Origin of the sequence: Leifsonia sp. C5G2 (genome assembly GCF_013359685.1) — a bacterium.
Taxonomy (GTDB): Bacteria; Actinomycetota; Actinomycetes; order Actinomycetales; family Microbacteriaceae; genus Leifsonia.
In genome coordinates this window covers 1-57671 of sequence record NZ_JABFMV010000007.1, presented here as the reverse complement: position 1 = coordinate 57671, position 57671 = coordinate 1, and the positions used below count along the sequence as shown (strand labels likewise).

52 protein-coding genes and 3 rRNA genes (1 of these 55 running past the window's edge) are annotated in these 57671 nt (G+C 68.7%); 23 read left to right on the top strand and 32 right to left on the bottom strand.

From position 1 onward, the window contains the following. A protein-coding gene (locus HNO83_RS10810) for a peptide MFS transporter (protein ID WP_175337537.1) crosses the window boundary here: on the bottom strand, positions 1-264 show its 5' end (the start). It extends 1221 nt beyond the left edge of the window; 264 of the gene's 1485 nt are visible here — the first part of the coding sequence; its start codon is at positions 262-264; the stop codon falls past the left edge of the window. A gap of 140 nt (positions 265-404) precedes the next feature. Between HNO83_RS10810 and HNO83_RS10805 the strand changes: the two genes are divergently transcribed. The 4 genes from HNO83_RS10805 to HNO83_RS10790 all read left to right on the top strand — a co-directional run bounded on the left by HNO83_RS10805 (position 405) and on the right by HNO83_RS10790 (position 3587). After that, positions 405-839, top strand: coding sequence for an Lrp/AsnC family transcriptional regulator (locus tag HNO83_RS10805; protein WP_115695636.1), 435 nt, complete (start codon positions 405-407; stop codon positions 837-839). Positions 840-890: 51 nt separating this feature from the next. Further along, complete coding sequence (locus tag HNO83_RS10800) at positions 891-1316, top strand: SRPBCC family protein (protein ID WP_175337536.1); 426 nt, start codon at positions 891-893, stop codon at positions 1314-1316. Between the two features lie 88 nt (positions 1317-1404). Then, on the top strand, positions 1405-2151 hold the full coding sequence (locus tag HNO83_RS10795) for a response regulator transcription factor (protein WP_249776664.1): 747 nt from the start codon (positions 1405-1407) through the stop codon (positions 2149-2151). Then, entirely contained in the window at positions 2148-3587 is a 1440-nt protein-coding gene (locus HNO83_RS10790) for a sensor histidine kinase (protein ID WP_175337535.1), read from the top strand. Before HNO83_RS10795 ends, HNO83_RS10790 begins: the two co-directional genes overlap by 4 nt. Positions 3588-3602: 15 nt before the next feature. Here HNO83_RS10790 and HNO83_RS10785 read toward each other — a convergent pair whose 3' ends face one another. Next, positions 3603-4436: an aldo/keto reductase gene (locus HNO83_RS10785; RefSeq protein ID WP_175337534.1), complete on the bottom strand. Its 834-nt coding sequence runs from the start codon at positions 4434-4436 to the stop codon at positions 3603-3605. 49 nt (positions 4437-4485) lie between these two features. Beyond that, entirely contained in the window at positions 4486-8154 is a 3669-nt protein-coding gene (locus HNO83_RS10780) for a proline dehydrogenase family protein (protein ID WP_175337533.1), read from the bottom strand. Between the two features lie 81 nt (positions 8155-8235). Here HNO83_RS10780 and HNO83_RS10775 point away from each other — a divergent pair, with 81 nt between their 5' ends. Together HNO83_RS10775 and HNO83_RS10770 are read left to right on the top strand one after the other, a co-directional pair. Next, on the top strand, positions 8236-9825 hold the full coding sequence (locus HNO83_RS10775) for a phytoene desaturase family protein (RefSeq protein ID WP_175337532.1): 1590 nt from the start codon (positions 8236-8238) through the stop codon (positions 9823-9825). Between the two features lie 84 nt (positions 9826-9909). Then, a complete protein-coding gene (locus HNO83_RS10770; RefSeq protein WP_175337531.1) occupies positions 9910-10464 on the top strand; it encodes an SRPBCC domain-containing protein in 555 nt (184 codons plus the stop codon). 7 nt (positions 10465-10471) lie between these two features. Here HNO83_RS10770 and HNO83_RS10765 read toward each other — a convergent pair whose 3' ends face one another. Together HNO83_RS10765 and HNO83_RS10760 are read right to left on the bottom strand one after the other, a co-directional pair. Then, entirely contained in the window at positions 10472-10984 is a 513-nt protein-coding gene (locus tag HNO83_RS10765) for a hypothetical protein (protein WP_175337530.1), read from the bottom strand. 125 nt (positions 10985-11109) lie between these two features. After that, the gene (locus HNO83_RS10760; protein WP_175337529.1) at positions 11110-12081 is read right to left on the bottom strand and encodes a DNA-3-methyladenine glycosylase family protein; all 972 of its coding nucleotides are present in this window, start codon (positions 12079-12081) and stop codon (positions 11110-11112) included. An 80-nt stretch (positions 12082-12161) separates the two neighbouring features. Between HNO83_RS10760 and HNO83_RS10755 the strand changes: the two genes are divergently transcribed. Further along, positions 12162-13532 carry an FAD-binding oxidoreductase gene (locus tag HNO83_RS10755; protein ID WP_175337528.1) on the top strand — a complete coding sequence of 457 codons (1371 nt, stop codon included), beginning with the start codon at positions 12162-12164 and terminating at the stop codon, positions 13530-13532. A 13-nt stretch (positions 13533-13545) separates the two neighbouring features. On the opposite strand, the gene HNO83_RS10750 is transcribed toward HNO83_RS10755, so the two are convergent. The 4 genes from HNO83_RS10750 to HNO83_RS10735 all read right to left on the bottom strand — a co-directional run bounded on the left by HNO83_RS10750 (position 13546) and on the right by HNO83_RS10735 (position 16786). Further along, on the bottom strand, positions 13546-14097 hold the full coding sequence (locus tag HNO83_RS10750) for a thioesterase family protein (RefSeq protein WP_349627138.1): 552 nt from the start codon (positions 14095-14097) through the stop codon (positions 13546-13548). 111 nt (positions 14098-14208) lie between these two features. Further along, positions 14209-14544, bottom strand: coding sequence for a nuclear transport factor 2 family protein (locus HNO83_RS10745; RefSeq protein WP_175337527.1), 336 nt, complete (start codon positions 14542-14544; stop codon positions 14209-14211). Between the two features lie 48 nt (positions 14545-14592). Next, a complete protein-coding gene (gene menD, locus HNO83_RS10740) occupies positions 14593-16437 on the bottom strand; it encodes a 2-succinyl-5-enolpyruvyl-6-hydroxy-3-cyclohexene-1-carboxylic-acid synthase (protein ID WP_175337526.1) in 1845 nt (614 codons plus the stop codon). Further along, positions 16430-16786, bottom strand: coding sequence for a PLDc N-terminal domain-containing protein (locus HNO83_RS10735; RefSeq protein WP_175337525.1), 357 nt, complete (start codon positions 16784-16786; stop codon positions 16430-16432). Before HNO83_RS10735 ends, menD begins: the two co-directional genes overlap by 8 nt. A gap of 42 nt (positions 16787-16828) precedes the next feature. On the opposite strand from HNO83_RS10735, the gene HNO83_RS10730 reads away from it, so the two are divergent. Next, entirely contained in the window at positions 16829-17143 is a 315-nt protein-coding gene (locus tag HNO83_RS10730) for a DUF4229 domain-containing protein (RefSeq protein ID WP_349627136.1), read from the top strand. A gap of 37 nt (positions 17144-17180) precedes the next feature. Here the strand turns inward: HNO83_RS10730 and HNO83_RS10725 are convergent, their stop codons facing one another. From HNO83_RS10725 to HNO83_RS10715, 3 genes are read right to left on the bottom strand one after another with little or no spacing between them, the layout of a single operon-like run. Further along, the gene (locus HNO83_RS10725; protein WP_175337524.1) at positions 17181-18164 is read right to left on the bottom strand and encodes a 1,4-dihydroxy-2-naphthoate polyprenyltransferase; all 984 of its coding nucleotides are present in this window, start codon (positions 18162-18164) and stop codon (positions 17181-17183) included. A gap of 26 nt (positions 18165-18190) precedes the next feature. Beyond that, positions 18191-19357, bottom strand: a complete 1167-nt coding sequence (locus tag HNO83_RS10720; RefSeq protein WP_502708432.1) for an AMP-binding protein — start codon at positions 19355-19357, stop codon at positions 18191-18193. A 10-nt stretch (positions 19358-19367) separates the two neighbouring features. After that, positions 19368-20279: a 1,4-dihydroxy-2-naphthoyl-CoA synthase gene (locus HNO83_RS10715; protein WP_175337523.1), complete on the bottom strand. Its 912-nt coding sequence runs from the start codon at positions 20277-20279 to the stop codon at positions 19368-19370. A gap of 56 nt (positions 20280-20335) precedes the next feature. On the opposite strand from HNO83_RS10715, the gene HNO83_RS10710 reads away from it, so the two are divergent. After that, positions 20336-21328 (top strand): o-succinylbenzoate synthase, encoded by a 993-nt coding sequence (locus tag HNO83_RS10710; RefSeq protein WP_175337522.1) that lies wholly within the window; start codon positions 20336-20338, stop codon positions 21326-21328. A gap of 19 nt (positions 21329-21347) precedes the next feature. Here HNO83_RS10710 and HNO83_RS10705 read toward each other — a convergent pair whose 3' ends face one another. The 11 genes from HNO83_RS10705 to HNO83_RS10660 all read right to left on the bottom strand — a co-directional run bounded on the left by HNO83_RS10705 (position 21348) and on the right by HNO83_RS10660 (position 34832). After that, positions 21348-22367, bottom strand: a complete 1020-nt coding sequence (locus HNO83_RS10705; protein WP_175337521.1) for an HAD-IIA family hydrolase — start codon at positions 22365-22367, stop codon at positions 21348-21350. Beyond that, positions 22342-23109, bottom strand: a complete 768-nt coding sequence (locus tag HNO83_RS20110) for a tetratricopeptide repeat protein (protein WP_349627134.1) — start codon at positions 23107-23109, stop codon at positions 22342-22344. Before HNO83_RS20110 ends, HNO83_RS10705 begins: the two co-directional genes overlap by 26 nt. Further along, a complete protein-coding gene (locus tag HNO83_RS20335) occupies positions 23058-23666 on the bottom strand; it encodes a hypothetical protein (protein WP_249776691.1) in 609 nt (202 codons plus the stop codon). The genes HNO83_RS20110 and HNO83_RS20335 overlap by 52 nt, the downstream gene beginning before the upstream one ends. 444 nt (positions 23667-24110) lie before the next feature. Beyond that, positions 24111-24227: ribosomal RNA gene (gene rrf, locus HNO83_RS10695) — 5S ribosomal RNA — on the bottom strand. Between the two features lie 133 nt (positions 24228-24360). Continuing rightward, positions 24361-27475 (bottom strand): 23S ribosomal RNA (locus HNO83_RS10690). Between the two features lie 428 nt (positions 27476-27903). Continuing rightward, positions 27904-29427 (bottom strand): 16S ribosomal RNA (locus HNO83_RS10685). Together the 16S, 23S and 5S rRNA genes form the textbook arrangement of a ribosomal RNA operon. Positions 29428-30115: 688 nt before the next feature. Then, positions 30116-31180 (bottom strand): c-type cytochrome biogenesis protein CcsB, encoded by a 1065-nt coding sequence (gene ccsB / locus HNO83_RS10680; protein ID WP_175337519.1) that lies wholly within the window; start codon positions 31178-31180, stop codon positions 30116-30118. A gap of 9 nt (positions 31181-31189) precedes the next feature. After that, positions 31190-32818: a cytochrome c biogenesis protein ResB gene (gene resB, locus HNO83_RS10675; RefSeq protein WP_175337518.1), complete on the bottom strand. Its 1629-nt coding sequence runs from the start codon at positions 32816-32818 to the stop codon at positions 31190-31192. Next, the gene (locus HNO83_RS10670; RefSeq protein ID WP_175337517.1) at positions 32802-33542 is read right to left on the bottom strand and encodes a cytochrome c biogenesis CcdA family protein; all 741 of its coding nucleotides are present in this window, start codon (positions 33540-33542) and stop codon (positions 32802-32804) included. Before HNO83_RS10670 ends, resB begins: the two co-directional genes overlap by 17 nt. A 1-nt stretch (position 33543) precedes the next feature. After that, positions 33544-34161, bottom strand: a complete 618-nt coding sequence (locus HNO83_RS10665) for a TlpA disulfide reductase family protein (RefSeq protein ID WP_175337516.1) — start codon at positions 34159-34161, stop codon at positions 33544-33546. Further along, positions 34158-34832 (bottom strand): histidine phosphatase family protein, encoded by a 675-nt coding sequence (locus HNO83_RS10660; RefSeq protein WP_175337515.1) that lies wholly within the window; start codon positions 34830-34832, stop codon positions 34158-34160. The genes HNO83_RS10665 and HNO83_RS10660 overlap by 4 nt, the downstream gene beginning before the upstream one ends. A gap of 152 nt (positions 34833-34984) precedes the next feature. Between HNO83_RS10660 and HNO83_RS10655 the strand changes: the two genes are divergently transcribed. After that, positions 34985-35746, top strand: coding sequence for a JAB domain-containing protein (locus HNO83_RS10655; protein ID WP_175337514.1), 762 nt, complete (start codon positions 34985-34987; stop codon positions 35744-35746). Here HNO83_RS10655 and aspS read toward each other — a convergent pair. Further along, positions 35676-37004 (bottom strand): aspartate--tRNA(Asn) ligase, encoded by a 1329-nt coding sequence (aspS, locus tag HNO83_RS10650; protein ID WP_349627133.1) that lies wholly within the window; start codon positions 37002-37004, stop codon positions 35676-35678. The two genes, HNO83_RS10655 and aspS, sit on opposite strands and share 71 nt — an antisense overlap. 64 nt (positions 37005-37068) lie before the next feature. On the opposite strand from aspS, the gene HNO83_RS10645 reads away from it, so the two are divergent. After that, positions 37069-38253 (top strand): acetyl-CoA C-acetyltransferase, encoded by a 1185-nt coding sequence (locus tag HNO83_RS10645; protein ID WP_175337513.1) that lies wholly within the window; start codon positions 37069-37071, stop codon positions 38251-38253. Between the two features lie 20 nt (positions 38254-38273). Here HNO83_RS10645 and HNO83_RS10640 read toward each other — a convergent pair whose 3' ends face one another. From HNO83_RS10640 to HNO83_RS10630, 3 genes are read right to left on the bottom strand one after another with little or no spacing between them, the layout of a single operon-like run. Then, positions 38274-39401 carry a bifunctional 2-methylcitrate synthase/citrate synthase gene (locus HNO83_RS10640; protein WP_175337512.1) on the bottom strand — a complete coding sequence of 376 codons (1128 nt, stop codon included), beginning with the start codon at positions 39399-39401 and terminating at the stop codon, positions 38274-38276. A 59-nt stretch (positions 39402-39460) separates the two neighbouring features. Beyond that, the gene (prpB, locus tag HNO83_RS10635) at positions 39461-40360 is read right to left on the bottom strand and encodes a methylisocitrate lyase (protein ID WP_175337511.1); all 900 of its coding nucleotides are present in this window, start codon (positions 40358-40360) and stop codon (positions 39461-39463) included. Continuing rightward, positions 40361-41932 (bottom strand): MmgE/PrpD family protein, encoded by a 1572-nt coding sequence (locus HNO83_RS10630; RefSeq protein ID WP_175337510.1) that lies wholly within the window; start codon positions 41930-41932, stop codon positions 40361-40363. Between the two features lie 31 nt (positions 41933-41963). On the opposite strand from HNO83_RS10630, the gene HNO83_RS10625 reads away from it, so the two are divergent. Next, positions 41964-42602, top strand: a complete 639-nt coding sequence (locus HNO83_RS10625) for a LysE family translocator (protein ID WP_175337509.1) — start codon at positions 41964-41966, stop codon at positions 42600-42602. Positions 42603-42619: 17 nt separating this feature from the next. On the opposite strand, the gene HNO83_RS10620 is transcribed toward HNO83_RS10625, so the two are convergent. Further along, positions 42620-43150 (bottom strand): YbhB/YbcL family Raf kinase inhibitor-like protein, encoded by a 531-nt coding sequence (locus tag HNO83_RS10620; RefSeq protein ID WP_175337508.1) that lies wholly within the window; start codon positions 43148-43150, stop codon positions 42620-42622. Between the two features lie 9 nt (positions 43151-43159). Then, positions 43160-43936, bottom strand: coding sequence for a polyprenol monophosphomannose synthase (locus HNO83_RS10615; RefSeq protein ID WP_175337507.1), 777 nt, complete (start codon positions 43934-43936; stop codon positions 43160-43162). Between the two features lie 148 nt (positions 43937-44084). On the opposite strand from HNO83_RS10615, the gene trhO reads away from it, so the two are divergent. Continuing rightward, positions 44085-44972, top strand: coding sequence for an oxygen-dependent tRNA uridine(34) hydroxylase TrhO (gene trhO, locus HNO83_RS10610; RefSeq protein WP_175337506.1), 888 nt, complete (start codon positions 44085-44087; stop codon positions 44970-44972). Positions 44973-45097: 125 nt separating this feature from the next. Beyond that, entirely contained in the window at positions 45098-46684 is a 1587-nt protein-coding gene (locus HNO83_RS10605; protein WP_249776662.1) for a cation:proton antiporter, read from the top strand. Here the strand turns inward: HNO83_RS10605 and HNO83_RS10600 are convergent. Continuing rightward, on the bottom strand, positions 46677-48125 hold the full coding sequence (locus HNO83_RS10600) for an LssY C-terminal domain-containing protein (RefSeq protein ID WP_175337504.1): 1449 nt from the start codon (positions 48123-48125) through the stop codon (positions 46677-46679). The genes HNO83_RS10605 and HNO83_RS10600 overlap by 8 nt on opposite strands. A gap of 43 nt (positions 48126-48168) precedes the next feature. On the opposite strand from HNO83_RS10600, the gene HNO83_RS10595 reads away from it, so the two are divergent. The 3 genes from HNO83_RS10595 to HNO83_RS10585 are packed head-to-tail and all read left to right on the top strand — an operon-like array spanning position 48169 to position 50425. Beyond that, a complete protein-coding gene (locus HNO83_RS10595; protein WP_175337503.1) occupies positions 48169-48945 on the top strand; it encodes an isocitrate lyase/PEP mutase family protein in 777 nt (258 codons plus the stop codon). 23 nt (positions 48946-48968) lie between these two features. Further along, positions 48969-49991 carry an acrylyl-CoA reductase (NADPH) gene (gene acuI / locus HNO83_RS10590; RefSeq protein WP_175337502.1) on the top strand — a complete coding sequence of 341 codons (1023 nt, stop codon included), beginning with the start codon at positions 48969-48971 and terminating at the stop codon, positions 49989-49991. Between the two features lie 35 nt (positions 49992-50026). Continuing rightward, positions 50027-50425 carry a DUF1304 domain-containing protein gene (locus HNO83_RS10585; RefSeq protein ID WP_175337501.1) on the top strand — a complete coding sequence of 133 codons (399 nt, stop codon included), beginning with the start codon at positions 50027-50029 and terminating at the stop codon, positions 50423-50425. Between the two features lie 10 nt (positions 50426-50435). Here the strand turns inward: HNO83_RS10585 and HNO83_RS10580 are convergent, their stop codons facing one another. Next, positions 50436-51671, bottom strand: coding sequence for an FAD-dependent oxidoreductase (locus HNO83_RS10580; RefSeq protein WP_175337500.1), 1236 nt, complete (start codon positions 51669-51671; stop codon positions 50436-50438). 23 nt (positions 51672-51694) lie between these two features. Between HNO83_RS10580 and HNO83_RS10575 the strand changes: the two genes are divergently transcribed. Then, entirely contained in the window at positions 51695-52084 is a 390-nt protein-coding gene (locus HNO83_RS10575; RefSeq protein ID WP_175337499.1) for a DUF1304 domain-containing protein, read from the top strand. A gap of 12 nt (positions 52085-52096) precedes the next feature. Here the strand turns inward: HNO83_RS10575 and HNO83_RS10570 are convergent, their stop codons facing one another. Next, complete coding sequence (locus tag HNO83_RS10570; protein ID WP_175337498.1) at positions 52097-52483, bottom strand: hypothetical protein; 387 nt, start codon at positions 52481-52483, stop codon at positions 52097-52099. Between the two features lie 107 nt (positions 52484-52590). Here HNO83_RS10570 and HNO83_RS10565 point away from each other — a divergent pair, with 107 nt between their 5' ends. From HNO83_RS10565 to HNO83_RS10545, 5 genes are all read left to right on the top strand, one after another. Beyond that, positions 52591-53772, top strand: a complete 1182-nt coding sequence (locus tag HNO83_RS10565; protein WP_175337497.1) for an ROK family transcriptional regulator — start codon at positions 52591-52593, stop codon at positions 53770-53772. A 138-nt stretch (positions 53773-53910) separates the two neighbouring features. After that, a complete protein-coding gene (locus HNO83_RS10560) occupies positions 53911-55032 on the top strand; it encodes an ABC transporter substrate-binding protein (protein WP_175337496.1) in 1122 nt (373 codons plus the stop codon). A 130-nt stretch (positions 55033-55162) separates the two neighbouring features. Then, complete coding sequence (locus HNO83_RS10555) at positions 55163-55993, top strand: ATP-binding cassette domain-containing protein (RefSeq protein WP_175337665.1); 831 nt, start codon at positions 55163-55165, stop codon at positions 55991-55993. Then, the gene (locus HNO83_RS10550; RefSeq protein ID WP_249776661.1) at positions 55990-57273 is read left to right on the top strand and encodes a sugar ABC transporter permease; all 1284 of its coding nucleotides are present in this window, start codon (positions 55990-55992) and stop codon (positions 57271-57273) included. The genes HNO83_RS10555 and HNO83_RS10550 overlap by 4 nt, the downstream gene beginning before the upstream one ends. A 45-nt stretch (positions 57274-57318) precedes the next feature. Continuing rightward, positions 57319-57555, top strand: coding sequence for a hypothetical protein (locus HNO83_RS10545; RefSeq protein ID WP_175337495.1), 237 nt, complete (start codon positions 57319-57321; stop codon positions 57553-57555). The last annotated feature ends 116 nt before the right edge of the window (positions 57556-57671 follow it).

Here is a 57671-nt window from a genome sequence, read left to right as displayed (position 1 = left end):
TCCGAGGATCGTCGACAGGTACACCGCCCCGCCGTACGCCCCCACGATGCCGGCGGCGGTCGGCTGATCGATGCCCAGGCCGCCCCGCTCCACCGAGTAGTAGAGGTAGATGAGCAGGATGCCCTGCATGCCGTAGAACGAGAACCGCTCCCACATCTCGACACCGAAGATGTTGGCGAGCGCCCGCGGCTGGCCGAAGAAGCCGCGGCTGCCCTCATCGTCGCGTCTGGCGCGCTCCGTGTCGGTTTGACTCATGCCGACCATGCTCCCACCGGGCTCGAGCAAGGTGAACGACGACGGGGGAATCTGTGGACAACGTCCCCTGACGCCAAGTTTGTGCAAAACGGCGCACGATACGCCCGCTTCTCTCGCTTCGGCGCAACGATCCACCGTAAGCTCGCAGCGTGGACAACCTCGATCGCAGCATCCTCGACCTGCTCCGCCAGAACGCGCGCGCGGGCTACGGAGACATCGGCTCGGTGGTCGGCCTCTCCGCCTCCGCGGTGAAGCGCCGCGTGGACCGGCTGGTGGCCGACGGCGTGATCCGCGGGTTCACCATCCAGGTCGACCCGGCGATCGACGGGATGAGCACCGAGGCGTACGTGGAGCTGTTCTGCCGCGGCACCGTCTCGCCGGAGGAGCTGCTGCGCATCCTGTCCGCGGTGCCCGAGGTCGTCGACGCCGGGACCGTCACCGGCAGCGCCGACGCGATCGTCCACATCCGCTCGCGCGACATCCCGAGCCTGGAGGCTGCGCTCGAGAAGGTGCGCCTTGCGCCGAACGTCGACCACACGCGCAGCGCGATCGTGCTCTCGCGCCTCATCACCCGCGGCAGCTGAGCGTCGCGAATCTTCAAGACCGCACCGGCAGGCACCGGCGAGACTGGCCGCATGACCACGACAGCACGAGCCGAACGGCACGTCGATGCCCCCCGTGACCGCCTCTGGCACGCCCTGACCGATCCGGACACGATCAGCCGCTACCTCTTCGGCAGCCGCGTCGAGACGGACTGGCGCGTGGGAAGCCCGATCCTCTACCGCGGCGAATGGGACGGCCGGCCGTACGAGGACAAGGGCACCATCCTCGAGATCGCACCGGGCGACCGTCTGGTGACCAGCTACTACAGCCCGCTCAGCGGCAAGCCGGACGAACCGGCCAGCTACCAGACGGTGTCGTACCTGCTCGCGGACGACGGTGCCGGAACGCTCGTGACGATCACCCAGGACGGCTGTGCCGACGAGGCGGAGGCGCAGCGGATGGGCGCCAACTGGGCCGCTGTGCTCGAATCGCTGAAGAGCGTCGTCGAAGAAGCCTGACCCTCTCCTGCGAGAACGTTCAGCGATCGCTGGGCGCGCAGGGGCGGCATCCGAGCGCCGACACGGCCAGAAGTGGCACGATGGGCGCATGAAGCTGCTGGTTGTCGAAGACGATCCGGATATGGGGGGCCTCGTCCAGCGGGGGCTCGCAGCCGAAGGGTACGACGTGACGTTGGTCACGAACGGTGTGGATGCGCTCATCGCGCTCCGCAGCGATGCCTTCTCGGCCGCGGCGATCGACGTGATGCTGCCCGGGATGAGCGGCTTCGAGCTGTGCCGCCACATCCGCGAGGCCGCGAACCCGATGCCGATCCTCCTGCTCACCGCACGCGACGCGATCGAGGACCGCGTGCACGGGCTGGACTCCGGCGCCGACGACTACCTGACGAAGCCGTTCGCGTTCGCCGAGCTGGCCGCGCGCGTGCGGGCGCTGCTCCGCCGGGAGCCCACTGGGATGCGCCCCCAGGTGACCGTCGGCCGTCTCACGATCGACTCGCACGAGCACCAGGCGCTCGTCGCCGGGCACGAGATGCCGCTCAGCCGCCGGGAGTTCACCCTGCTGCGGCTCTTCGCGACCAACCCGGACAAGACCCTGTCGCGCTCCGACATCCTCGAGTCGGTCTGGGGCACGACGGAGAACATCGGCACCAACGTCATCGACCAGTACGTCTCCTACCTGCGCAAGAAACTAGACGCCGCCGGCGCCGGCCTGTCGATCGTCACCGAGCGCGGGCGCGGCTACCGGCTGGATGCCCGCAACGCGGCCGATGCGAAGCGGCCGACCGCGCCCGACGACACGGCGCACAGCACTCCCGACACCGCAGCCACCCCGTGAACTCCCTGCGGCGTCTGTCGATCACGGCGCGCATCACGATCGGCAGCCTGATCGTCGCCGCGCTGTTCGCTCTCGTCGCGGTCGTCATCATCCGCATCGGCGTTTCGTCGATCCTGCACAACGCCACCCTGACCCTGCTCAGCAACGACGTCGCGGCTCCGGCCCAGTCCCTGGCGAGCAAACCGACAGGACCGTTCGACCTTCCCGGCGGCGGACAGGAGCTGGCCATCGTCGCCGACGACGGCGCCATCCTCGCCTCGACCATGCCGGAGGGACTGGAGGACCGGATGCGGTCGCTCATCGCTCGCGGGCCCGGCGTGCGCGACGTCCAGGTCGGCGACGAGCACTACGTCGTGCTGATCCGCGACGTCGAGACGTCGAACGGGACCATGTACGTCGTCGCGGCGCGCAACGAGGAGACGACCGCCCTGCTCCTCGACCGGCTGACCGCGGCCCTGCTCGCGGGCGCCGGCGTGCTGATCTTCGCGTTCGGCGGCGCGTCCTGGCTGCTGACCCGCACGGCGCTCCGGCCGGTGAGCCGGATGCGCGAGCAGGCGGACCGCATCGCGGCGTCGACACCGGACGAGGCGGGCCTGCTCCCGGTGGGCCCCGCCCAGGACGAGCTCTCCGAGCTCGCGACGACCCTCAACGACCTCATCCTGCGCCTCCGCGCGTCGGCGGACCGTGAGCGGCAGATGGTCTCGGATGCCAGCCACGAACTGCGGACACCGCTGGCGGTGCTTCGGGGGCAGCTCGAGCTCGCCGAACTGGACGCGGGTGACGCGGATGCGCTGCTGCACGACATCCGCTCCTCGCACTCGACCGCGATCCGGCTCGGTCAGCTCGCCAACAATCTCCTGGAGCTCTCCCGCATCGAGGCGGGCCCGTCGAGCGGCCGCATCGACTGGCGCACGCTCGTGGACGAGCTCACCGACGCCATCGACCGCGCCCGCCTGCTGGTGAGCAGCGACGACGAGGCGACCGGCATCTCGGTGGACTTCGACTACGACCCGCGCCGACGCCCCGACGCGGGTTCGCGCGTCGCGCTGTCGCCGACCGACTTCGGCCGCATCCTGGACAACCTCCTCGGCAACGCGATCACGGCGATCCGGACGTCGCCCGAGAGCCATCCTGAGGACACGGTGACGGCCACCCTCGCGCTGGCCGATCGTCAAGGCGACGGCGGCGAGGGCGGTCAGGAGATCGTGCTCACCGTGCGCGACACCGGTCCGGGCATGCCGGAGGAGTTCATCCCGGTCGCACTCGACCGCTTCACGCGGGCGGACGGCGCACGCACCACCGGGCGGTCCGGCGGTGGGCTGGGGCTCGCGATCGTGGGCGCTTTGGCCGGCGCGGCGGGTGGCCGCGTGATCCTCGCGAACGCAGAGCCGTCAGGTCTCACGGTCACGGTGCGGTTGCCGCTGCGGCGTGACTGACCCGATCGCGGCGGGTCAGTGCCCGCTGCGGTCGGAGTCGACGCCCGCGTCGGGTCCTTCGTCGAGGGAGTCGAACGCCGCGAGGTCGTCGGCGTCGAGCTCGAAGTCGAACACGGCGAGGTTCTGCGCCATCCGCTCGGGGTCGCGCGACTTCGGGATGGCGACCAGGCCGTTCTGCACGTGCCAGCGCAGCACGACCTGCGCGGGCGTGCGGCCGTGCTTGTCGGCGACCCGGACGATCGCCGGCTGGGCCAGCAGCTCGCCGCCGGCGCCGATCGGGCTCCACGACTCGGTGACGATGCCGTGCTCGGCGTCGTACTGGCGCTGAGCGCGTCGCGGGATGGCCGGGGTCAGCTGGATCTGGTTGACCGCAGGCACGACCCCGGTCTCGGCGATCAGCCGGTCGATGTGGGCCGGCTTGAAGTTCGAGACGCCGATCGCGCGCGCCTTGCCCGCGTCGCGGAGGCGGATGAACGTCTCCCACGTGGACACGTATTGGTCGCGCTGCGGGAGCGGCCAGTGGATGAGCAGCAGGTCGACGTAGTCGAGCCCCAGTCGCGCCAGACTGTCGTCGAGGCCATCGACGGCCCTGTCGTCGCCCTGGTAGGTGCCGTCCAGCTTCGTGGTGACGAACCACTCCTCCCGCGGTACCCCGCTCGCGGCGAGGCCGCGACCGACGCCGGTCTCGTTGCCGTACTTCACCGCGGTGTCGACGTGCCGGTATCCGAGCTCCGCGGCCGTCACGACCGCCCGCTGCACCTCGGCGTCATCGAGGGGCCAGGTGCCGAGGCCGAGCTGCGGGATGCTGCCTCCGCCGGTCAGGGGGAGGGCAGGGATCGAGGTCGTCATGTGTCCCACAGTACGCGTGCGGGGTTCGGCGCCGGGCGGCCCTGCGGCGTCAGATGACCCCGTCGGAGAGCTTCGTCGGGTTGCCGAACCGGTGGTTGGTGATGGAGATGGCCTGCTCGTGCACGAAGGTCAGGACCTCGATCCGGCCGGACGGCGTGACCGGCCCGTCGTAGATCGCCACGTCGGGGCTGCCACCGAGCGCGGCCGCGAGCGCGGTCCGGTCGCCGCCGATGAGGCGGATGCGGGGAGCCGCGACCCTCCTGCCGCGCACGCGCGAGAACCAGTGCGCGTCGGACTCGACCGTCACCTCGACCTCCCGCTCGCGGAGCAGCGCCTGCATGGCGCGCGGCAGCTTCACCGGGGTGCTCACCGTGAACGGCGAGCGCGCGACGGTGCCCGCGGCCATCACCCGGAGCAGCTCGGGCAACGAGCTGCCCTCGGAGAGCCGGATGGCGACCGGGACGGGCCGGTAGCGGAACAGGTTGCGCTCGACACCCAGCCCCGAGACGTCGGTCACGCGATGGTACTCGGTGGCGACCGCGATCGCATCGCTCAGCGCCGACCGGCGGACGAGGTCGAAGGATGTGTAGTCCATCGAGGACTGGCCGCACTCGATCAGGTCGGACACGCGTGGTTCGAGCCCGCGCAGGTGGAGGCTGGAGCTGGAGTGGCCGGCCTCCGGCACCCACGAGCCGAGCCCGAGCAGATAGTTGGGCCCGCCCGCCTTGGTGCCGGCCCCGACCGAGGAGCGCTTCCAGCCGCCGAACGGCTGACGCCGGACGATCGCCCCGGTGATCCCCCGGTTGACGTAGAGGTTGCCCGCCTCGACGGTGTCGAGCCACAGCGCGAGCTCCTCCGAGTCGAGCGAATGCAGGCCCGCGGTGAGGCCGTACTCGACGGCGTTCTGGAAGCGGATGGCCTCCTCCAGGTCGCGCGCCGCCATGATGCCGAGCACCGGCCCGAAGAACTCGGTGAGGTGGAAGTAGGAGCCGGGCTGGACACCCGTGCGCACCCCGGGGGACCACAGCCTCCCCGAGTCGTCGAGCGGCTTCGGCTGCACGAGCCAGTCCTCGCCGGCGCCGAGGGTCGTCAGAGCATGCAGCAGCTTGCCGGAGGCCGGCTCGACCAGCGGACCCATCTGGCTGGTGGGATCCCACGGGTAGCCGACCCGCAGACTCGCCACCGCGTCCACGAGCTGGTTGCGGAACCGCTCGGACTTCGCCACCGACCCGACCAGGATGACGAGGCTGGCCGCGGAGCACTTCTGGCCGGCGTGCCCGAACGCGCTCTTCACGATGTCCGAGACGGCCAGGTCGTAGTCGGCACTCGGCGTGACGATGATCGCGTTCTTCCCGCTGGTCTCGGCGAGCAGGGGAAGCTCGGGACGCCAGGAGCGGAACAGCTTCGCCGTCTCGTACGAGCCGGTGAGGATCACCCGGTCGACCCGCGGATCGGAGATCAACTGCTGCCCGAGCTCGTTCTCCGCGACGTCGACGAGCGCGAGCAGGTCGCGCGGGATCCCCGCCTCCCACAGCGCCTCGACCATGACCGCCGCCGACCGTCTCGCCTGCGGCGCCGGTTTGATCACGACGCCGCTTCCCGCGGCGAGCGCCGCCAGCACCGAGCCGGCCGGGATCGCGACCGGGAAGTTCCACGGCGGCGCCACGACCGTGAGGGCGGAGGGCACGAAGCGAGCGCCCTGCACGACGTCGAGCTCGCGCGCACGGGTGGCGTAGTAGTGGGCGAAGTCGACGGCCTCGCTCACCTCGGGGTCGGACTCGGCGATGGTCTTGCCGGTCTCCGCCGCCATCACCTCGATGAGCCGGTCGCGGTTGGCCTCCAGGGCGTGACCGGCCCGGTCGAGGACCGCGGCGCGGTCGTGGCCCGTCCGTCCTCCCCAGACGGCGCCGGCCTGGGCGACGCCGGCCATGATGGCATCGAGCCGCTCGGCATCGGTGACGGCCGCGGCGGCGATGGTCTCCGCGCCGAGGACAGAGCCCTGCGAGCGCGCGAGGATACGCCGGCCCCAGAGCCGGTTCGCCGAACGGGACGGATCGGTGTCGGGCGCGTTGCGGAACCCCTCCCCCTGCGCGGCGACCGTCGGGTCAGCAGGTTCGGCCACCGCCTCCGGCGTCAGCTCGATACCGCCGGACCCCCGGGTCAGCCCGAGAACGACGCTCGTCAGCCCCTGCTCCTCCTCGGCGGACGCCGCGGGCGGGCCGGGCGGACGCGTGAACGAGGGCGCCGACGCCTCCTCCCATTCGCGCGTCCGGTCCTGGCGGCGGTTCGGCAGCGGGGCGGCCCCACGCGGCGCGGACTCGGCCTCGAACTCGGCCACGGACGCGAGGAAGCGCTGCTTCTCGCGCTCGAACAGCTCCGGGTCGCTGTCGAGCTGGAACACCGCCGACATGAAGTTCTCGTGGCTGGCGTTCTCCTCCAGGCGCCGGATGAGGTACGAGATCGCCACGTCGAACTCGCGCGGGTCGACGACCGGCGTGTAGAGGAGCAGCTGCCCCACCGTGCGCTCGACCGCCTCCGCCTGCCGCGTCGCCATGCCGAGGAGCATCTCGAAGTCGATGCGATCGCTGACGCCGCGCCGTGAGGCGAGCAGCCAGGCGAACGCGATGTCGAACAGGTTGTGCCCCGCGACGCCGATCTTGACGGCGTCGGCGTGCTCCGGCGTGAGTGCCCAGTCGAGCACACGCTTGTAGTTGGCGTCGGTCGACTGCTTGCTGCCGTAGGTGGCGAGCGGCCAGTCGTGGATGGTCGCATCGACCCGCTCCATCGCGAGGTTGGCGCCCTTCACCACCCGGATCTTGATCGCCGCACCGCCCTGGATGCGTCGCTGCGTCGCCCATTCGGTGAGCGTCTGCAACGCGCCGAGCGCATCGGGCAGGTACGCCTGCAGGACGATCCCGGCCTCGAGGTTCAGCAGCCGCGGCTTCTCCAGGATCCGCATGAAGACGGCCATCGTCAGGTCGAGATCGCGGTACTCCTCCATGTCGAGGTTGATGAACTTGCGCGTCGGCGACGCGGCCGCCAGCTCGTAGAGGGGCGTCAGCCGCTCGACCACCCGATCGACCGTCTCGTCGAACGCCCACATCGAGAGCTGCGACGCGATCGACGAGACCTTGATCGACACGTAGTCCACGTCGTCCCGCGCCAGCAGCGCACGCGTGCCCTCGAGCCGGCGCAGCGCCTCTTTCTCGCCGAGGACGGCCTCGCCGAGCAGGTTGAGGTTGAGCCGGGCGCCGTGCCCGTCGGGGTCGCCGGACCGGCGCAGGCGCTCGATCGCAGGCCCGAGCTTCTCGGGAGTCGCATCGACGACCAGATGGCCGACCATGCGCCGCAGCACGAGCCGCGCTATCGGGATGACCAGCCACGGCAGCACCGGCCCGAACACACCGCCGAGCCAGACGGCGAAGCGCTGGTACCACGGAAGGAAGCGCGGGATGCGCCGGGAGAGCCGCTGCAGGTTGTACCCGGCGACGAACAGGTCTTGTGGACGGGCGACCCCGTCGACGAAGCCGACCGCGAAGTCGAGGCCGTCGGAGTCGCTGAGCACTCCCGCCAGCCTGCGCGCAGCGGGGTCCTCCTTCGGCGCGCCTCCGTCGTCGTTCTGAGAGCTCTGGGCCAGCCAGCGCTGCACCAGCTCGACCGCCTCGTGAGCGATCTGCGCCGGGCGCACGTCGGCGCCGTCCTTGGTGTTGTCGACCATGGAACGACACTATTACCCGGGGCCGCACGGCCACCGGATCGACCGGGGATTGCGGACAAGTCGCCCGGCTAGAGTCGAGGCATGACCGACCGCCCCGCCTCGCCCTCCGCCGCAACGCACGACGTCGTCATCGTGGGAGGAGGCCACAACGGGCTCACCGCCGCCGCGTACCTGGCGCGCGCAGGGAAATCGGTCATCCTGCTCGAACGGCTCGACGACGTGGGAGGCGCGGCCGTCAGCGCTCAGGCGTTCCCGGGCGTCGAGGCGCGGCTCTCGCGCTACTCCTACCTCGTCAGCCTGCTGCCGCAGCGCATCATCGACGAGCTCGGTCTCGACATCCGGCTCGCGCGCCGCCTCTACTCCTCGTACACGCCCGTCCCGGGGGACCCCGCCGGCGCCGGGCTGCTGGTCGACAACACCGATGCGACGGCGACCGCGGCGTCCTTCGCCCGGATCGGGGCGGCGGCCGACGCCGAAGGGTTCGACTCGGTCTACCGCAGCACCGGCGAGCTCGCCCGTGCGCTCTGGCCGACCGTGACCGAACCGCTCCTCACCCGCTCGGAGGCCAGGGCTCTGGTCGGCGACGACGAGCTGTGGGACGCCATCGTCGAGCGCCCCATCGGCGAGTTCATCGAGTCGCGCGTCGAGAACGACCTCGTCCGCGGCGTGGTCGCGACGGACGCCCTCATCGGCACCTTCGCGAGCGTCTCCGACCCGGGGCTCTCCCAGAACCGCTGCTTCCTCTACCACGTGATCGGCCAGGGCACCGGCGAGTGGGACGTCCCCGTCGGCGGCATGGGCGCGGTCACCGGCGAGCTCGCCCGCGTCGCCCGCGAGGCGGGTGCGCGCATCGTCACGGGCGCCGAGGTGACCCGGATCGACCCCGACGGCACGGTGGAGTACCTCCGCAACGGCCACGAACGACGGGTCGAGGGCGCACACGTCCTCGTCAACGTCGCTCCGGAGGTGCTCGACCGGCTGCTCGGTGAGACACCGGAACCGCCCCGCGAGAAGGCGGAGGGGGCGCAGGTCAAGGTGAACCTGCTCCTGAAGCGTCTTCCCCGCCTGCGCGACGAGAGCATCGACCCGAAGGCGGCGTTCGGCGGCACCTTCCACATCAATGAGACCTACACGCAGCTCGAGGAGGCGTACTCGGGGATGAGCCGCGGCGTCATGCCCGAGCTGCTGCCGTGCGAGATCTACTGCCACACGCTCGCCGACGCGAGCATCCTGGACCCCGAGCTCGCCGCGTCCGGCGCTCAGACCATCACCGTCTTCGGCTTGCACACCCCGGACCGCTGGCTCACGGACGAGAACAACGACGCGACACGTCAGCGCCTCCAGGATGCGGTCCTCGCCTCCCTGAACTCGGTGCTGGCGGAGCCGGTGGAGGACCTGCTCCTGACCGACGGCGACGGCCACCCCTGCATCGAGACGAAGACGACGCGCGATCTGGAGCGGGCGCTCAACATGCCCGGCGGGAACATCTTCCACGGCCCGCTGTCGTGGCCGTTCGCCGAGGACGACGATGCACTCGACACCCCCGCGCAGCGCTGGGGCGTCGCCACCGCGCACCCCCGCATCCTGCTCTGCGGCTCCGGCGCCCGGCGGGGCGGTGCGGTCAGCGGCCTCGGCGGGCACAACGCCGCCATGGCCGTGCTGGAGGGCTGAAAGCACTCGCAGAGGCCTACTGCCGATTTCGGGCACGCATGACTAAGGTGTGGATCACCAGAGGCTGAGCCGACGGAGGTCACCATGATGCCGCAGCCGACAGGAAGACTGGTCCGCAAGGACGACGGGGTCTACCTCGTCCTCGACCGGATGTTCAAGGCGCCCATCGAGGAGGTGTGGACGTACTTCAGCCGTTCGCCGCGACTCAGCGCGTGGCTCGGCGAGTACACCGGGACCGGCTCGACCGGGGCCGTCCGGTTCCGGATGACGGCGGACCGGCCCGACACGGACTGGGAGGACGTCTCGATCCTGGAGTGCTCCCCACCCCACCGGCTGCACGCCGACGTCGGCCCCGCGGGCGGCTCCCACCGGATGTTCGTGCACCTGACCGAGGCGAGCGGCCACACCACCGTGACGGTGGGACGCCGGCTGCGCTCGCTGGTCGAGGAGGCGGACGAGGGACCCCGATGGGACTACTACCTCGACCGGCTGGTCGCGGCCCACGACCACAAGCAGCCTCCCGAGCGGGCCGCGTACGGGCCGTCGATGTCGGAGCACTACCGGATGCTGTGCCGCGAGCTCGACCGCGATCTGCGCTCGGAGGCCGCCGCCGCGCGGACGGCGGCCTCCGAGGGCTGAGACCGGATCAGGCGCGGGGCAGCTTGCGCGCCTTGACCTCGCGGAAGTACTCGTTGGCCGGCTTCAGGAAGATCAGGATCGTGGCGATCACGCCGACGACGAGACGGGCCGCGCCGAGGCCGAAGCCCTCGAGGATGCCGAACAGCGACAGCACGGTCACGACCAGCAGCACGATGCGCGCCCAGTTCGCACCGCGGCGCATGAACACCGCGAAGAGCACGTAGGCGGCGATGTAGAGGATGCCGAAGACGATGGCGATCGTCACGGACACCGTCACCAGGCCGTTAACGGCGGTGTCGGAGACCTGCTGGCCCTGCGCGGCGAGCTGGCGCTGCAGGGTGTCCTTGAGCGAGCCGATGGTGACCAGCGACACGATCAGCGAGATGAGGCTCAGAGCCGCGCCGACGATGTACAGCCAGAAGGCGATGTTCACCTGCTGCGGAGGCGTCACCGGGCCGCTCGCGGCGGGCGCCGGCGACGACGAGGCGGGGTAGCTCGGGGGCAGGTTGGAATCACTCACGACGGGTCTCCTTTTTGACACTGATGGATGCGAACGGCTGCTGGGCCATTGCTCTTTGGGCGCCGCCACGCTATCCCATAACCGCGGTATGGGCAATCACCGACGTCTCAGTGCCCGTCGGCGGCTCAGTGCCAGCGGTGATCCTGCAACGTCACGCGCGGGCCGCGGCGCTGGAACCGGAACCCGCTCGCGAAGATCAGCCGCACGACGCGCTGCCGGTGGCCGGCCCACGGCTCGAGCAGCTCGAGCATCCCGTCGTCGTCCACGCGCCGGCCGGTGAGCGCCTCGCCGACCTGGTGGGCGAGGTGGTAGTCGCCGACGCTCACGAGGTCGGGATGCGCGTGCGAGCGCTGCAGCGTCTCGGCGGCGGTCCACAGACCGACACCGGGGATCGTCTGGAGCGCGGTCTCCGCATCCGCGAGGCTCGCTGAGCGCTCGACGGCCCGCTCGAGCGACGTCGCGACGGCGAGAACGGCCTGAACCGCCCGCGCTCGGCGCGGGTCGACGCCTGCACGGTGCCACTCCCACGACGGGATGCCGCGCCACTGCTCCAGCGTCGGGCTCACGCGCATGCCGTCGGGCGCCGGCCCGGGCGCCGGCTCGCCGTACCAGCGCAGCAGTCGCGCCCAGGACCGGTACGCCTCCAGGCTCGTCACGCGCTGCTCGATGATGGCGGGGAGGAGCGCCTCCAGCATCCGTCCCGTCTTCGCCAGGCGGAGTCCGGGATTGCGGTGCAGGCTGTCGCGCAGCAGTGGATGTCGCCCCGCGTCGAGTCCGGTCCAGTCGTCGCCGCGGCCCAGCAGCGCGGGGAGCTGCTCGATCGCCCAGCCGGCGCCGGGACCCCAGGCCGCCGCTGCGATGCCGCCCTCGGCCGGCGAGCGGCGGATGCGGATCGTCGCAGCGCCCTCCGGCGTGCGCCAGGTGCGCCACAGGCCGCCGGTGTCCCACGCGGTGGTCGGGTCGTACGGGCCCCTGCCGAGGGGAGCGAGCGTCCCGGCGAGGTCGATCGGATCCGCCGGCCGGTAGACGGTCTCCGCGTCGGGCGCGGTGCTCGCCGCTCCGGCGCCGGAGGCACGGGAGGGGAGCACGGCGGTCATGCAGGCATGCTACGTCACGCACCTGACGTTCATGCCCGGGGGGCTACCCGGATGTCGGCGGTCTCCCCTACATTTCCGCCATGGGAATCGAACTCGACACCGAGGCCGTCGCGCGCCTGCGCGACGCCGTCACCGGAACCGTCTACTTCCGCGGCGATGAGGGGCTCGCCGCAGAGGTCGCCTGCTTCAACCCGGCGATCCGCCATGACCCCGACATCGTCGTCGCCGTCGCCTCCGAGAGCGACGTCGCTGCGGCCGTCCGCTTCGCCCGTGAGGCCGGCATCCCCGTGCGGGTGCAGTGCACCGGCCACGGCGCAGAGGCGCCGATCGTCGGCGGCATGATCCTCTCGATGCGGGGCATCGACGGGCTGACCATCGACCCGGACACCCGCCTGGCCCGCATCGGCGCCGGCCTGCGCTGGGCGCCGGTCATCGTGGCCGCGGCCGAGCACGGTCTCGCGCCGATCACCGGCTCGTCGACGAGTGTCGGAGCGGTCGGCTACAGCCTCGGCGGCGGCGTCGGTCCGCTCGCGCGGACGTACGGCTTCACGGCCGACTGGATCCGCGGGTTCCGCGTCGTCACCGCCGGCGGCGACATCGTCACGGCCGACGCCGAGACGAACCCCGACCTCTTCTGGGCGCTCCGCGGAGGCAAGGGCGGCCTCGCGGTCGTCACCGAGATGACGCTGGAGCTCGTTCCCCTGCGCTCCCTGTACGGCGGCAGCGTGTTCTTCGAGGGACCGGCGATCGAGCCCGCGCTGCGGGCGTGGATCGACTGGTCCGCGGAGCTGCCCGATGAGGCGACGACCTCCGTCGTGCTCCTGGCCGTTCCCGACGTCGACGGCCCGCCCCCTCCGCTGCGCGGCCGCACCGTGCTCAGCGTCCGGTTCGCGTATCCCGGCGACGCTTCGGAGGGCGAGCGGCTGTTCGCGCCGATCCGTGCAGCCGCTCCGCTGTACCTGGATTTCGTGGCCGAGATGCCCACGACGGCCGTCGCCAGCATCCACAACGACCCGGAGGAGGGCGGGCCGACCTGGATCCGCGGCTTCATGCTCGACACGTTCGATCAGGACGCGGGCGATGTGATCCTCGAACTCGGCGGTCCCGGCTCCGGCTCGCCGTTCCTGGCGGTGGAGATCCGCCAGCTCGGCGGCGCGACGGCCCGTGACACGGCGGACGGCACGGCGGTCGGCGGACGCGACAGCGGCTACACGCTCAGCGTGCTCGCCGGTGACCCGTCGACGTTCGCCGAGGCCGCTCCCGCGCGGGCGAAGGCCATCGCGGAGGCACTGAGCGACCGGATCTCGGCCGTCACCAACGTGAACTTCGCCGGAGACCTGGCCGATCGCGCCGCCTTCGAGCGGGTCTGGCCGCCGGCCGTCTTCGAGCGCCTCGCGGCCGCCCGCGAGCAGTGGGACCCGGACCGCGTGTTCGCCTTCGGGCCGGCCTGAGCGAGCGCGGCGGCTACTCGCTCCAGACGCTCGGCGCGTCGGCGCGGGTGGACGGGAGCGCGGCGTCGGCGCCCCACTCGAGCAGCCACTCCGGAACGGCGACGTCCGTCGGCGACGGACCCACCGCGTCCAGCAGCTCCTCGATCGTGACGATGCCGCCGCCGCGCTTCAGGAACCGCCCGCGGATGAACGCCTGTGTGTAGATCTCTCCGTCGACCGTGAACCGCTGCTCGACGTAGACCGCCTTGTCGTCGAAGCCGAGGATGCGGGACTCGACGACGAAGGGCTGCCAGAGCTCCAGCGACTTGCGGAAGGAGATCGTCTCCGAGGCGACCACCGGGTACCACCCGCGACGCTTGAAGATCGCCCACACCCCGTTCCGCTGCAGCAGGTCGAAGCGGCCGATGTCGGCGATGGACAGGTACACGCCGTTGTTCATGTGCCTCAGGATGTCGAGGTCGGTCGGGAGCACCCGGAACCGGGTGCGCGCCACGTCCCAGTGACCGAGCCGCGGGCCGAAACGGGAGATGATCGCGTGGAGCATCGTCCGGAAGATCATATGCACGCCGTCATGTTAGTGATCCTCCGCACGAACGGAGCATTCGTTGTCCGTTCCCTCCAAGCGTCGCCGGAGGATCACCGTGCGCGGTCGTGCGGAGCCCCCAACCGCGCGGACTCAGGTCGGGCTGATCCGCAGGCTGGCGATGCGGCCGTCCCGCAGGGCGAACGTCATCGGGCCGGTGCCGTTGTAGCCGTCGCCCGACACCGTCAGGGTGACCACGTACGTGTCCGGTTCGCCGCCCGGTCGCACGTCGACCGGCTCGAAGTGGGAGTTCTTGCCGATGTTGTCCGTGCGGTCCCACGACCGCACGCCGTCGTGGCCGTGGAACTCGCGGCCCCAGTCGTTGAGGTAGGCGTCCTCGGTGAACGTCTCGACGAAGGCGGCGGAGTCTCCCCGGTTGGTTGAGTCGACGAAGCGCTGGATCGCCTCGGGAAGTGTCGTGTCCGTCATGTGCTTCCTCCCTGGTCCGGCGGCTCGATGGGATGCGCTGCGGCCCGCTCAGCGGTCGAGCGGGACCTCGAGGATGCTGACGCCCGCCGGAGGCGCGGAGAGCGCCTGGTCGAGTTCCCCCTTGGTGCGCGCGACGGAATGGTTCCAGCCGTACGCCGCGGCGAGCGCCGCGAGGTCGACGGCGTGCGGGGTGTAGAGGACGCGGTTGAACGCCTCGGGCGCCGCCGTGCCCGCGACCTCCAGGCCGTCGAAGATGGTGCCGCCGCGGTCGTTGCCGACGACGACCTGCAGGTGCGGTCGCCGCTCCCCCGCTCCGAGCAGAAGCGAGCCGGCGTCGTGGAGCAGGGCGAGGTCGCCGAGGAGGACGCGCGTCACGCTGCTGGGGGCCCCGGCCGCTGCGGCCGACCCCTGGCTGGCGAGGGCGATCCCGGTCGCCGTCGCGACAGTGCCGTCGATGCCGGCGAGGCCGCGGTTGGCGTGGACGCTGATCTTCTTGCCCGGGACGATGCGGTCGACATCCCGGATCAGGCGCGACGCACCGAGCACCAGCCGGTCGTGCGGCCAGGTGTACCGCCACACGGCCTCCGCCAGAAGGGCGCGCGTGATGGGCGCCCGGATGGCGGCGAGCTCTGCGGCGGCGAAGGCCAGGGCGTCGGCAGGCTCGTAGGAGCGGGCCTTATCGACGTCCGGGGCGACGGCGGCGGGGTTGGCGTCGTGCTCGGCCTGCTCGGCGATGCGCCGGCTGGCGAACACCCAGCGTCCGACCCAGCCGCGAACCTCTGGCGACCGGAGGTCGGTCGCCGGGTCGGCCTCCACCGCCCCCACGATGCGAGCGCGGTGCGCGGGGTTGTACGCCTGCCGGCCGGTGGGGGCGACGACGATCACCTCGACGTCGGGGCGGGTCAGCAGCGCAGGGACCTCGCGGCTGAGCGTGGGATGCCCGAACACGACAGCACGTCGCACCACCCCGCCGAAGCCGTCGTCGCGCAGCAGCTCGCGGTACGAGACGACGAGGTTCGGCCCGAAGTGCGCCCCGCTGGACACTTCGGCGAGCAGCGGGAGCCCGGCGTCGCGTGCGAACTGCTCGGCGGCCGGGCCGGCGTCCGCGCCCGCGACGACGACCGTCGGCGGCCCGGCCTCGACGACGTCGGTCGCACGGCCGAGCGCGGCGGGCGCCGCGGTCGCGGGCAGTTCACCGCGGATCGTCTCCGGCAGCGGCGGGACCGCGACGGACAGCGGCTCGCGGAACGCGACGTTGAGGTGGACGGGCCCGGGATCGGCCGTCTCGGCGCCGACGGCGGCGCGGACGGCGGTTGCGGCGAGCGTTGCCGCCCGCTCGTCCTCGCTCCGAGCGCCTTCGGGCGCATCGACGTCGTCCGACCAGCGGACGGCGTCGGCGTACAGGCCGTCCTGCCGGGTGGTCTGGTTGGACCGGATACCGCGCAGTTCCTCCGGCCGGTCTCCGGTGACGACGATCAGCGGGATGCCGGCCTCGTGCGCCTCCAGGACAGCCGGGTGCAGGTTGGCGGTCGCCGTGCCGCTCGTCGTGATGACGACGGCGGGCGCACCGGTCTCCCGTGCGAGGCCGAGGGCGAGGAAACCGCCCGAGCGCTCGTCGATCCGCACATGCAGCCTCGCGGACCCGGACCGTTCGAGCTCGGCCGCGACGAGCGCGAGGGCCTGCGAGCGGGAGCCGGGGCTGACGACGATGTCCCGCACGCCGTTTCGGACGAATCCGGCGAGGAGCGCGAGGGAGAAGTCGGTCGCCGGGTTTCCGGTCCGCTGCCGTTCGACCGCGACGGTTCCGGGCGCGACGGTTCCGGGCGCGGCTGTGCCCAATCGGGTGGTGGCACCCGGCTCGGTGGCGTCGCCCGCGTGCGGGCGGTCAGCCATCCCGGCGGCCGGTCTGGTCGTTGTCGGGGCCGTTCTCGTCGAGCTCGGCGAGCTCCTGCTCGAGCTGCCGGATGCGCTCCTCCTGGTCGCGGTCCATCCGCAGTTTGCCGAGGAACTCGGGGTCGTCATCGGGTGCCGTGACTCGCCGGACGTTGTCGGCGCGGCGGCGTCCGCGTCCGATCAGGAACCAGAGGATCCCGCCGATGATCGGGAACAGGATGATGATGAGCAGCCACACGGGCTTGGGAAGGCCGCGCACTCGGGACCGGTCGAACAGGGCGCAGTCTGCCACCGAATAGATGTAGAACACCACGGCCGCGACGCCGAGGGCTATCCAGAGGCGAACCATGGGTCAATCGTAACTCTCAGAGACGGTCTCTAAGCTGGGAGGGTGAAGCGGATTCCCTCTTGGATCACCTACACCGTGCTGCGCCTTCTGGTGTTCGCGGTGCCCCTGGCGATCCTGCTTCTCGTGGGTGTCGTCTGGTGGCTCGCGGTCATCGCCGCGGCGCTCATCGGCTTGTGCCTGTCGTACATCTTCCTGAGCCGCCCGCGGAACGCCGTGTCCTCCGATCTGTACGCCGTCCGCCATCGCGACAAGCCGGTCCGCTCGGAGGACGACGACGTCGAGGATGCCGCGGTCGACGGCACTTCTGCCGATAGCACCGACGCGCACCGCTCGAACTCAGGCGGCTCGGCAGCCTGACTCACGGCCGCCTGACCTCCGGCGGCGTTGCCTCCGGTCAGAAGGCGTACGCCGCGCCGAGCGCGATCCCCACGAGCAACCCCGTGATGCTGGTCAGCTGCAGAGCGGTGACCAGTTCTCGCGGTGTCTTGGCGAAGAGCGTGATCACGCACGCCGGCAACGCGGCGAGCAGGGCGAACATCCCGAACCAGGCGAACGGGTAGAGCAGCGCGATCACCGCGAGGATGCCGAACGGCACCAGGAGCAGTACGCAGAACACGATCCGGGACGCGACGTTGCCGAGCAGGACCGCGAGGGTCCGCTTGCGCGCCTGGCGGTCCGGCTCGATGTCGCGGATGTTGTTGACCATGAGCACGGCGCAGGCGATGAGGCCTGCGATGACGGCGCCGTACCATGCCTCCTGGTTGACCAGACCGGCGAGCATGTACGTCGTGCCCGCTGTGGCGACGAGGCCGAAGAAGACGAAGACGAAAACCTCGCCGAGACCGTAGTAGCCGTAGGGACGCTTGCCGCCGGTGTAGAACCAGGCCGCCGCGATCGCCGCAGCGCCCACCAGGAGGACCCACCAGTGCTGCGTGAGCAGCACCAGGATCAGGCCGGCGACGGCTGCCAGGCCGAAGAAGACCAGCGCGACGGCCAGCACGGTTCGAGGCGCTGCCTTGCCGGACCCGGTCAGGCGACCCGGTCCGACCCGGAACTGGTCGGTCCCGCGGATGCCGTCGGAGTAGTCGTTCGCGTAGTTGACGCCGATCTGCAGCAGGACCGCCACGGCCAGGCAGAGCAGCGCACGCACCGGATGCCACACCCCGGGGTCCTCCGCGACCTTCGCCGCTCCGACACCGATGAGGACGGGCGCGACGGCCAGCGGAAGGGTCCGGAGGCGGGCGCCGGCGATCCAGTCGGCGGTCGTCGCCGGCTTGGCCGGAGCAGCGGCAGCCCCGGGGCGTCCGCTCTTCCCGCCTCGCGGGCCGCGGGACGTCGGCGGCGCCATCCTCTCCATGCGTGGCTTGTTCTGACTCATCACAGTGCGAATCGTAACAACATCGGCTAAGCCGTCCCGCCCGCGGCGGCTGCGGCGATGTCCGCAAGCGCGACCCGATCGGGCTTGCCACTCGCCAACCGCGGCATGCTCGCGACCCGGACGATGCGCGCGGGCGCGCCCGCGCGGCCGACCCGTCCTGCGACATGGTCGCGAACTGTGGCGAGGCCGTCGGGCGCGACCCCTTCCAGCACGACGACCGGAACCTGTCCCCACTCGGCGTCATCGACCGCCACCACGACCGCGTGCTCGAACCCGGTCAGCTCCTGCACGGCCTGCTCCACGGAATCGAGCAGCACCTTTTCGCCCCCCGAGATGATCACGTTGTCCGACCGGCCGAGCACCGTCACGCGCCCGTCCTCATCCACGCGTCCCACATCTCCCGTGCGGTACCACCGAACCCCGTCATGTTCGACGAAGGCGGCGGCCGTCCGCTCCGCGTCGCCCACGTACCCTTCCGCCAGCGACGGCCCGCTGATCTCCAGCTGTCCCGCGTTCTCGCGAACGACCGTCGTGCCGATCGGCACCCCGTCGTAGACGCACCCTCCGGCCGTCTCGCTGGAACCATAGGTCGTCACGATCCGCGCGCCGAGCTGGAGCGCCCGCTCCCGCAGCGCCGGCGCGAGCGCCTGCCCTCCGACCAGGATTCCGTCGAACCCCCGCAGAGCCGACCCGACCCGGCGCGACCCGGCCTCGACCGCCTCGATCAGGCGCGACAGCTGCACGGGAACCAGCGAGGTGTACCGGAGATCGTGCCGCAAGGACTCGGCCGCTTCTGCGAACCGCTCGGCGTCGAAATGCCCGGTTCCGTACACGACGGGCTCCGTCTCGGCGGCCAACGACCGGACGAGCACCTGGGCTCCGGCGACATAGTGCGACGGCAGCGCCAGTACCCACTGTCCTTGTCCGCCCAGCGCGCCTGCCGAGGCCGCAGCGCTGGCGAGGAGCGCGTCCGTCGACAACGCGACCCGCTTGGGCACGCCCGTCGATCCGGAGGTCTCGATGACGAGCGCCACGTTCTGCGCCACCCGATCCTCCAGCTCCGGCCACCCGGCCACGGCACCGTCGCCCGCACGCGGCACAACGGCCGGCCCGCCCCCCGCCAGCGCATCGGCGATCGCGGCGAAGACCTCCTCCGGCCGCGACGAGTCGACCACCCGCACCGCCCGCGTCACGGCTCGCTCCTCAGTACTGCCACGGGAACGGCGACCAGTCCGGCTCCCGCTTCTGCAGGAACGCGTCGCGCCCCTCGACCGCTTCGTCGGTGCCGTAGGCCAGCCGCGTCGCCTCTCCGGCGAACAGCTGCTGACCGACCAGTCCGTCGTCGACGGCGTTGAAGGCGTACTTGAGCATCCGGATCGCGGTCGGCGACTTCGTGAGGATCTCGTTCGCCCACTCCAGCGCGACCGTCTCGAGCTCGGCGTGCGGTACGACGGCATTCACCGCTCCCCTCTCGTAGGCGCGCTGAGCCGAGTACTCCCGGGCGAGGAAGAACACCTCCCGGCCGAACTTCTGCCCCACCTGCCGGGCGAAGTACGCAGACCCGTACCCGGCGTCGAACGAGCCGACGTCGGCATCCGTCTGCTTGAACCGGCCGTGCTCCTCACTCGCGATCGTCAGGTCGCACACCACATGCAGCGAATGGCCGCCCCCCGCCGCCCACCCGGGGACGACGGCGATCACGACCTTGGGCATGAAGCGGATGAGACGCTGCACCTCGAGGATGTGCAGCCGGCCGCCCCGTGCCGCATCGATGCTCGACGCCGTCTCGCCCTCCGCATACTTGTAGCCGTCGCGCCCGCGGATGCGCTGGTCGCCTCCCGAGCAGAACGCCCAGCCGCCGTCTTTCGGACTCGGCCCGTTGCCCGTGAGGAGCACGACCCCGATCGCCGAGTTGGTGCGCGCATCCTCGAGCGTGGCGTACAACTCGTCGACCGTGTGCGGCCGGAAGGCATTGCGCACCTCGGGCCGGTTGAACGCCACCCGGGCGATCCGTCCGCTGAGATCGTGGTGGTAGGTGATGTCGGTCAGCCCGTCGAAGCCGGGGACCTCCCGCCAGGCGCCGGGGTCGAAGAGTTCTGAGACGTCCGCTTGCATGGATCCAGACTACGGTTCGGGGTTCCGCCCCGGCCCTCGCGTGCAAAACTTGTGGAATGTTGCCCGAGCTCGCCGGCCTGTTATCAACTTCGCGGGTCGTGTCGCTGCCGATGACGACGCGGTTCCGCGGGATCACGGTGCGCGAGGCCGTCCTCTTCGAAGGACCGGAAGGCTGGACCGAGTTCTCCCCGTTCGTCGAGTACGACGACGCCGAGGCTTCCGCCTGGCTGCACGCCGCGATCGACTTCGGCTGGCGCGCGACGCCGCCGCCCCTCCGGGACAGCATCCCGGTCAACGCCACGATCCCGGCCGTCGAAGCGGAACAGGTCGCCTCCGTCCTCGCTCGGTACCCTGGCGCACGTACCGCCAAGGTCAAGGTCGCCGAGCCGGGACAGACTCTCGCCGACGACGTGGCACGCGTCCGAGCGGTCCGCGACGCACTCGGGCCGGAGGGGCGCATCCGCGTCGACGCCAACGCCCTGTGGAACCTCGACGAGGCCGAGCACGCGGTCCACGCGCTCGCGCCGTTCGACCTCGAGTACGTCGAGCAGCCGTGCGCGACGGTCGACGACCTGGCCGAGCTGCGCCGCCGCATCCACTACATGGGGATCCCGGTCGCCGCCGACGAGAGCGTCCGCAAGGCGGCCGACCCCCTCGCCGTCGCTCGGGCCGGTGCAGCGGACGTCCTCGTGGTGAAGGCCCAGCCTCTCGGCGGCGTCCACTCCGCGAGCCGCATCGTCGCTGCGGCCGGCCTGCCGGCAGTGGTCTCCAGCGCGATCGACACCTCGGTAGGAATCGCGATGGGAGCACACCTCGCGGCGACCCTCCCGGAGCTCGAGTTCGACTGCGGCCTGGGCACCGTCGCGATGTTCGTGCAGGATGTGGCCGACGAGCCCCTCCTGCCGCGCGACGGCGCCATCCCGGTAGTGCGCCCGGCGGTGTCGTCGGCACGATTGGACGCGCTCAGCGCCGACGAGGACCGCACGGCCTGGTGGCTCGACCGGGTACGCCGGTGCTACCGCCTCGTCGAACGGACGACCGCGCTCTGAGTCGAGTGCCCGGAAGGCGTCAGGTGTAGAGGCGCTCCGGAACCTCGAGCGCGTAGATCGGCCGCCCGGAACCCCAGATCGCCGCACACGCCGCGCGCAGCAGGTCGACCTCGTCCGAACCCTCCGAGAGGATGCAGACCTCGTTGCCCTCGATCGCCACGGTCGCGTGCCGAACGGTCACGGCGCCGTTCCGCGCGGTCCGAACCTCGGGGTACGGCTCGCTGAGGCCGCGCAGGTCCTCCAGCATGTACGTGGGCCGGGAGTCGGCGTCCGCGGCGAGCAGCTGCTTGGCCCGGTCGATGCCGGTCAGCACCAGCACCGAGTCGATGCCGGCGCGGTTCGCACCGAGCACGTCGGTGTCGAGGCGGTCGCCGATGAACAGCGGCTTGTGCGCACCGAAACGAGCGACCGCCTCGTCGAAGATGGCCCGCTCGGGCTTCCCTGCGACGATCGGCAGGCGCCCGACCGCCGTGTGCACGGCCGAGACGAGCGTGCCGTTCCCCGGGGCGATGCCTCGCTTGACCGGGATGGTCCAGTCGGTGTTCGTCGCGATCCACGGTCGTTCGGCATCGGTCCGCCCCTGCAACGCGAAGGCGGCCTCGGCCAGCTGCTCCCAGCCGACCTCCGGCGCGAAGCCCTGGATCACGGCTGCCGGATCGTCGTCGGCGGAGCGGGTGACCGTGAAGCCGCCCTTCTGCACCTCGTCGACGAGCCCGTCGCCGCCGACCACCAGGACGGCCGACCCGGCGGGGACGTGCTGGCCCAGCAGCCTCACGGCCGCCTGTGGTGAGGTGACGACATCTGACGGCTGGACGTGGAGGCCGAGGTCGCTGAGATGACCGGCGACGGCCGCATCCGTGCGCGACGCGTTGTTCGTAATGTAACCGACTCGCACGGTTTCAGCGACGGCGTTGAGGCTGCCGACGGCGTGAGGGATGGCGTCAGGGCCCTTGTAGACGACGCCGTCGAGATCCGCGAGGACCAGGTCGACACCGTCGAGCGGCGTGCGCATCTCAGTGCTCCGTCGGAACAGTGCCATCGTCGGGCTCATCCTCCTCGTCGGGCGCGGACGCCTCCACACCCTGCTCGTCCTCAGCTGCGGGCTCCTCCTCGGCCTCGACGAGGTCGAGCTCCTCCTCGACGATGTCGACGGTCTCGTGCTCGTCCATCAGGCCGGCCTCGACCAGGGCCTCCTCCGCTCTGGCCGCCCGCTCGCGCCAGCCTTCGGCGTCCGCAGTCCGGCCGAGCTCCTCGAGAACCTCGGCGTACGCGTGGAACAGGTCCGCGCTGTAGCTGAACGCGCGGTCGGGGTCGAGCTGCGGGATCTCTAGCTCGGCGAGTGCGGCCTCCGGCTGACCGAGGTCGAGGCGGGCGCCCGACATGGCGATCGCGAGCGATACCTGCACGTCGGCGTGGAGGGTCGCACGGTCGACCGAGCGACCCAGCTCGAGCGCCCGATCGGGGCGGCCCACGCCGCGCTCGCTGTCGACCATCAGCGGCAGCTGGTCGTTCGAGCCGGAGATGCGGCGATACGTGCGGAGCTCGCGGAGGGCGAGCGCGAAGTCGCCGGTGGCGTACGCGGTGATCGCCAACGTCTCACGAACCACGGCCACCCTGCCCGCCCGACGCGCGGCGGACAGCGCGTGATTGTGAGCCGCGACCGGATCGGTCTCGATCAGGCGGCCGGCCATCACGAGGTGCTTCGCCACCCAGTCCGAGTTGTCCTTGCTCAGCGTCTTGAGTTCGACGCGAGCCTCGCCGGGAAGGTCGCGGGCCTGCACGTCGTCCGGGATGTCAGGATCGTCGTGGCGCGGACGAACCGACTGCAGTTCCCGCGACAGCCGGAACTCCTCCTCGCTCCGGGTGTCCTGGTCGCGAGCGTCGCGGTCACCGCGCGCGGGGCGTCCGTCACGGGTCCACAGCTTGTCGTCGCGGCGCGGAGCGCCCGCCCGCGATCCCGCCGACCACGGCTTGCGCTCGCCCTGCGGCGGTCGACCGTCACGCGAGCCTCCAGAGCGCTGAGGCCTTCCCTCCCCGTCGCGTCGGGGCGCTGCGCCCCGATCGTCGCGCCCGCGGTAACCGCCGCCCTGACCGTCGCGTCCCCGATAGCCCGCGCCCTGACCGTCGCGTCCGCGGTATCCGCCGGATCCCTTGCCGTCGCGGCCACGGTAGCCGCCGCCTTGACCATCGCGGTCCCGGGATGCACCGGCGCCCTGACCGGGACGCCCACGGTATCCGCCGCCACTCTGGCCGTCGCGAGCACGATAGCCGTCAGCCCGCTGGCCGTCGCGGCCGCGGTATCCGCCGCCGCCCTGGCCATCGCGACGGTCGTGACCACCAGACTTGCCGTCCCGCCCCCGGTACCCGCCGTCGCGCTGGCCATCACGGGTCCGGCTCGCGCCCTGGTCGTCGCGGCCGCGGTACCCGCGGTCCGGCCTCGATCCTCCGCCGCGGCGGTTCTCGCCGTCGCCGGATCCGGACGGGCGACCGCCACGCCACGATCCGCCGCCAGCCGCCGCCGAGCGATCCCTCGACGCGCCACCCGCGCGCGGCCTTCCGCCGGACGAGCTGCTGGACGGGCGTCGCCCATCGCTGCGCTCCGGGCGGTTCGACTGCGAACCGCGACCGTCGCGGTCGTTACGGGTGTTGTCGTCTGCCGGTGTCTCGCTCACGGCTTCTCCTGTCGAAATCGGCGGGGTCGATCGCCGCCACTGCTTCGGAACTGTACGACCCCGTTAACGCGAAATGGCCACCCATCACTGGGTGGCCATCTCACAAAGAAGTCCGGCGGTGTCCTACTCTCCCACAGGGTCCCCCCTGCAGTACCATCGGCGCAGAGAGTCTTAGCTTCCGGGTTCGGAATGTAACCGGGCGTTTCCCTCTCGCTATGGCCGCCGAAACACTATTGATGTATCAAAGTGAACGTCGAGCGTTAGCTCGAATCAGTTCTCGACCGTACATCGAGAACCACATAGTGGACGCGAACAATCTTGGCCCCTCATAGCTGCCTTACAACGTTTATGAGAGTGGTGATTATCAAGTTATCGGCTTATTAGTACCGGTCAGCTCCATGGGTCTTTAGTCCCCACTTCCACATCCGGCCTATCAACCCAGTAGTCTAGCTGGGAGCCTCTCGCCCGAAGGCATGGAAATCTCATCTTGAGGCCGGCTTCCCGCTTAGATGCTTTCAGCGGTTATCCATCCCGAACGTAGCTAACCAGCGGTGCTCTTGGCAGAACAACTGGCACACCAGAGGTTCGTCCAACCCGGTCCTCTCGTACTAGGGTCAGATCCTCTCAAATTTCCTACGCGCGCAGCGGATAGGGACCGAACTGTCTCACGACGTTCTAAACCCAGCTCGCGTACCGCTTTAATGGGCGAACAGCCCAACCCTTGGGACCTACTCCAGCCCCAGGATGCGACGAGCCGACATCGAGGTGCCAAACCATGCCGTCGATATGGACTCTTGGGCAAGATCAGCCTGTTATCCCCGAGGTACCTTTTATCCGTTGAGCGACAGCGCTTCCACAAGCCACTGCCGGATCACTAGTCCCGACTTTCGTCCCTGCTCGACTTGTCAGTCTCACAGTCAAGCTCCCTTGTGCACTTACACTCGACACCTGATTGCCAACCAGGTTGAGGGAACCTTTGGGCGCCTCCGTTACTTTTTGGGAGGCAACCGCCCCAGTTAAACTACCCACCAGGCACTGTCCCTGAACCGGATTACGGTTCTAAGTTAGATATCCAGAGTGACCAGAGTGGTATTTCAACAATGACTCCACCGACACTGGCGTGCCGGCTTCAAAGTCTCCCACCTATCCTACACAAGCCACACCGAACACCAATACCAAGCTGTAGTAAAGGTCACGGGGTCTTTCCGTCCTGCTGCGCGTAACGAGCATCTTTACTCGTAGTGCAATTTCGCCGAGTTCGCGGTTGAGACAGCTGGGAAGTCGTTACGCCATTCGTGCAGGTCGGAACTTACCCGACAAGGAATTTCGCTACCTTAGGATGGTTATAGTTACCACCGCCGTTTACTGGGGCTTAAATTCTGAGCTTCGCCGAAGCTAACCCTTCCTCTTAACCTTCCAGCACCGGGCAGGCGTCAGTCCGTATACATCGTCTTGCGACTTGGCACGGACCTGTGTTTTTAGTAAACAGTCGCTTCCCACTGGTCTCTGCGGCCTTCAAACGCTCCCGGAGCAAGTCCGTTCACGCCTCAGGCCCCCCTTCTCCCGAAGTTACGGGGGCATTTTGCCGAGTTCCTTAACCACGATTCTCTCGATCTCCTTGGTATTCTCTACCTGACCACCTGAGTCGGTTTGGGGTACGGGCGGCTGGAACCTCGCGTCGATGCTTTTCTCGGCAGCATAGGATCACCCATTTCGTCAATGAAGACTACGCATCGTGCCTGGGCCTATGTGAGAGACGGATTTGCCTATCTCTCGGCTTACACACTTACACCGGGACAACCATCGCCCGGCTGGGCTACCTTCCTGCGTCACACCTGTTAATACGCTAGCCGCACCAGCATGGGGTCGAGCGTTAGGCCCGGACCTTCACCCCGAAGGGATCCGTGTCCAGGATTAGGACTCTTAGCACCACTGGATTAGCTTGGGCGGTTCTTCGCCGGTACGGGAATATCAACCCGTTGTCCATCGACTACGCCTGTCGGCCTCGCCTTAGGTCCCGACTTACCCAGGGCGGATTAGCCTGGCCCTGGAACCCTTGGTCTTTCGGAGGACGGGTTTCTCACCCGTCTTTCGCTACTCATGCCTGCATTCTCACTCGTGTGGCGTCCACGGCTGGTTTACACCGCCGCTTCACTCGCCACACGACGCTCTCCTACCCATCAACACGGCTGGACCACGAAGGCCTACCAATAATGTCAATGCCACAACTTCGGTGGCGTGCTTGAGCCCCGTTACATTGTCGGCGCGGAATCACTTGACCAGTGAGCTATTACGCACTCTTTCAAGGGTGGCTGCTTCTAAGCCAACCTCCTGGTTGTCTGTGCAACTCCACATCCTTTCCCACTTAGCACGCGCTTAGGGACCTTAGTTGGTGGTCTGGGTTGTTTCCCTCTCGACGATGAAGCTTATCCCCCACCGTCTCACTGCTGCGCTCTCACTTACCGGCATTCGGAGTTTGGCTGACGTCAGTAACCTTTTGGGGCCCATCGGCCATCCAGTAGCTCTACCTCCGGCAAGAAACACGCAACGCTGCACCTAAATGCATTTCGGAGAGAACCAGCTATCACGAAGTTTGATTGGCCTTTCACCCCTATCCACAGCTCATCCCCTCAGTTTTCAACCTAAGTGGGTTCGGTCCTCCACGACGTCTTACCGTCGCTTCAACCTGGCCATGGATAGATCACTTCGCTTCGGGTCTAGGACATGCGACTGAATCGCCCTATTCAGACTCGCTTTCGCTACGGCTACCCCTCACGGGTTAACCTCGCCACATATCGCTAACTCGCAGGCTCATTCTTCAAAAGGCACGCTGTCACCCCTACAAGGAGGCTCCAACGGTTTGTAAGCAAACGGTTTCAGGTACTATTTCACTCCCCTCCCGGGGTACTTTTCACCTTTCCCTCACGGTACTTGTCCGCTATCGGTCATCTGGGAGTATTTAGGCTTATCAGGTGGTCCTGACAGATTCACACGGGATTTCTCGGGCCCCGTGCTACTTGGGATACTTCTCGCGCCATTGGACAATTTCGGTTACGGGGCTGGCACCCGCTGTGGCTGGCCTTTCAATACCATTCACCTATCATCCTTTGTAACGCTTGCAGTTCGGCAGAAGCTGCTGAAAAGTCCCGCAACCCCGACCATGCAACGCCTGCCGGCTATCACACATGATCGGTTTAGCCTCTTCCGGTTTCGCTCGCCACTACTAACGGAATCGCTTTTGCTTTCTCTTCCTGTGGGTACTGAGATGTTTCACTTCCCCACGTTCCCTCTACCCGCCCTATATATTCAGGCGGGAGTCACTGGGTCACCATAAAGGGCCCAGCGGGGTTTCCCCATTCGGAGATCCTCGGATCAAAGCTCGTTTATCAGCTCCCCGAGGCTTATCGCAGATTACTACGTCCTTCTTCGGCTCCAGATGCCAAGGCATCCACCGTTTGCTCTTAGAAACTTGAAATCACATGAGTTTTAGAATCGATCGCCTCATCCGAAGATGAGGAGATTGACCAATGATCTATAAGTCAGTACATGAAGTACTGCTTTGATCTGTGATCCGAACCCGAAGGTTCGAATCTAAGATGCTCGCGTCCACTGTGTAGTTCTCAAAGTACGGGCGGTACCTTCTCCGCCGGCCCAGTTATGGCCGACCAGAAAAGGTCCAGAGGATTCGGTTCTCATCCGTTCGGATGAGGTCCGGTCCCTCAGGACCCAACAGCGTGCATGTGCGGGGCTTCCGGGTCCGAACCGTTCCTACCTGCAAGAGGCGTACTGAGTTCGAGCCGTTCGGCTCCGCACCAATGTCAATGTTCCACCCATGAGCTAACCGGCTGAGACGTTCGCTCAGATCCGGCGCCTGGACACCCGAGGGTGCCAGATGCTCCTTAGAAAGGAGGTGATCCAGCCGCACCTTCCGGTACGGCTACCTTGTTACGACTTAGTCCTAATCACCGATCCCACCTTCGACGGCTCCCTCCACAAGGGTTGGGCCACCGGCTTCGGGTGTTACCGACTTTCATGACTTGACGGGCGGTGTGTACAAGGCCCGGGAACGTATTCACCGCAGCGTTGCTGATCTGCGATTACTAGCGACTCCGACTTCATGAGGTCGAGTTGCAGACCTCAATCCGAACTGAGACCGGCTTTTTGGGATTCGCTCCACCTTACGGTATTGCAGCCCTTTGTACCGGCCATTGTAGCATGCGTGAAGCCCAAGACATAAGGGGCATGATGATTTGACGTCATCCCCACCTTCCTCCGAGTTGACCCCGGCAGTCTCCTATGAGTTCCCGCCATTACGCGCTGGCAACATAGAACGAGGGTTGCGCTCGTTGCGGGACTTAACCCAACATCTCACGACACGAGCTGACGACAACCATGCACCACCTGTTCACGAGTGTCCAAAGAGTTGACCATTTCTGGCCCGTTCTCGTGTATGTCAAGCCTTGGTAAGGTTCTTCGCGTTGCATCGAATTAATCCGCATGCTCCGCCGCTTGTGCGGGCCCCCGTCAATTCCTTTGAGTTTTAGCCTTGCGGCCGTACTCCCCAGGCGGGGCGCTTAATGCGTTAGCTGCGACACGGAAACCGTGGAATGGTCCCCACATCTAGCGCCCAACGTTTACGGCGTGGACTACCAGGGTATCTAATCCTGTTCGCTCCCCACGCTTTCGCTCCTCAGCGTCAGTTACGGCCCAGAGAACTGCCTTCGCCATCGGTGTTCCTCCTGATATCTGCGCATTCCACCGCTACACCAGGAATTCCATTCTCCCCTACCGCACTCTAGTCTGCCCGTACCCACTGCAAGCCCGAGGTTGAGCCTCGGGTTTTCACAGCAGACGCGACAGACCGCCTACGAGCTCTTTACGCCCAATAATTCCGGACAACGCTCGCACCCTACGTATTACCGCGGCTGCTGGCACGTAGTTAGCCGGTGCTTTTTCTGCAGGTACCGTCACTTTCGCTTCTTCCCTACTAAAAGAGGTTTACAACCCGAAGGCCGTCATCCCTCACGCGGCGTTGCTGCATCAGGCTTTCGCCCATTGTGCAATATTCCCCACTGCTGCCTCCCGTAGGAGTCTGGGCCGTGTCTCAGTCCCAGTGTGGCCGGTCACCCTCTCAGGCCGGCTACCCGTCGTAGGCTTGGTGGGCCGTTACCTCACCAACTACCTGATAGGCCGCGAGTCCATCCTTGACCGAAGTTCTTTCCACGCACAGGAGATGCCTCCGTGCGTCATATCCGGTATTAGCTTCCGTTTCCGGAGGTTATCCCAGAGTCAAGGGCAGGTTACTCACGTGTTACTCACCCGTTCGCCACTAATTCCCTAGAGCAAGCTCCAGGTTCATCGTTCGACTTGCATGTGTTAAGCACGCCGCCAGCGTTCGTCCTGAGCCAGGATCAAACTCTCCGTAAAATGTTTAGCTCCAAGTCGCAAGCGACCGGAAACATAGTGCAGACTCAGGCAGGAAATGTGCCTTCGTACTGCGAGTTTGTCTTGACTAGTTTCGAATATCTACTGACATTCTGTTTCTAATCCAAAGGAATCTCGCATCGACCAGTAGACTGTGTCTAGAAGGTCAATGCCGAGGTTGTTTGGCATTTGACATTGTGCACGCTGTTGAGTTCTCAAGGATCGGACGCTCTCGCTTTTCAACCTTCCGGCTGTCTCTGCGAGGCAACTTCTCTACCTTACCACTCTCAGTCAGTTTGTCAAGTCGGCGTTCCGTGTTCCTCGTCGGCCCGATATGTGGTGGGCACGACCGAATCACACGATCCAGACCGGTTAGACCTGCTCAGTGAGTGGGTGTTAATCCTAAGCGCAGCAAGCGAACTAATTCAAGTTCAGATTTGCCGCTAGGCTTTGGATTTGGTCCCGCTTGAGGCCGGGGAGCTCTTCCGCTCTCCCGCACCTTTGGGGTGACAAGTAAGTACTTTACGCAGGCCTCCCGGGCCTCGCAAATTCAGCCCTCATCCCGGGCGTGTCGCGCTTGACTTCCGCGAGATTCCGCGGGTCTTCAGCGCCAGGTCGTCCCGAAACGACAGAACCCCCTCCAGAAGCCGGCGGCCTCCGAGGGGGTTCGATCACGGGTGGACCGGGTCGATCACAGACCCGAGTAGGCGTGGAGCCCGTGGAAGAACACGTTCACGATGCCGAAGTTGAACAGCACCGCGGCGAATCCGATGATCGCCAGCCATGCGGAACGCGATCCACGCCAGCCGCGCGTCGCACGCGCGTGGATGTATCCGGCATAGATCACCCAGATGATGAAGGTCCACACCTCCTTGGTGTCCCACCCCCAATACCGGCCCCACGCCTTCTCGGCCCAGATCGCGCCGGCGATGAGCGTGAAGGTCCAGGCGATGAAGCCCACGATGTTGATCCGGTACGCCAGGTTCTCCAGCACCACCGAGTTCGGAAGGGTCGCGAGGAACCTGAACTGCTGCGGCCGCGACTCCGCGACCTGCCGTTCGCGTCGGTACTGCAACAGTTGCAGACCCGACAGGGCGAACCCGAGAGCGAAGAACGCCGTGCCGAGCACGGCCACGATGATGTGGATGACGAGCCAGTACGACTGGAGCGCCGGCTGAAGCGGCACCACCGGCACGTAGTACCGCAACAGCGCGATGCCCTGCAGCACGAGGACCAGCCCGAGGACGAAGGTGCCGATGTACTTGATCTGCCACTTGAGATTGGCGACCAGGAACACCCCGATGATCACCAGGGTCCCCGTCATCGAGAACTCCCACATGTTCGCCCACGGGACCCGCGCTGCCGCGATGCCGCGCAGCACGACCGCGACGAGGTGGAAGGCGAAGCCGACGATGGTCAGCACGAAGGCCCACCTCATCGAGGCCGAGTTCGCCGATCCGTTGACGAGGTCGTCTTCGACCTTCGAGCTGATCCGGGATGACAGTCGGCCGAGCGCCGAGGACGGCGGGGACGGATCCCCCGGTCCGTCGCCGATGATCGTGGTCGTGGGCGCCCCCGCCGGAGTGGACGCCTCGGCCCGCCGCGCGACCGCACTCGGCACCACCGCGGCCTCGGCCGCCGTCGCTCTCGCCCCCCGCCGGGCGAGGTCGAGTGCGAAGGCGATGAACGCCGCTGCATAGAGTCCCATCGCCGCGTACAAGAACACGGTCGAGAGTTGAGCGAGGGTTTCGGTCACGATGCCAGCCTAAGTCGTCGGGCGCCCGGTCAGGGCATGAGAATGCTGATCCGCCACGGCGGTGACCGCGGCCAGGAGATTGGGGTCGTCGCCGCGCGCGAGCCCGGCGTACTCGAGGGTGAGGGACCCGTCCCCGTTCTCGATCGCCTTGATCCACAGCCGGCGACGTGGCACGAACAGGGATGTCAGCAGGCCGGCGAGGATGAGCACCGCGAAGACGAGCACCCACACCTGTGCGGGGTCGTGGTGCACCTCGAGGGTGGCGAACCGCTTCACCCCGTCGAGCGTGATGGTCCCCAGCTTGTTGGGCAGCTCCACTGTCTGGCCAGGCTTGAGCTCGAGGGCCTTGGTCTTCGTCGGCGGTCCGGCCAGCTGCTCCAGCGTGTCGGTGTTGAGGCTGTACACGGATTGCGGGACGCCGTCGTCGACGCCGAGGTCCCCTGCGTACACGTTGAGACTCAGCACCGGGTCCTCCAGCCCCGGGAACTTCGACGCCAGCGCCCCCTTCGCCGTCTCGCTCGCGGTGACCGTCGGGTAGAAGAAGCCGATCATGCCGACCTGCTCCTTCAGCCCATCCGGGATCTTGACGAAGCCGAGCGAGGTGAGGTTCGGGTCGGCCTGCGGGATGAAGGGGACCGAGTCGTTGAAGACGACCTTGCCCGCCGTGTTCTTGACCGTGATGGTCGGCGCGTATCCGTTTCCGAGCAGGTAGACGTTCGTGCCACCGATCGCGAGAGGGTCGTTCACCTTGATCGTCGTGTCGGAGGTCGTATCCCCCGGGCCCGTGGTCTTCACGTGGGCGGTGTAGTCCAGAGGCGTCCCGATCGCATCCCGGTTCTTGGTCTCGTACTGCACGTCGAGTTTGTCCACGGCGATCGAGAACGGCGCGAGGGAGGCGTCGCTGAAGAACCGCCCCGGGTTGAACGAGTTGTAGGAGGGGAGGCTGTTCACGAAGCTCTGGCCCTCGACCACGATCTTCTGCCCGGTGTAGCCGAAGCCTCCGCCGACGCCGATGGCGAGCAGCACCCCGAGCAGGGCGATGTGGAACACCAGGTTGCCGGTCTCGCGCAGGTATCCGCGCTCGGCAGAGACGGACGTGGACCGCGCGTCCTGATAGAGCGCCACCCGATAGTGGTTCGCCTTCAACACCTCGCGCGCGGACAGGATCGGGTCCGGCGCGTCCGCGCGTACGGCCTCCGGCAGCGTGCGGGACTGGAAGCCGGCCATGCGCGTCAGCCGCACCGGCGTCTTTGGCGGCTTCGCGCGCATCGCGTCGAAGTGGTGCTTCGTGCGGGGGATGATGCACCCGATGAGGGAGGCGAACAGCAGCAGGTAGATCGCCGAGAACCACACAGAGGTGTAGACGTCGAAGAACTGGAGCTTGTCGAGCACCGGCGCCAGCTGCGGGTTGTCGGTGAAGTACTTCGTGACGCCGTTCGGGTCGGAGCTGCGCTGAGGCACGAGCGAACCGGGAACGGCCGCGATCGCCAGCAGCAGCAGGAGGAACAGCGCCGTGCGCATGCTCGTCAGCTGACGCCAGAACCAGCGCAACCAGCCGACGGGACCGAGTCTCGGCTGGACGACGTCAGGGTCCTCCCGGGGAGGGACGACGTCGATGTGATCAGAGGGCCGGCTCAAAACCTTGGATCACCGCCAGGAACTGCGACATCAGCTCGCTCCACAGACCGGTGACCATCAGCACGCCGATGACCACCAGCAGCACGCCGCCGATGATGTTGATGGCACGGATGTGCCGCTTGAGGAAGGCCACGGATCCCGCCACCCAATCGAAGCCGAGAGCCACGAGCAGGAACGGGATGCCGAGGCCGATGCAGTAGAACAGGCCGAGGAGCGCTCCGCGCCAGGGCGAACCGCTCCCGACGCTGAGCGCGCTGATCGCGGCAAGGGTCGGGCCGATGCACGGCGTCCATCCCAGCCCGAAGACGATCCCGAGCAGCGGCGCACCGATGAGCCCGGTGGCCGGGCGCCACGACGGCTTGATGGTGCGCTGCAGGAACGAGAACTGCCCGATGAAGACCAGTCCCATCACGATCACGAGCGCGCCGAGCACGCGGATGACGACCTCCTGCCACCGCACCAGCCAGAAGCCGAGGGCTCCGAAGGCGGCGCCGTACGCGATGAAGACGACTGCGAAGCCGAGGATGAACAGCGCGACCCCGGTCAGCACCCGCGACCTGTCGCGCTTCGCGCCCGGGTCGCTCATCCCTCCGACGTACGCGAGGTATCCGGGGACGAGCGGAAGCACGCATGGCGACGCGAATGACACGAGGCCGGCGAGCAGAGCAACCGGGAGGGCCAGCAGGAGTTGACCGCTGAAGACGATCTGACCGACGTCGCCCACGTCAGTGCTCGGCCACGGCGTCGGAGATGAGGGTGTCGAGGATGCTCTTTCCCGGGATGGCGCCGAGGATGCGCGCGGCCACCCGGCCCTTCTTGTCGACCACGAGGGTGGTCGGCGTCGCCTTCGGCGGGACCGTCTTGCTGAAGGCCAGGAGCACCGACCCGGTGTCGCGATCGAGGACGGACGGATACGTGACGCCCTTGTCCTTCTCGAAGCTCGCGGCCGTCTGGGCGGAGTCGTAGAGGTTGACACCGAGGAAGTCGACGCCCTGCGCGGCGTACTTCTGGCTCAGCGACTGGAGGTCGGGTGCCTCGACCCGGCAGGGCGGGCAGCCCGCGTACCAGAAGTTGACGACGAGGACTTTGCCCGCATAGTCGGACGACGAGACCTTCGTTCCGTCTTGCAGCGTGCCGGCGAACGAGACCGGCTCGCCCCGGTTGGCGGCGGCGTACTCGCTGACCGTTCCGTCGCCCGCGATGTAGTTCTGCCCGCTCCCGGAGCGGTACTGCTTGGCGAGGCTGTCGTCGGCGGTGCAGCCGGCCAGCACGAGAGTCGTGGCGGCGGCCGCGGCGACGAGAGGAACGAGCAGGCGGGCGCGGAGGCGAGACACGGCGGTCACACGGCACCCACGTCCGTCGCGGCGGTCTGGAGACTCGCGGCCGGCTCCACGTACGCGACCTCGACCAGTCTGCGCGTCTTGTCGGCGGCGGGGTCCGTGCTCTCTTCGTCTGCGCTCACACGCTCGAACGTGGTGATGCTGGAGAGGGCGCAGCGGCGCTTCCGGGGGTCGTGCGGGAAGCGCTCGCCCGCGACCGAGAGGTGCGTGACCCAGATCGGGAGCTGGTGGCTGACCAGCACGACATCGCCCGACTCGACCGAGTCGAAGGCCTGCTCGACCGCGGCGAGCATCCGGCGCTCGATGCTCGAGTAGGCCTCGCCCCAACTCGGGCGAAGCGGGTTCACCAGGTAGGGCCAATAGGCAGGCTTGCGCACCGCGAGCTTCATCTTGGTGCCCTCGAACCGGTTGGTCGGCTCGATGATGCCCTCGTCGATCACCGGCTCCAGGCCGAAGGCCGCCGCGATCGGCGCCGCCGACTCGCGGGTGCGCTGGAGCGGCGACACGCGGAGCGCACTGACCGGCCGGGACCGCTGCTGCAGTTCGTCGGCGGCGGCCTGCGCCATCCTGTGCCCCAGTTTGGAGAGGCCGAAGCCCGGCAGCCTGCCATACAGGATGCCGTCGGGGTTGAACACCTCGCCATGACGGACGAGGTGGACTTGGCTCGCTACCACTGCTCCAGTCTACGGAGGAGGTTCCCTTGAATTCACTGAGCGCGGCGCGGCTGTGGATAACGGAACCGTCCACAGGGAGCGTCTTGTGAGCAGTTCTCCACAGATTCCTGCCCGGCCGGCCCGACGCCTTCGAGAGTTCATAGCGTCGATGCATGTCCGACCAGGAAGAGCAGGGAGAAGCGCTTGCAGACGTCCCCACCCACGACCGCCCACGCGAGCGGATGCGTCGCCTCGGCATCGGGTCGCTCACCGATGACGAAGTGCTCGCGCTGGTGCTCGGCTCCGGCCAGACCGGGCGCAGCGTCCTGGCGCTGGCCCGCTCGGTCCTTCGCCGCACGGGAGGATTCCCCGGCCTTGCGACGATGGACTTCGCCCGTCTCGAGCGGCTGCCCGGCGTCGGTCCGGCGACGGCCGGACGGCTCGTCGCGATCACAGAGATCTGGCGACGCGCGGGAGCGTCGTCCGCATGGACTCGGCTGGTCGACCACAAGACCATCGCCGACGTGGTCAGACCCGAGCTGCTTCACCGCGACTCCGAGCGCTTCCTCGTGGTCGTGGCCGATCGCGCCGCGCGCCCGATCGAACTCGTGCTCATGCGCGACGGCGGGGTCGACGAGACCACCGTGCAGCCCGCCGACGTCCTGCAGGCGGTGCTCACCCGAGGCGGCCGGTCGTTCGCAGTGGCGCACAACCATCCGTCCGGGGTGCTGGACGCCTCCGTCGCCGACATCATGCTCACCCGGCGGCTCGATCAGGCCGCAGCGACGCTCGGGCTGCGGTTCCTTGGTCACATCCTGGTCGCCGGCGAGAGCTGGACGGCGCTGCCTGTCGGCGGCTCCGGTGCTACGGGGTCAGCCGCGTCGGCCCGCGGAAGAGGTACGTCGTCTCGCGGAGGTTCGAGAGGTGCAGCATGAGCATCAGCACGCGGGCGAGTCCCATCCCGAAACCGCCGTGCGGCGGGATGCCGTACCGGAAGAAGGCGAGGACGTCCTCGAGCTCCTCCACCGACAGTCCCTTCTCGGCGGCCTGCTTCTCGAGGATGTCGACGCGGTGCTCGCGCTGAGCGCCGGTCGAGATCTCGACCCCGTTGAAGATGAGGTCGTAGCTGCGGGTGATCGACGGGTCCTCGGGGTGACGCATGTGATAGTACGGCCGGATGCTCGCCGCGTAGTCGGTGAGGAACACGAACTCGTGTCCGTACTCCTCCTTCACGTAGGCGGAGATCTGGCGCTCGCCCTCCGGGTCCATGTCGTCGTCCTCGCGCGGGATCTCGTAGCCGCGCTCGGCGACGATGCGCTTGGCCTCGGCGAGAGGGATCCGCGGGAAGGGAGTCGAAGGCACGGTGATCTCGACGCCGAAGAGGCGCTCGATCTCCTCCCCGTGCTTCTCCTTGACCGCGGTGAAGCCCGCGACCAAGAGGTCCTCGTGCACCTTCATCACGTCCTCGTGACTGTCGATCCAGCTGATCTCGGTGTCGACACTCGTGAACTCGGTCGCGTGGCGGCTCGTGAAGCTGGGGTCGGCGCGGAATGCCGGGCCGATCTCGAACACGCGGCCGAAGCCGGCCGCCTGCGCCATCTGCTTGAAGATCTGCGGACTCTGCGCCAGGTAGGCGGTGGTCTCGAAGTAGGGCAGCTCGAACAGCTCGGCGCGCGACTCGGAGGCCGAGGCCATCAGCTTGGGTGTGTGGATCTCGACGAAGCCGTTGTCGACCCAGTACTGCCGCAGAGCGTGCTCGAACGTCGTCTGCACGCGGAAGATCAGGTTGTGGCGGGGCTCGCGCAGGTCGAGGAAGCGCCAGTCCATGCGCTTGTCGATGCCGCTGTCGGCGGCGATGGGAGTCTCCGGGATGGCGGCGGTCTCGACCTCGAGCGAGGTGAGACGGATCTCGATACCGCCGAGCTTGACGCGCTCGTCGTGCTTGAGCTCGCCGGACGCGCGCACGAACGTGCCCTGCGAGAGACCGGAGATCGTGGTGGCGGGCTCGTCGGCGACCACTGCGCCGTCCTCGCCGACCGTGCGCGGGTTCACCAGCTGGACGGCGCCCGACTCGTCGCGCAGCACGACGAACTGCACCTTCTTCTGGTCGCGGACGGTCTCGACCCATCCGGCGACGCTCACGGGGCCGTCGGGAAGAGCAGCCAGGTCTTTGATCAAAGCGCGTGCGGTCACGAGCCCCAAGCCTACCCGGGTGACGGGTGTGAGAATGGAGGGACCAGGCACGAAGGAGTAGCCCATGAGTACCGACGACGTCGTCATCCTGTCCGCCGCCCGCACCCCGCTGGGGAAGATCAAGGGAACGCTGGCGTCCTTCAGTGCGGTACAGCTCGGGACGATCGCCGTGAAGAAGGCGCTCGAGAGGTCGGGGATCGCTGCCGACGCCGTGGACACCGTGCTGTTCGGCCAGGTGCTCCAGGCCGGGACAGGGCAGAACCCCGCGCGGCAGACGGCGATCGGGGCCGGCATCGGCTGGAATGTGCCGGCCACGACGATCAACAAGGTCTGCCTGTCCGGGCTGGCGGCGGTGATCGATGCCGCGCGGCTCATCCGGACCGGCGAGGCGACGGTCGTCGTCGCGGGCGGCCAGGAGTCGATGACGAACGCACCCCACGTGCTGCCCGGATCGAGGATGGGCTGGACCTACGGGTCCATCCAGGCGCTCGACTCGGCCGCCCACGACGGGCTGACCGACGCGTTCGACGGCATCTCGATGGGCGCCTCCACCGAGCGGTACACCGAGAAGCTCGGCCTCACCCGGCAGGCTCAGGACGAGTTCGCTGCCCGGTCGCATCAGCGCGCGGGGGCCGCGGCCTCGAGCGGTGTGTTCGAGGCCGAGATCGCACCGGTGACGATCCCGCAGCGCAAGGGCGACCCGGTCATCGTGTCGACGGACGAAGGGGTGCGGCCGGACTCGACGCCGGAGGGGCTCGCCGGACTGCGTCCGAGCTTTGCAGAGGGCGGCACGTTGACGGCCGGCAACTCATCGCCGCTCAGCGACGGGGCAGCGGCCCTCGTGCTGACGAGCCGCTCGAATGCCGAACGCCTCGGGCTGCCGTGGCTCGCCCTGGTGGGTGCCAGCGGCCAGGTCGCGGGTCCGGACAACTCACTGCACTCCCAGCCGTCGCACGCGATCGACGCCGCTCTTCGTCGCGCGGGGTGGACTGTCTCCGACCTCGACCTGATCGAGATCAACGAGGCCTTCGCCGCGGTCGCGCTCCAGTCGATGGCCGACCTGGGCGTGGACGGGGAGAACGTCAACGTCCACGGCGGTGCCATCGCCCTCGGACACCCGATCGGCGCCTCGGGTGCCCGCCTGGCGGGGCACGCGGCGCACGAACTGGCACGCCGCGGCTCGGGCAGAGCCGCTGTCGCCCTGTGCGGTGGCGGCGGACAGGGCGACGCGCTGTTGCTCTACCGCTGAGCCGCATCACGTGGAGTGCGTCACCGCTCCAGGTGGCGCTCCTCGGGTCCGGTGTACTGCGAGAGCGGCCGGATGAGCGAGTTCTCCGCGTACTGCTCGAACACGTGAGCGGTCCAGCCGGTGACGCGCGCGGCGGCGAACAACGGGGTGAACGTCTCGGTGTCGAAGCCCATCAGGTTATAGGCGGGCCCGGACGGGTAGTCGAGGTTCGGTTTGATGTTCTTGCGCTCGCCCATGGCGCTCTCGAGAGCGTCGTAGAGGTCGAGCATGTCCTGGCGACCGTAATGGTCGACCAGCGTGACGAGCGCGGCCCGCATCGTCGGCACCCGGGAGTCGCCGTTCTTGTAGACGCGGTGCCCGAAGCCCATGATCTTCCGCTTCTCGGCGAGCGCGTCATCCAGCCACCCGGCCGCACGATCCGCCGTGCCGATCTCGTCGAAGGCGTGCATGACCGCCTCGTTCGCCCCGCCGTGCAGCGGGCCCTTCAACGCGCCGATGGCTCCGGTGACGGCCGAGTAGACGTCGGAGAGCGTGGATGCGATCACCCGTGCGGTGAACGTGGACGCGTTGAACGAGTGCTCCGCGTAGAGGATGAGGGAGACCCGGAAGGCGTCGACGACCACGTCGTCGGGAACCTCTCCGAATGTGACCCAGAGGAAGTTGCGCGAGTAGTCGAGATCGTCACGCGGTTCCACGGGCTCGAGGCCGCGACGGCGGCGCTGGATGTACGCGACGATCGTCGGCAGCTGCGCGAGGAGATAGAGCGCGCGACCTTCGTTGAGGTCCCGGTCGAGCACGCCATCCGTCTGCTCGAGAGTGGCGTCCAGACCGCCGAGCTGGCTGACCGCGGTGCGGAGAGCGTCCATCGGGTGCGCCGATACGGGGATGTCGTCCAGCACCCGACGGGTGCGGTCGTCCAGCCGGCGAAGCGAGCGCTCGAGCGATTCGAACGCGACGAGCTCATCGTCCGTCGGCAGCTCGCCGTGCCAAAGCAGGTACGCGACCTCCTCGAACGAGCAGTGCGCGGCCAGCTCCTGGACCGGGTACCCGCGGTACAGCAGGGAGTTGGTCTGCGGGTTCACCGACGAGATGGTCGTCGTGTCGACCACGACGCCCGCCAGCCCCTTGTGGATCTCCGGATCGGTCATGCGAGCTCCTTCGCTGCGAACGGTGCACCGCCGATCGGCGGCGTCACATGAGACAGGTACTAGCGGCGCACCTCGAAGTTGTACACCGAGGTGTCGAAGGCGTTGTAGCCCTCGTAGTCAATCAGGTCGTACAGATCAGCGCGATGCTGCATGGCGCCAAGCATCGGCTTCAGCGTGCCCTCCGAGAGAAGCTGATCCAGGCCGCGCTCGGCCGCACCCATCGCGAGCCGGAGAAGCGACACGGGCCAGATGACGATGTTGACACCGACGTCGCGCAACTGCTCGACGGTGAAGAGGTCGCTCTTCCCGAACTCGGTCATGTTGGCCAGAATCGGTACGTCGACGGCCGAGCGCACGGCCTCGAACTCCGCGAGATCGGCCATCGCCTCCGGGAAGATCGCGTCCGCGCCCGCATCGACCAGCGCCTTCACGCGATCGATCGCTGCTGCGAGACCCTCGACCGCGCGGATGTCGGTGCGCGCCATGATGAGCAGGTTCCGGTCGCGCCGTGCATCGACGGCGGACCGGATGCGCTTGAGCGCGGTGTTCTCGTCCACCACCTGCTTGCCATCGAGGTGGCCGCAGCGCTTCGGGTTGACCTGGTCCTCGATGTGGAGCCCCGCGACACCCGCATCCTCCAGTGCCTGGACCGTGCGCGCGACGTTCATCGGCTCGCCGAACCCCGTGTCGGCGTCCACGAGCGCCGGGAGGTCGGTCATCCGCGTGATCTGGGCGGAGCGCGAAGCCACCTCGGTCTGAGTGGTGAGGCCGATGTCGGGAAGACCGAGCTCGGCCGACAGCACCGCGCCGGAGATGTAGACGCCCTCGAAGCCCTTGCGCTCGATCAGCCGCGCACTGAGCGGGTTGAAAGCGCCCGGCATCCGGACGAGCTCGCCCGACGCGAGCCGGGAGCGAAACGCTGCGCGCTTCTCGTGGGCGGGAACGGACGAATACAGCATCTAGAACAGTCCCTTCGGCGCGGCGCCGGACGCCAGGACGCCCGGTCGCGCGGTGATGGTGAGGCCGCCGAGCTCCGCTGCGGTCAACTCCGGGAGCCGCTCGGCGAGCCCGAGGAAGCGCTCGATCTCGCCGTCGTCGAGCACGTCCGCAGCGAGAGTGCGGAACTTGGAGACGTAGTCCGCGCGGGCGAATGGACGCGCTCCCAGCGGATGCGCGTCCGCCACCGCGATCTGGTCCTCGAGCACGCGGCCATCCGCCATGGTGATGACGACGCGACCGCCGAACGCCTTCTCCGCAGGGTCCGTGGAGTGGTAGCGACGCGTCCACTCGGGATCCTCCGTCGTCGTCACCTTGCCCCAGAGCGCCACCGTGTCCGGGCGCGCAGCGCGGGACGGGAGGTACGACTCCACGTGGTGCCAGCCGCCGTCCTGAAGCGCCACGGTGAAGATGTAGGGGATGCTGTGGTCGAGCGTCTCCCGCGACGCCGTCGGGTCGTACTTCTGCGGGTCGTTCGCGCCCGAGCCGATCACGTAGTGCGTGTGGTGGGAGGTGTGGATGACGATGCTCTCCACGCGCGACGCGTCGGCCACCTCCGGGTGCTCGCGGTGGAGCTTCCGGGCGAGGTCGATCCATGCCTGCGCCTGGTACTCGGCGGAGTGCTCCTTCGTGTACGAATCGAGGATGGCGCGCTTCGGCTCTCCGCGCTCGGGAAGAGGCACGTCGTACGAGGCGTCGGGGCCGTCCAACAGCCAGGCGATGACGCCGTCCTCGCCCTCGTAGATCGGCGTCGGGCTCGTCTCGCCGCGAAGGGCCCGGTCGATCGCCTCGACCGCCATCTTGCCCGCGAAAGCCGGCGCGTGTGCCTTCCAGCTCGAGATCTCGCCCTTGCGCGACTGACGGGTCGCGGTCGTGGTGTGCAGCGCCTGCCCGATCGCCTGGTAGATCGTCTCCGGCGGAAGGCCGAGCAGCGTCCCGATGCCGGCGGCGGCGGACGGCCCGAGGTGAGCGACATGGTCGATCTTGTGACGGTGCAGGCTGATCGCTCTGGCGAGGTCGATCTGGACCTCGTAGCCCGTGGCGATGCCGCGGGCGAGGTCGCGGCCGGTCAGGCCGTAGGCCCGCGCAGCGTGCTGCGCCACCGCGGTCACCGGCGGGATGTTGTCACCCGGGTGCGAATACTCGGCTGCGAGGAAGGTGTCGTGGTAGTCGAGTTCGCGCACCGCCACCCCGTTGGCCCACGCCGCCCACTCCGGCGAGACCCGGACAGAGGCAGGCTCGCCGAACACCGTCGAGCCGTCCTGCGGGTGCTCGACGGACTCGGTGAGCTCCTCCAGCTGGCGGACCGGGATCGGGTGGGCAAGCGCCTGCGACCTGGCCGAGACGACCGGACGACGGGTCAGCGATGCGGCGGCGACCGCTGCGTTGTCGATGACCCGGTTGATCACCATCTCGGTGACCTCCTGGTCGACCTCCACCGGATCGGCCGCGACCTCCGCGATCTTCCACGCGAGCTGGTCCTGCCTGGCGAGATTCTCTTCGCTGCTGTGCACACGAACGTTGTGGAGCTTCACGTAACGAACCTACCTCCCCTACGCTCGGCACATGGTTCCCGGCCCGTCGCTGCTCGCGTTCGCCCTCGCGTCGATCGCTCTCATCGTCATCCCCGGGCCGAGCGTTCTGTTCGTCATCGGTCGATCCCTGGCGCTCGGCCGGCTCGGCGGGCTGCTCAGCGTGCTCGGCAACGCGCTCGGGATGCTCCCGCTCGTGATCGCCGTGGCCTTGGGGATCGGAGCGATCGTCGCCCAGTCCCTCGTGCTCTTCACGATCATCAAGTTCGCCGGCGCCGCCTACCTGGTCTACCTCGGCATCCAAGCGATCCGGCACCGACGGCACACTGCAGTGACGCACGAGGCGACCCCGCCGCGCCGGTCACGATGGCGCATCCTGGGCGAAGGCTTCGTGGTCGGGCTCACCAACCCGAAGTCGCTCGTCTTCTTCGTCGCCGTGCTCCCGCAGTTCGTCGACTACCGAGGAGGGGCGATCCCGCTCCAGCTGTTCGAGCTCGGCGTCGTCTTCCTGATCCTCGCGTTGATGTTCGACAGTGTGTGGGCGCTCGCCGCAGGCACGGCGCGCCGGTGGTTCGCCCGGTCACCCAAGCGGGTCGAACGGCTGGGCGCGACCGGCGGGGTCATGATGATCGGCTTAGGAGGGGTGCTCGCCTTCACCGGTGTGAAGCACTGACCCTCGGCACCGCCCGGTCAGATGTCGCCGGCCGTCGCCACCGGTGTGATCACCGCTCGCGCGAGCGTGTGGAAGTGCGCATTGAAGCCCAGCACCGCCGGTGTCGACTCCGGATCGAGATCGAGGTGCTCGACATCGAGAGCGTGCACCACGATGTTGTAGTGGTGCGTTCCCGTCCCGGGAGGCGGCCCTGCGCCCGTGAAGCTCTTCGAGCGCATCTCGTTGGAGAGCATCGCCGCGCCTGCCGGCAGGCCGGCGCCGCCCTCGACCCCGGCGTTCGACGGAAGCTCGGTGACCGAAGCAGGGATGTTGTAGACGGCCCAGTGCCAGAAACCCGAGCCCGTCGGCGCGTCAGGGTCGTGGATCGTGACGGCGAAGCTCTTCGTCTCAGCTGGGAAGCCGCTCCAGGAGAGCTGCGGAGAGACATCGCCGCCTCCCCCGCCTGCGCCCCACTGCTCGCGCGAGAGAGGACGGCCTTCGGCGACATCGTCGCTCGTCACGGTGAAGGTCGGAACAGTCTTGAAACGCTCGAGAGGATCGTTGGCCATGCCGCAACGCTACGCCCGGCGCGCTTTCTCCGCAGTCGTCGGAGCCGGCCGTCGGCGGAATCGGTGCGGAAGACCCGTCAGGCCCCAGACCGTGACGCGGAGCATCGCCTCCACCACGATGCCGCCACCCATCTTGGATGCGCCGCGCTCCCGTTCGACGAACGTGATGGGCACCTCGACGATCGCCAGTCCCGCGTCGCACGCACGACGGGTCATGTCGATCTGGAAGCAGTAGCCCTGGCTCTCGGTCCGCTCGAAGTGGAGCCGGCGCAGCGCGTCCGCGGTGAACGCCCGGTAGCCGCCGGTCACATCCTTGACCGGGAGACCGAGGGCGATACGGGAGTACGCGCTTCCTCCGCGCGAGATCAGCCGGCGACCCGCGGGCCAGTTCACCACGCCGCCGCCGTCGACCCACCGGGAGCCGAGCACGACGTCCGCGCCCTCCTGGTCGTCGTCCTGGCGCAGGGCTTCCAGCAACCTCGGCAGCTCCTCCGGGCGGTGCGATCCATCCGCATCCATCTCGACGATCGCGTCGAAACCGGCATCCAGCGCCCACTGCATGCCGGCGCGGTACGCCGCCCCCAGGCCGTCCTTGCCGGCGCGATGGAGCACATGCACGTTCGCGTCGGTCGCGGCGAGCGCGTCCGCCAGCTCACCGGTGCCATCAGGGGAACCGTCGTCGACGACGAGGATCTCTGCGTCGGGGACGGAGGCCCGCACCCGCCCGACGATCGCGCCGACGTTCTCGCGCTCGTTGTACGTCGGGATGATGACGAGGGTTCGCAACGAGCCGCCTTTCTTACAGGGACGCACCCCGGGGTTCCATTCACCCTGTCGCACGAGTCTGAACGGCAGGCGAACGAGCCTTCACAGGCTCACAGCCTCCACGATCCTACGTTCGGCGGCTCAGGCCTAGGCTGCATAACATGGGGCGGTGCCCGTCCCGAAGGTCCTCCTCTACTACGCGTTCGTCCCGCTTCCCGACCCGGAGGCGGTCCGGCTGTGGCAGCGCGAGCTGTGCGAGAGGCTGAATCTCCGGGGGCGGATCCTCCTGTCGCCGCACGGCATCAACGGAACCCTCGGGGGCGAGCTCGACGCGCTCAAGCGCTACCTCCGGGTCACGAAGGAGTTTGCGCCGTTCCGCGGGCTGGACGTCAAGTGGAGCACCGGTTCCGGACTCGATGCGGACAACAGGAGCCTCGACTTCCCCCGGCTCTCCGTGAAGGTGCGCGACGAGATCGTCTCGTTCGGCGCGCCCGGCGAGCTTCGAGTGGACGCGAACGGCGTCGTCAACGGAGGCGTGCGACTGACCCCGGAGCAGGTGAACGAGCTCGCGTCGGAGCGCGAGGACCTCGTGTTCTTCGACGGGCGGAACCGATTCGAGGCGGAGATCGGACGGTTCCGGGATGCCGTGGTGCCCGACGTCTCGAACACCCGCGAGTTCGTGACGGCGCTCGACAGCGGCGCCTACGACCACCTCAAGGAACGTCCGGTGGTCACGTACTGCACCGGCGGGATCCGGTGCGAAGTCCTCTCCTCGCTGATGCTGGCGCGTGGATTCCGCGAGGTCTACCAGCTCGAGGGCGGGATCGCGCGCTATGGCGAGGAGTACGGCGACGGCGGTCTGTGGGATGGCGCGCTGTACGTCTTCGACGGGCGTGGTTCCCTCACCTTCAGCGACGGTGCTGCAGTGCTCGGCCGGTGCAGGGTCTGCGGAGATCCGACCAACCGGATGCGCAACTGCGTCGACCTCTCGTGCCGGGAGCAGTTTGTCGTGTGCGAAGGGTGCGACGCCACAGCCTGCGAGCAGCACGCCGCCTGAGAAGCGTTGCCGCTGCACCCTCCTCCGTTCGTCGAGAAGTGCCCACAGGCCACGCGCAGGACGAGCTCTCCACAGACTCCGGGGAATCTTGGCGGCGGTCCCGCGTTCTCGCCATCATGGACAGCATGGATCCGGTCACCACCATCGTCTGGATCGTGTCATTCGTCCTCGTCACGGTCACCGTCACCGGGCTGTCGCGCCGGGTGGGATGGTCGGCGCCGGTCGTGCTCGTCGTCGTCGGCGCCGCCGCGTCCTTCGTGCCGGGGGTCCCCGCCGTCGCGCTGGAACCGGAGGTCGTCCTGTTCGGCCTGCTGCCGCCGCTGCTCTTCGCCGCGGCGATCCAGACGTCGATCGTCGATGTGCGCGCCAGGCGCGACGGCATCCTGCTGCTGTCGGTCGGACTCGTGGCCTTCACCGTCATCGTGGTGGGCTTCGCGACCTTCCTGGTCGTCCCGGCCATCACGCTCGCGGCGGCGTTCGCCTTCGGAGCGGTGGTTGCGCCGACCGACACGGTCGCCGTTCAGGCGGTGGCAGGACGCGTCAAGCTGCCCCGGCGACTCCTCACCGTGCTCCAAGGCGAGAGCCTGCTCAACGACGCGACCGCACTGGTCGCCCTGAACGCCAGCATCGCCGCCATCGTCAGCATCGTGAACCCCTGGGCGATCGGGGGCGACTTCGTCCTCGCCGTGGTCGTGGGTGTGGGCATCGGCCTCGTCGTCGGGCTCGTCCTCGCGATCATCCGCAAACAGCTGCGGTCGCCCGTCCTCGACACGTCGCTCGCGCTCATCACCCCGTACCTCGCGTTCATCCCGTCGCAACTGTTGCACGGCTCCGGAGTGCTCGCCGTGGTCGTGGCCGGCCTGTACCTGGGCTACCGATCCCCCACGATCCAGACGGCGGAAGCGCGCATCGCGGAGACGATCAACTGGCGGACCATCAGCTTCCTGCTGGAGAACGCGGTCTTCCTGTTCATCGGGCTCGAGCTGCGGTCCATCCTCACCGCAGCCTTCACGTCCGGCATCACCGTTCCGCAGACCATCGGCATCAGCGTCGTCGTCCTCCTTGCCATCTTCCTGGCGCGTTTCGCCTGGATGGTGGGCACGACGGCCCTCTACCGCTATGGTCCCCGGCGGTTGCGGGAGCGTGGCTGGTCGTGGCCGACCGGCATCGCCGTGTCCTTCGCCGGAATCCGGGGCGTCGTCACGCTCGCGGCGGTGTTCCTGCTGCCGACGCAGACGCCGCATCGCGAATTCCTGCAGTTCCTCGCATTCGTGGTCGTCGTCGCCACCCTGCTCGAGGGGCTCGCGTTGCCGTGGATCATCCGCCGACTCAAGCTGCCTCCCCCCGACTTCGCACAGGAGGCCAGCGAGATGCAGCGGCTCCTCGCCGAGGCGCAGTCGGCCGGGCTCGAGCACCTCGAGTCGCAGGTCACCGGCGACGAAGACGAGCGGGTAATCGAGCGATTGCGCATCAATGCGCTGTTCCTATCGGACGCGCTGGAGAATCCGTCTCCGGATGAGAGCGCCGACCTGCCGCTGGAGTACCGCAGGCTTCGCAGGACGATGATCGTCGCAGAACGTCAGGCGGTGCTGGAGGCCCGGGCGGAAGGGCGGTACCAGGAGCCGGCCGTGCGGTCGGTGCTCGCCTTCCTCGACGCCGAGGAGTCCGCGCTGAAGGCGGGCGGCGCGGACGGGAAGAAGCCGCTCATGTGAGACCGGAGCGAGACGACGAGCCGGCATCGGCGTCGCCCCCGATCGCGGCCGCCGAGACGGGGCCTGCGGCCGGCACCGCGGGCGCGGCGGCAGCGGCAGCCGCACCGCGCGGCCGGCGAGCCCAGAGGCGCGAGCGCTTCGAGGAGAGGGCGAGCACCACCAGGATGTCGAGGGCCACGCCGAGGAGGTTGTTCCGCAACGAGACCTCGGGGCCGCCGTTGAACGAGTCGATGGCCGCGGTCACGACGATCAGCGAACTGTACGACATCGCCGCGATGCGGGCCGAGTTACTGCCGAAGAACACGAGGAGGGCGAGCAGGAAGTAGAGCACCAGGCCGGCGCCGAAGACGCCCATCACGATCCCGAGCACCAGATTCGCCGAGTCCTCCTGGCTCGGGTCCAACGCCCCGGTGTTCAGCTCCGAGGCGACGAAGGCCTTCCAATCCAGCAGGTTCAGCGCGATGTACAGCGCACCGGCGCCGACACGCAGCATCATCAGCAGGACGCCAAGGGTGGTCGGCACGGGCCGCCGCTCGGCGCGGGCAAGCCGGCGGGCGTCGGCGTCCGCCGCGACCCTGACGGCCTCCGGATCGACCAGCACCGCGCTCACATCGAGCACGGGCAGGTCGCCGTCCGTGACGATGCTGTCGCCGCCGCCGTTGCGCGCGTGATAGCCGGTCGAGAAGTCGCGGATGACCGACACCTCCACGCCGACGTCCGCACCGAGCAGGGTGGAGACGATGTGGTCGCGCTCGATGTCCGTGTCGGCGTCGATCTTGTGCGTGATCTGGAGCGTGAACAGCGAGAACCCGACGGCACGGTCGAAGGTTCCGGCGGCCAGCCACTCCACGCGGTGACCCCCGGGCAGCAGCCAGCCGTCCGGGCAGCGCCAGAAGCGCACATGGTGGCGCTTCGCCGGGTTGCCCTTGACCTCCTGCTGGTACGCCACATCCTGCTGCCGGCCGAACAGGAACAGCGGGCTGACCGGCGCCTCGTCGTAGCTGCGCCGCAACACCGTCGAGGCGACGATCCTCCAACTGGAACGCAGCGTCACGTCGTCGGCGCGCGTCCACCCCGCCGCGCGCATCGCGTCGTCGAGCTGCGCCTCCGACCCCACCAGGGCCAGGTTGATCGGGTCGCCCAACAGACCGTCGCTGGTGCGGGCGCGGCCGATGAAGTAATCGGGGACGTAGATCTCCGTCAGAATCCTGTGCAGCCGCGGCAGCACCAGATACGCCAGCACGGCCCAGAACAGCACGAAGAACAGGACGAGGAACCAGCCCCAGTCGAAGCTGGCCGTCAGCACCAGCCAGGCCAGCCAGACGGCGGCCACACCCCCGAAGACGAAGAACGCGTAGTCGATGACGCTGCTCGCCGACACACGCCGGCCGAGCGCCGAACGACTCTTCGGCACCTCCAGCGGCTCCCCCGTGCGGGACATGCCGCCATCCTAGAGCGCCAGCGCCCGGTCGTAAGGTGGGCGCATGACCGGCATCCAGGAGCGCGGCACCGAGCTGCTCCGCCTCCACGAAGTCCCCGAGCTCCTCCAGCTGATCAACGTGTGGGACGCGATCAGCGCACGCGTGGTCGCGGACCTCCCCGAAACCCGGGCGCTGGCGACGGCCAGCCACTCGATCGCCGCGTCGCTGGGCTACGACGACGGCGAGAACATCCCGCTCGACCTCATGCTGGACATGATCGGCCGCATCGTCGCCACCACCGATCTTCCCGTGAGCGCCGACCTCGAAGGAGGCTACGGCGACGCGGGCGAGACGATCCGGCGCGCGATCGCCGTCGGGGTCGTCGGGGCGAACCTCGAAGACCGGATGCGGCCCTTCGACGAGGCGGTCGGCGCCGTCCGGGCCGCGGTGCGCGCCGCCGAGAGCGAAGGCGTTCCGTTCGCGCTCAACGCCCGCACCGACGTCTACCTGCGGGATGCGCTGCCCACCGATGAGGAGAAGGCCGAGGAGGCGATCCGTCGCGGCCGCGCGTTCCTGGACGAAGGGGCGACCTGCGTGTTCGTCCCCGGCAAGCTCGACGAGCACACAGTCGAGCGCCTCGTCGGCGGACTCGGCGAGCGCCGCCTCAGCGTCATCGCGGTCCCGGGGTCCCTCACCCCGGCGCGCCTGCAGGAGCTCGGCGTCGCCCGCGTGTCCTACGGTCCCTGGACCCAGCGGGTGGCGCTCACCGCGCTCCGCGAGACGGCCCTCGAGCTGTACGCCGGCGGCGAGCTTCCGCGGGGCACCCAGACGCTCAACTGAGCCCGCGGCGTAGGGTGAAGGCCATGAGCGACTTCCGGGCGATCGTGATCGAACAGCAGCTCGACGGGGGCCGGATCACCGCCCACAGCGCCGAGGTGCGGCGCGTCGGCGACGACTTCCTCATGCCGGGGGACGTCACCGTCGCGGTGGAGTTCTCCGACCTCAACTTCAAGGACGGGCTCGCCATCGCCGGGCGCCCCGGTGTCGCCCGGACGTCGCCGCTCATCCCCGGCATCGACCTCGTCGGCACCGTGCAGCAGTCCGGCGACCCGCGCTGGCAGCCGGGAGACCGGGTCGTGCTCAACGGCTCCGGGATCGGCGAGAGCCACCACGGCGGCCTCGCCGAGCGGGCGCGCGTGGACGGCGACGCGCTGGTCCGCGTGCCCGACCAGCTCACGTCCGAGCAGGCGGCGGCGATCGGGACCGCCGGCTTCACGGCGATGCTCGCCGTCCTCGCACTCGAACGCAACGGGGTCGACCCGCAGGAGGTCGCCGACTCCGGCAGCAGCGTCCTGGTCACGGGCGCGGCGGGCGGGGTCGGGTCCGTCGCCGTCGCCCTGCTGGCGAAACTGGGCTACCCGGTCACCGCATCCACCGGACGCGTGGAGGAGCAGGGCGACTACCTGCGCGACCTCGGCGCGACCGCGATCATCGACCGGTCCGAGCTCGACGCGCCGGGGCGGCCGCTCCAGTCGCAGCGCTGGGCGGGCGCGGTGGATTCTGTCGGCAGCCAGACGCTGGCCACCGTGCTCGCGCAGACCCGGTACGACGGCACCGTCGCCGCGTGCGGACTCGCCCAGGGCCCCGACCTGCCGGCGACGGTGATGCCGTTCATCCTGCGCGCGGTCACCCTCGTCGGCATCAACTCGGTGGAGGCGCCCCCCGCGCTGCGCGAGACGGCGTGGCGGCGCCTCGCGGCCGACCTCGACGAGGAGGCCCTCGCGGCGATGACCCGGTTCATCCCGCTGGCGGACGCGATCCCCGGGGCCGACGACATCCTCGCCGGTCGGCTGCGCGGCCGGACGGTGGTCGACGTCCGCGCCTGACGGGCGCGGGGCAGACCCGTCGGTATGCTGGCGCCATGATCGTCCTCGCCACCGTCGTGGTCACCCTCGCCGCCGCGCTCCACATCGCGATCTTCTTCATGGAGAGCGTCGCGTGGACGCGCCCGACGGTCTGGAAGCGCTTCGGGGTCGCCAGTCAGCAGGCGGCGGACACGACGCGCCCGATGGCGTACAACCAGGGGTTCTACAACCTGTTCCTCGCCATCGGCGCCATCGTCGGCCTGATCCTGTACGGCGTCGGGCAGCACATCGCCGGGCTCGCGCTCATCATCTTCACCACCGCGTGCATGATCGCCGCGGCCGTGGTGCTGACGACGACCGGGCGCGGATACCTTCGGCCGGCGATCATCCAGGGCATCCTGCCCTTGATCGGCCTCGTGCTGCTGCTGATCGGCATCGCCAACGGCGAGAGCTGACCCCGCAGCCCTAGCGCAGCTCCGCCGCGACCGACTCCGGCCGGAGCCCCCGCCCGATCAGGCGCGAACTGACCGCCTGCATCGCCGGGGTCACCCCGACGAGCGCCAGCCGCAGCGGCGCCGGGAGCGGGTCGGGCAGCAGCCGCACGCCCTCCGGCCGCGAGATGAAGCGGTGCGCCGCGAGCTGGATGCGCTGCATCGCGGCGACCGGAGGCACCCGCCTGCGCTGGATCGCATCCAGCAGCCGCAGGTCGATCCCGTGCGATGGGGCGACGTCCTCCCGCAGCGGACCGGCGAGCACGTTGGCGGCCGCGACGGCATCCTGGACTGCGTAGTTGACGCCGACACCGAACGCGGGAGACATGGCGTGCGCGGCATCCCCGATCGCCAGGTAGCCGTGCCGGTACCAGCGCGGCAGCCGGTCGATCTGGACGCTGAGCAGCTTGACCTGGTCCCACTCGGTCACCGTCGAGAGCACCGCGTGCAGGTGAGGGGCGGCCTGCTCCACCGCGGCCCGGAAGGCGCCGAGGCCGCCCTCCTGCAGCCGGCCGAAGCCGCCCTTCGCGATGACGAGCCCCACCTGGAGGTAGTCGTCGCGCTCGATCGTGACCACCATCCCGCCGCCCCCGATGTACGCGAGGGTGTGCGCGGGCTGGTCCTTGGGGCTCGGGAGGCGGAACCACAGCACGTCGATCGGCACCCCGAACCGGCGGGGACGAAGCCCGGCCTGCCCGCGGAGCTCGGAGCCGCGCCCGTCGGCCGAGACGACGAGGCGGGCGCGGATCTCCCGCGACCCGTCCGGCTCGGTCACGCGCACACCGCGCACCGCGTCGGCGTCCCAGATCAACTCGTTCGCCTCCGTGCTCATCAGCAGCCGGAAGTTCGGGTACGCCGCCGCCTCAGCGGCTAGGAAGTTCAGGAAGTCCCACTGCGGGGCGAGCACGAGGAAGTCGTCCGGCGGCCGCAGCCTCCCGAAGTCGATCGCGTGCACGCGGTTGCCGTTCACCACGACATCGAGGCGCGGCACGCTGGTGTGCGGCAGGCCGAGGAACCGCTCACGCAGGCCCAGCTCGCCCAGCACCCCGATGGTGGACGGGTGGATGGTGTCCCCGCGGAAGTCGCGGAAGAAGTCGGCGTGCTTCTCCAGCACCACCACATCCACTCCGTTGCGGGCGAGAATCAGCCCGAGCATCATGCCCGCGGGGCCTCCCCCGGCGATGACGCACGTCGTCTGCAGCGTCTCCATGCACGGCAGCGTATCCTCCCGGCATGGCCATCATCGGCAGCGTCCTGCTCGCGGCGGCGGCGATCGTGCACCTCGGCTTCTTCGCGATGCAGAGCGTGATATGGGCGGCGCCGGGCGTCTGGCGGCGGTTCGGCCTCCGGAACCAGCGGGACGCCGACGTCGTGCGGCCGATGGCGTACAACCAGGGCTTCTACAACCTGTTCCTCGCCGGCGGCGCGGTGGTGGGCCTCGCCCTCTACTGGACGACGCTGCGCCAGGTCGGGTTCGGGCTCATCTTCTTCTGCGGCACGTGCATGGTGCTCGCGTCGCTCGTGCTCGTCACCACCGGCCGCCGGTACTGGCGGGCGGCCCTGCTGCAGGGCGTGCTCCCGCTCGCGGCGCTCATCCTGTTCGTGATCGCCGAGAACACCTGAGACGGGCGGCCCTCAGTCGATGACGCCGCCATCGGCCGCGAGTTCGCTGCCGTCGACCCGCAGCGCTTCCACCAGCCGGGCCGCGTGCGGCGTCGACACGATGATGCGGGAGTACTCCTCGCCGTCCAGGTCGATGACGACGGCCGCGCGCTGCTTGCCCTTGATGAGCAGGAAGTCCTTGCCGCCGTGGAACTTCCAGGTGCCGAGGGACAGCGTGAGCGGCACGGCCGCACCGGGCGCCCGGATGCCGCGGATCCAGATCCACGGATCCTCGGTGATGGCGACGGACCGGATGCTGTCGCGCGGCACCACCAGGTCTTCCCGCTTCATGGCCAGCACCTTCTCGGCCCGCGTGAGGTGGATCTCAAGACGGTCAGGGTGAACGTGCAGGTCGGCCATAGGTCTATCCTGCCAAGCCGGTGGCCCGGGAGGGCCGTGCGAAGCTCACAAACCGATTACTTTCACTCGGAGAGCGGCTCCGATGGCCTGCATGTATCCTTCTCGTCGTGGCAACGCAGCGACGGACTCCGGGTTCGCAGACTTCACTTCGTGAAGCCAACCGAGCCCGCATCGTCGACGCCATCAAGAAGCACGGCGGTCTGACCCAGGTCGAACTGGCCGGCGCGACGGGACTCTCCCCCGCGACGGTGTCCAACATCGTCAAGGAGCTCTCGACCTCCGGCGTGCTGCACACCACGCAGAGCATCCGCTCGGGCCGGCGCGCCCAGCACGTCACGCTCGCGCACGCCCTCGGCCTGGTGGTGGGCGTGCACTTCTCGACGCGGCACCTCCGGGTGGCTCTCGCCGACGTCGCCCACACCGTGGTCGCAGAGAACCACATGCCGCTTGCGCGGGATCACCGCGCGGACAACGAGCTCGACAAGGTCTCGCTGCTGCTGAACGACATGCTGGAGTCGGTGGACGCGTCCCGCGACGACCTGCTCGCCGTCGGCATCGCCGTGCCCGCGCCGATCGACCGGGCCACCGGGACGATCGCCCGCAGCGGCATCATGCGCGGCTGGGACGGCGTCGTGATCGCGGACTCGATGGAGCGGCGGATCAAGCGCCCGGTGTTCGTGGACAACTCCGCGAACCTCGGCGCGCTCGGCGAGTCGCGGTTCGGGGCCGGACGCGGAAAGCGCAACACGATCACGCTCGACATCGGCGACGGGATCGGCGCGGGGCTGCTGCTCAACGGCCAGCTGTTCCGCGGCAACCACGGCGTCGCGGGCGAGTTCGGGCACACCACGATCCGCGAGAACGGACCCCTCTGCCGCTGCGGCAACCGCGGCTGCCTGGAGGCGCTGGCCGGCGGCCCCGCCATCCTGGACGAGCTGCGAGACCACCTCGGCAGCCTGAAGCTCGGGGATGTCGTGCTGCAGGCGATGGCGGGCGACGCCCGCTGCATCCGCGCGATCGGGGATGCCGGCCGGCACATCGGCGTCGCGACCGCCAACCTGTGCAACCTGATCGATCCGGAGCGGGTCGTGGTCGGCGGTGAGCTGGCCCGCGCTGGCGAGATCCTGCTCGGCCCGATGCGGCACGCCGTCGAACGCTCGATCATCGTCAACCCCGACCTGATGCCGGACATCGTCCAGGGTCAGCTGGGCATCCGCGCGGCCGCTCTGGGCGCCGTCGCCTACGCCGTGGACTGCGTTTCGATCACGTCGTCCGGCGTCTCGTATTGAAACCGCTCTCACCGTGTCCCCCGAAAGCGTCTCGAACCGTTATCGAAAGTGTTGAATTCAAGTCTTGACGCCAAATCCCTCGGCTGGCACACTCAACGCAGCCGCCAACGAAGGCGGACCCGAATCGGAGGTTTTTCAATGAAGATCGCCACCAAGAGAGCGGTCATCGCGTCGGCCGCGATCCTGCTCACAGCCGTCACCCTCACAGCGTGTTCGAACGGTTCCGGAAACGGCTCGGGTGGGGGAAGCACCAACGACGCCGCCAACGCCCAGATCGGCCTCCTCCTGCCCGACTCGGTCACAGCACGATACGAGTCGGCGGACAAGCCGTTCTTCGAGGCGAAGATCAAGGAGCTCTGCTCCGGCTGCAAGGTCCTCTACGCGAACGCGGACGGCGACGCCAGCAAGCAGCAGCAGCAGGCGGAGTCGATGCTCACGCAGGGCGTCAAGGTCCTCGTCCTCGACCCGTTCGACGGCGAGGCGGCGGCATCCATCGTCGGCGAGGCCAAGGCGAAGAACGTGCCGGTCATCTCCTACGACCGCCTGATCAACAGCAAGGACCTGAACTACTACATCTCGTTCGACAACGAGAAGGTCGGTCAGCTGCAGGCCACGGCGCTCGTCGACAAGCTGAAGAAGGACGGCGTGCCCGCAGGCGCCGGCATCCTGATGGTCAACGGCTCGCCCACGGACAACAACGCCACGCTGTTCAAGAAGGGCGCGCACAGCGTCATCGATTCCAGCGGCTACAAGGTGCTCGCCGAGTTCGACACCCCAGGATGGGACCCCGCGAAGGCCCAGGACTGGGTGTCCGGCCAGGTCTCGCAGTTCAAGGACCAGATCAAGGGCGTCTACGCGGCGAACGACGGCACCGGCGGTGGCGCGATCGCGGCCATGAAGGCGGCCAACGTCAACCCGCTCCCGCCCGTCACCGGACAGGACGCGGAGCTCGCGGGCATCCAGCGCATCCTGATCGGCGACCAGTACATGACCGTGTACAAGGCGCTGAAGCCGGAGGCCGAGCAGGCGGCGACTCTCGCCATCGCGCTCACCAAGGGCCAGAAGCCGTCCGAGCAGACCACGGAGGTGGAGACCGCGGGCGGAGCCAAGATCGCCTCGATCCTGCTGAAGCCGGTCTCGGTGACCACCGACAACATCGAGTCGACGGTCGTGGCGGACAACTTCTACGGCCCCGACTCCGTCGCGAAGATCTGCACCGCGGACTACAAGGCGGCGTGCGACAAGTACGGCATCAAGTAAGAAACCCGATAGGAACCCCGGCCCGGGATGCGCGTCCACCACGGAAAAGCGCACCCCGGGCCGGGTGGTTCCGCTCTAGCCTGAGAACAGGAAGCATGCTGAGCACAGCTCGAAGGAGAACGCCGTGACCATGGAATCCGCCATCGTGGACGAGGAGCGGTCCAGCCGCAGGCCCGTCCTCTCCCTCCGCGGGATCTCGAAGGGATTCGGCGCCGTCCAAGCGCTCACCGACATCCACCTCGACGTCTACCCCGGTGAGGTGGTCGCCCTCGTCGGCGACAACGGCGCCGGCAAGTCGACGCTCGTCAAGATCCTCGCCGGCGTCCACCCCCAGGACGTCGGGACGATCGAGTTCGACGGTCAGGAGGTCAGCATCCCGTCGCCCGCCGCATCGCGCGAGCTCGGGATCGCCACCGTCTTCCAGGACCTCGCCCTCTGCGACAACCTCGACGTCGTCTCCAACCTCTTCCTCGGCCGTGAGATCACGCACGGGACGCTGGACGAGGAGGAGATGGAGCAGCGCTCCTGGACCCTGCTGCGCCAGCTCTCGGCGCGCATCCCCTCGGTCCGGATCGCGGTCGCCTCGCTCTCCGGCGGCCAGCGGCAGACCGTCGCGATCGCCCGCTCGCTGATCGGCGACCCGCGCGTGGTCATCCTCGACGAGCCGACCGCGGCCCTCGGCGTGGCCCAGACCGCCGAGGTGCTCAACCTGATCGAGCGGCTGCGCGAGCGCGGCCTCGGGGTCATCCTGATCAGCCACAACATGGCCGACGTGCAGGCCGTCGCCGACCGCGTCGCGGTGCTGCGCCTCGGACGCAACAACGGCGACTTCCGCGTGCCGGAGGTCAGCTACGAGGAGATCATCTCCGCCATCACCGGCGCGACGGACAATGTGGTCGTGCGCCGTGCCGAACGGCTCATGGAAGCCGAAGAGACCCCGGAACGGAGCCCGGAAGCATGACCAAGGCAGACCAGCCAACGGGTGCGGAGCTGATCGACGGCGAGACGCCCACCCAGATCGCCGCCGACCTTCAGGACGAGCGGCTGATCCGCGACGAGGGCCTCGTCGGCGCCGTGCGGACCTTCGGCCGCCGCGTGCGCGTCGGCGACCTCGGATCGCTTCCCGTCGTGATCGGGCTCGCGGTCATCTGGGTCGTGTTCCAGATCCTCAACCCGAACTTCCTCAGCGCCAACAATCTCGTCAACCTGACGCTGCAGTGCGCGGCGATCGGGACGATCTCCATCGGCATAGTGCTGGTGCTGCTGCTCGGCCAGATCGACCTGTCGGTCGGCTCGGTCAGCGGTGTCGCGGCCGCCATCCTCGGCGTCGGCTTCACCCAGCTGCACTGGCCGCTGTGGCTCACGGTGATCGTCGCCATCCTCGCCGGGTCGGCGATCGGCCTGCTGTACGGCTTCCTGTTCACCCGGTTCGGCGTCCCGAGCTTCGTGATCACGCTGGCCGGACTGCTCGGGTTCCTCGGCCTGCAGCTGTGGATCCTCGGCGCGAACAGCTCGATCAACATCCCCTACGACTCCTGGATCGTGCAGTTCGCGCAGCAGTGGTTCCTCCCGCCGTGGGCCGCGTACGCGCTCGCAGTGGTCGCGGCCGCCGGGATGTTCTGGTCCGACTTCCGCCGCAACGTGCGGCGCAGGAAGGCCGGCCTGTCGGAGGGGTCGATGACGGTCGTCCTGGTGAAGGCGATCCTGCTGCTGGTCGGGCTCTGCATCAGCGTCTGGTACCTCTCGACCGACCGCGGCACCGGGGCGATGTTCCTGTTCTTCGTGGTGCTCGTGATCGTGATGAACTTCCTACTCACCCGCACCCGCTGGGGCCGCTCGGTCTTCGCGGTCGGCGGCTCGGTGGAGGCGGCACGCCGCGCCGGTATCCGCGTCAACCGGGTGTTCATCAGCGTGTTCATCCTCTGCTCGACGTTCGCGGCGGTCGGCGGCCTGCTGGCGGCGGCGCGGCTCGCGTCGGTCGGCGCGGGGTCGGGCGGCACGGACACCAACCTGAACGCCATCGCGGCGGCGGTCATCGGCGGAACCAGCCTCTTCGGCGGACGCGGCTCCGCGTGGTCGGCGCTGCTCGGCATCCTGGTCATCCAGTCGATCTCGAACGGCCTGACGCTGCTGAACCTGGACTCGTCGTACCGCTTCATGATCACCGGTGCGGTGCTGCTGCTCGCGGTCATCATCGACTCGCTGTCGCGGCGGTCGCGCGAGTCGCACGGCCAAGCCTAGGGACCTGAGGTCCCTGCCCCGGGGCGGGCGTGGGAGAGTGGTGGGATGACCCGGACCACCACCTTCCGCGCCCGCCTTCTGCGTTCCGGCACGGAGCCGCAGACGGTGACCGTGCGCGCCGCGTCGGACGCGCCGCCGCGCACCCTGCGGCGCGCAGCGGGCGGTGGCGGGATGCTGGAGTTCGACGTCTACGCGCTGCTCGACGCCGACGGGTGGCCCGCGAGTGCCACCTACACGTACGTCGAGTCCCTCTCGCGGGAGCCCGCCGCCCCCGACGCATAACGCTCACCCCAGCCGAGCGGTGAGTAAACGGGGGAATCCGGCGCGAGTGGTGACGCTATGTCACCACTCGGCGGCCGGGGCTGGGCCGGGTTCGGTCAGGGGGTGGGAGAGGGAGT

Coding starts and splice junctions, on each gene's coding strand:
- HNO83_RS10605 (WP_249776662.1), top strand. CDS start 45,098: ATGGATCCGGTCACCACCATCGTCTGGATCGTGTCATTCGTCCTCGTC.
- HNO83_RS10800 (WP_175337536.1), top strand. CDS start 891: ATGACCACGACAGCACGAGCCGAACGGCACGTCGATGCCCCCCGTGAC.
- HNO83_RS10595 (WP_175337503.1), top strand. CDS start 48,169: ATGACCGGCATCCAGGAGCGCGGCACCGAGCTGCTCCGCCTCCACGAA.
- HNO83_RS10550 (WP_249776661.1), top strand. CDS start 55,990: ATGACCAAGGCAGACCAGCCAACGGGTGCGGAGCTGATCGACGGCGAG.
- HNO83_RS10625 (WP_175337509.1), top strand. CDS start 41,964: ATGGTTCCCGGCCCGTCGCTGCTCGCGTTCGCCCTCGCGTCGATCGCT.
- HNO83_RS10600 (WP_175337504.1), bottom strand. CDS start 48,125: ATGTCCCGCACGGGGGAGCCGCTGGAGGTGCCGAAGAGTCGTTCGGCG.
- HNO83_RS10770 (WP_175337531.1), top strand. CDS start 9,910: ATGATGCCGCAGCCGACAGGAAGACTGGTCCGCAAGGACGACGGGGTC.
- HNO83_RS10755 (WP_175337528.1), top strand. CDS start 12,162: ATGGGAATCGAACTCGACACCGAGGCCGTCGCGCGCCTGCGCGACGCC.
- prpB (WP_175337511.1), bottom strand. CDS start 40,360: ATGCTGTATTCGTCCGTTCCCGCCCACGAGAAGCGCGCAGCGTTTCGC.
- HNO83_RS10575 (WP_175337499.1), top strand. CDS start 51,695: ATGGCCATCATCGGCAGCGTCCTGCTCGCGGCGGCGGCGATCGTGCAC.
- menD (WP_175337526.1), bottom strand. CDS start 16,437: ATGGCTGACCGCCCGCACGCGGGCGACGCCACCGAGCCGGGTGCCACC.
- HNO83_RS10795 (WP_249776664.1), top strand. CDS start 1,405: ATGAAGCTGCTGGTTGTCGAAGACGATCCGGATATGGGGGGCCTCGTC.
- HNO83_RS10785 (WP_175337534.1), bottom strand. CDS start 4,436: ATGACGACCTCGATCCCTGCCCTCCCCCTGACCGGCGGAGGCAGCATC.
- HNO83_RS10705 (WP_175337521.1), bottom strand. CDS start 22,367: ATGGCACTGTTCCGACGGAGCACTGAGATGCGCACGCCGCTCGACGGT.
- HNO83_RS10555 (WP_175337665.1), top strand. CDS start 55,163: ATGGAATCCGCCATCGTGGACGAGGAGCGGTCCAGCCGCAGGCCCGTC.
- HNO83_RS10655 (WP_175337514.1), top strand. CDS start 34,985: ATGTCCGACCAGGAAGAGCAGGGAGAAGCGCTTGCAGACGTCCCCACC.
- HNO83_RS10580 (WP_175337500.1), bottom strand. CDS start 51,671: ATGGAGACGCTGCAGACGACGTGCGTCATCGCCGGGGGAGGCCCCGCG.
- HNO83_RS10745 (WP_175337527.1), bottom strand. CDS start 14,544: ATGACGGACACGACACTTCCCGAGGCGATCCAGCGCTTCGTCGACTCA.
- HNO83_RS10775 (WP_175337532.1), top strand. CDS start 8,236: ATGACCGACCGCCCCGCCTCGCCCTCCGCCGCAACGCACGACGTCGTC.
- acuI (WP_175337502.1), top strand. CDS start 48,969: ATGAGCGACTTCCGGGCGATCGTGATCGAACAGCAGCTCGACGGGGGC.
- HNO83_RS10735 (WP_175337525.1), bottom strand. CDS start 16,786: ATGGTTCGCCTCTGGATAGCCCTCGGCGTCGCGGCCGTGGTGTTCTAC.
- HNO83_RS10760 (WP_175337529.1), bottom strand. CDS start 12,081: ATGACCGCCGTGCTCCCCTCCCGTGCCTCCGGCGCCGGAGCGGCGAGC.
- HNO83_RS10645 (WP_175337513.1), top strand. CDS start 37,069: ATGAGTACCGACGACGTCGTCATCCTGTCCGCCGCCCGCACCCCGCTG.
- HNO83_RS10570 (WP_175337498.1), bottom strand. CDS start 52,483: ATGGCCGACCTGCACGTTCACCCTGACCGTCTTGAGATCCACCTCACG.
- HNO83_RS10620 (WP_175337508.1), bottom strand. CDS start 43,150: ATGGCCAACGATCCTCTCGAGCGTTTCAAGACTGTTCCGACCTTCACC.
- HNO83_RS10640 (WP_175337512.1), bottom strand. CDS start 39,401: ATGACCGATCCGGAGATCCACAAGGGGCTGGCGGGCGTCGTGGTCGAC.
- HNO83_RS10545 (WP_175337495.1), top strand. CDS start 57,319: ATGACCCGGACCACCACCTTCCGCGCCCGCCTTCTGCGTTCCGGCACG.
- HNO83_RS10715 (WP_175337523.1), bottom strand. CDS start 20,279: ATGCAAGCGGACGTCTCAGAACTCTTCGACCCCGGCGCCTGGCGGGAG.
- HNO83_RS10710 (WP_175337522.1), top strand. CDS start 20,336: ATGTTGCCCGAGCTCGCCGGCCTGTTATCAACTTCGCGGGTCGTGTCG.
- HNO83_RS10560 (WP_175337496.1), top strand. CDS start 53,911: ATGAAGATCGCCACCAAGAGAGCGGTCATCGCGTCGGCCGCGATCCTG.
- HNO83_RS10780 (WP_175337533.1), bottom strand. CDS start 8,154: ATGGTCGACAACACCAAGGACGGCGCCGACGTGCGCCCGGCGCAGATC.
- HNO83_RS10725 (WP_175337524.1), bottom strand. CDS start 18,164: ATGAGTCAGAACAAGCCACGCATGGAGAGGATGGCGCCGCCGACGTCC.
- HNO83_RS10585 (WP_175337501.1), top strand. CDS start 50,027: ATGATCGTCCTCGCCACCGTCGTGGTCACCCTCGCCGCCGCGCTCCAC.